Annotated in this window: 40 protein-coding genes, 2 tRNA genes, 3 rRNA genes and 1 riboswitch (1 of these 46 only partly in view); of the genes, 20 read left to right on the forward strand and 25 right to left on the reverse strand. The window is 70.5% G+C overall.

The genetic code is table 11. The features are described 5' to 3' along the window. Nucleotides 1-446: the 5' portion of an SCO4651 family lipoprotein gene (locus tag QA802_RS19830; protein ID WP_334524467.1), read on the reverse strand. It extends 409 nt beyond the left edge of the window; only the first 446 of its 855 coding nucleotides appear in the window; its start codon is at nt 444-446; the stop codon falls past the left edge of the window. 127 nt (nt 447-573) lie between these two features. On the opposite strand from QA802_RS19830, the gene QA802_RS19835 reads away from it, so the two are divergent. Both QA802_RS19835 and QA802_RS19840 read left to right on the forward strand, forming a co-directional pair. Next, the gene (locus QA802_RS19835) at nt 574-744 is read left to right on the forward strand and encodes a hypothetical protein (protein WP_319172208.1); all 171 of its coding nucleotides are present in this window, start codon (nt 574-576) and stop codon (nt 742-744) included. A 142-nt stretch (nt 745-886) separates the two neighbouring features. Then, complete coding sequence (locus tag QA802_RS19840; protein WP_334524470.1) at nt 887-2,416, forward strand: FAD-binding oxidoreductase; 1,530 nt, start codon at nt 887-889, stop codon at nt 2,414-2,416. Between the two features lie 19 nt (nt 2,417-2,435). On the opposite strand, the gene QA802_RS19845 is transcribed toward QA802_RS19840, so the two are convergent. The 3 genes from QA802_RS19845 to QA802_RS19855 form a co-directional block, all read right to left on the reverse strand. Continuing rightward, nucleotides 2,436-3,146: a phosphatase PAP2 family protein gene (locus tag QA802_RS19845; protein ID WP_334524472.1), complete on the reverse strand. Its 711-nt coding sequence runs from the start codon at nt 3,144-3,146 to the stop codon at nt 2,436-2,438. A 168-nt stretch (nt 3,147-3,314) separates the two neighbouring features. Further along, nucleotides 3,315-4,322: a C40 family peptidase gene (locus QA802_RS19850; RefSeq protein WP_334524474.1), complete on the reverse strand. Its 1,008-nt coding sequence runs from the start codon at nt 4,320-4,322 to the stop codon at nt 3,315-3,317. Between the two features lie 37 nt (nt 4,323-4,359). Further along, the gene (locus QA802_RS19855) at nt 4,360-6,108 is read right to left on the reverse strand and encodes a serine/threonine protein kinase (RefSeq protein WP_334524476.1); all 1,749 of its coding nucleotides are present in this window, start codon (nt 6,106-6,108) and stop codon (nt 4,360-4,362) included. Between the two features lie 216 nt (nt 6,109-6,324). On the opposite strand from QA802_RS19855, the gene QA802_RS19860 reads away from it, so the two are divergent. Next, nucleotides 6,325-7,104 (forward strand): carbonic anhydrase, encoded by a 780-nt coding sequence (locus QA802_RS19860; RefSeq protein WP_334524477.1) that lies wholly within the window; start codon nt 6,325-6,327, stop codon nt 7,102-7,104. Here the strand turns inward: QA802_RS19860 and QA802_RS19865 are convergent. Further along, nucleotides 7,101-7,856 (reverse strand): trypsin-like serine peptidase, encoded by a 756-nt coding sequence (locus QA802_RS19865; RefSeq protein WP_334524479.1) that lies wholly within the window; start codon nt 7,854-7,856, stop codon nt 7,101-7,103. The genes QA802_RS19860 and QA802_RS19865 overlap by 4 nt on opposite strands. A gap of 534 nt (nt 7,857-8,390) precedes the next feature. Between QA802_RS19865 and QA802_RS19870 the strand changes: the two genes are divergently transcribed. From QA802_RS19870 to QA802_RS19900, 7 genes are all read left to right on the forward strand, one after another. Further along, nucleotides 8,391-9,740 carry a S53 family peptidase gene (locus QA802_RS19870; protein ID WP_443042146.1) on the forward strand — a complete coding sequence of 450 codons (1,350 nt, stop codon included), beginning with the start codon at nt 8,391-8,393 and terminating at the stop codon, nt 9,738-9,740. A 408-nt stretch (nt 9,741-10,148) separates the two neighbouring features. Beyond that, complete coding sequence (locus tag QA802_RS19875; RefSeq protein ID WP_003991275.1) at nt 10,149-10,457, forward strand: DUF8827 family protein; 309 nt, start codon at nt 10,149-10,151, stop codon at nt 10,455-10,457. A gap of 201 nt (nt 10,458-10,658) precedes the next feature. Beyond that, nucleotides 10,659-11,507, forward strand: coding sequence for a DUF8175 domain-containg protein (locus QA802_RS19880; RefSeq protein WP_334524481.1), 849 nt, complete (start codon nt 10,659-10,661; stop codon nt 11,505-11,507). After that, nucleotides 11,497-12,834 (forward strand): hypothetical protein, encoded by a 1,338-nt coding sequence (locus QA802_RS19885; RefSeq protein WP_334524484.1) that lies wholly within the window; start codon nt 11,497-11,499, stop codon nt 12,832-12,834. Before QA802_RS19880 ends, QA802_RS19885 begins: the two co-directional genes overlap by 11 nt. After that, nucleotides 12,831-14,390, forward strand: coding sequence for an SCO6880 family protein (locus QA802_RS19890; RefSeq protein WP_334524486.1), 1,560 nt, complete (start codon nt 12,831-12,833; stop codon nt 14,388-14,390). Before QA802_RS19885 ends, QA802_RS19890 begins: the two co-directional genes overlap by 4 nt. Nucleotides 14,391-14,399: 9 nt before the next feature. Then, a complete protein-coding gene (locus QA802_RS19895) occupies nt 14,400-15,827 on the forward strand; it encodes an ATP-binding protein (protein WP_334524489.1) in 1,428 nt (475 codons plus the stop codon). Nucleotides 15,828-15,841: 14 nt separating this feature from the next. Next, complete coding sequence (locus tag QA802_RS19900) at nt 15,842-17,482, forward strand: type IV secretory system conjugative DNA transfer family protein (RefSeq protein ID WP_443042147.1); 1,641 nt, start codon at nt 15,842-15,844, stop codon at nt 17,480-17,482. Here QA802_RS19900 and QA802_RS19905 read toward each other — a convergent pair. The 5 genes from QA802_RS19905 to QA802_RS19925 form a co-directional block, all read right to left on the reverse strand. Then, nucleotides 17,471-18,070, reverse strand: a complete 600-nt coding sequence (locus QA802_RS19905; protein ID WP_334524491.1) for a GNAT family N-acetyltransferase — start codon at nt 18,068-18,070, stop codon at nt 17,471-17,473. The two genes, QA802_RS19900 and QA802_RS19905, sit on opposite strands and share 12 nt — an antisense overlap. A gap of 94 nt (nt 18,071-18,164) precedes the next feature. Continuing rightward, a 5S ribosomal RNA gene (rrf, locus tag QA802_RS19910) occupies nt 18,165-18,281 on the reverse strand. A gap of 90 nt (nt 18,282-18,371) precedes the next feature. Continuing rightward, nucleotides 18,372-21,494, reverse strand: a 23S ribosomal RNA gene (locus tag QA802_RS19915). Nucleotides 21,495-21,814: 320 nt separating this feature from the next. Continuing rightward, nucleotides 21,815-23,340: ribosomal RNA gene (locus QA802_RS19920) — 16S ribosomal RNA — on the reverse strand. The 16S, 23S and 5S rRNA genes sit together here, the layout of an rRNA operon. A 659-nt stretch (nt 23,341-23,999) precedes the next feature. After that, nucleotides 24,000-24,578: a MarR family winged helix-turn-helix transcriptional regulator gene (locus QA802_RS19925; protein ID WP_334524493.1), complete on the reverse strand. Its 579-nt coding sequence runs from the start codon at nt 24,576-24,578 to the stop codon at nt 24,000-24,002. Nucleotides 24,579-24,727: 149 nt separating this feature from the next. Here QA802_RS19925 and QA802_RS19930 point away from each other — a divergent pair, with 149 nt between their 5' ends. Beyond that, nucleotides 24,728-25,990 (forward strand): MFS transporter, encoded by a 1,263-nt coding sequence (locus QA802_RS19930; RefSeq protein ID WP_334534763.1) that lies wholly within the window; start codon nt 24,728-24,730, stop codon nt 25,988-25,990. A gap of 265 nt (nt 25,991-26,255) precedes the next feature. Here QA802_RS19930 and QA802_RS19935 read toward each other — a convergent pair whose 3' ends face one another. From QA802_RS19935 to QA802_RS19945, 3 genes are all read right to left on the reverse strand, one after another. Beyond that, nucleotides 26,256-27,053, reverse strand: coding sequence for a class I SAM-dependent methyltransferase (locus QA802_RS19935; protein ID WP_334524496.1), 798 nt, complete (start codon nt 27,051-27,053; stop codon nt 26,256-26,258). Nucleotides 27,054-27,264: 211 nt separating this feature from the next. Beyond that, nucleotides 27,265-28,914, reverse strand: coding sequence for an ATP-binding SpoIIE family protein phosphatase (locus tag QA802_RS19940; protein WP_334524498.1), 1,650 nt, complete (start codon nt 28,912-28,914; stop codon nt 27,265-27,267). A 388-nt stretch (nt 28,915-29,302) separates the two neighbouring features. After that, on the reverse strand, nt 29,303-30,682 hold the full coding sequence (locus QA802_RS19945; RefSeq protein WP_334524502.1) for an NAD(P)/FAD-dependent oxidoreductase: 1,380 nt from the start codon (nt 30,680-30,682) through the stop codon (nt 29,303-29,305). 381 nt (nt 30,683-31,063) lie between these two features. Between QA802_RS19945 and QA802_RS19950 the strand changes: the two genes are divergently transcribed. Continuing rightward, nucleotides 31,064-31,846: a TetR/AcrR family transcriptional regulator gene (locus QA802_RS19950; protein WP_334524504.1), complete on the forward strand. Its 783-nt coding sequence runs from the start codon at nt 31,064-31,066 to the stop codon at nt 31,844-31,846. Between the two features lie 294 nt (nt 31,847-32,140). Continuing rightward, nucleotides 32,141-34,069: a sigma-70 family RNA polymerase sigma factor gene (locus QA802_RS19955; protein WP_334524506.1), complete on the forward strand. Its 1,929-nt coding sequence runs from the start codon at nt 32,141-32,143 to the stop codon at nt 34,067-34,069. 29 nt (nt 34,070-34,098) lie between these two features. On the opposite strand, the gene QA802_RS19960 is transcribed toward QA802_RS19955, so the two are convergent. Both QA802_RS19960 and QA802_RS19965 read right to left on the reverse strand, forming a co-directional pair. Further along, on the reverse strand, nt 34,099-37,989 hold the full coding sequence (locus QA802_RS19960; protein WP_334524509.1) for an AfsR/SARP family transcriptional regulator: 3,891 nt from the start codon (nt 37,987-37,989) through the stop codon (nt 34,099-34,101). A gap of 187 nt (nt 37,990-38,176) precedes the next feature. After that, nucleotides 38,177-40,306, reverse strand: coding sequence for an asparagine synthase-related protein (locus tag QA802_RS19965; RefSeq protein ID WP_334524511.1), 2,130 nt, complete (start codon nt 40,304-40,306; stop codon nt 38,177-38,179). A gap of 705 nt (nt 40,307-41,011) precedes the next feature. Here QA802_RS19965 and QA802_RS19970 point away from each other — a divergent pair. The 4 genes from QA802_RS19970 (at nt 41,012) to QA802_RS19985 (ending at nt 46,620) form a co-directional block, all read left to right on the forward strand. Then, entirely contained in the window at nt 41,012-42,436 is a 1,425-nt protein-coding gene (locus QA802_RS19970) for an NsdA family TPR-like regulatory protein (protein WP_334524513.1), read from the forward strand. 309 nt (nt 42,437-42,745) lie between these two features. After that, complete coding sequence (gene lhgD, locus QA802_RS19975; protein WP_319172310.1) at nt 42,746-43,963, forward strand: L-2-hydroxyglutarate dehydrogenase; 1,218 nt, start codon at nt 42,746-42,748, stop codon at nt 43,961-43,963. A 187-nt stretch (nt 43,964-44,150) separates the two neighbouring features. Further along, nucleotides 44,151-44,996, forward strand: coding sequence for a tRNA (guanosine(46)-N7)-methyltransferase TrmB (gene trmB / locus QA802_RS19980; protein ID WP_443042148.1), 846 nt, complete (start codon nt 44,151-44,153; stop codon nt 44,994-44,996). Nucleotides 44,997-45,045: 49 nt separating this feature from the next. Next, nucleotides 45,046-46,620 carry a PrsW family glutamic-type intramembrane protease gene (locus QA802_RS19985; protein ID WP_443042149.1) on the forward strand — a complete coding sequence of 525 codons (1,575 nt, stop codon included), beginning with the start codon at nt 45,046-45,048 and terminating at the stop codon, nt 46,618-46,620. 73 nt (nt 46,621-46,693) lie between these two features. On the opposite strand, the gene QA802_RS19990 is transcribed toward QA802_RS19985, so the two are convergent. The 4 genes from QA802_RS19990 to QA802_RS20005 form a co-directional block, all read right to left on the reverse strand. Continuing rightward, the gene (locus QA802_RS19990) at nt 46,694-47,638 is read right to left on the reverse strand and encodes an aldo/keto reductase (protein ID WP_334524518.1); all 945 of its coding nucleotides are present in this window, start codon (nt 47,636-47,638) and stop codon (nt 46,694-46,696) included. A 180-nt stretch (nt 47,639-47,818) separates the two neighbouring features. Continuing rightward, nucleotides 47,819-48,868 carry a M23 family metallopeptidase gene (locus QA802_RS19995; protein WP_334524520.1) on the reverse strand — a complete coding sequence of 350 codons (1,050 nt, stop codon included), beginning with the start codon at nt 48,866-48,868 and terminating at the stop codon, nt 47,819-47,821. Nucleotides 48,869-48,877: 9 nt separating this feature from the next. Then, a riboswitch (cyclic di-AMP (ydaO/yuaA leader) is annotated at nt 48,878-49,044 on the reverse strand. Between the two features lie 304 nt (nt 49,045-49,348). Beyond that, a tRNA-Met gene (locus tag QA802_RS20000) sits at nt 49,349-49,422 on the reverse strand. A 95-nt stretch (nt 49,423-49,517) separates the two neighbouring features. Next, nucleotides 49,518-50,645: a dihydrofolate reductase family protein gene (locus tag QA802_RS20005; protein ID WP_334524522.1), complete on the reverse strand. Its 1,128-nt coding sequence runs from the start codon at nt 50,643-50,645 to the stop codon at nt 49,518-49,520. 77 nt (nt 50,646-50,722) lie between these two features. On the opposite strand from QA802_RS20005, the gene QA802_RS20010 reads away from it, so the two are divergent. Next, the gene (locus tag QA802_RS20010) at nt 50,723-51,259 is read left to right on the forward strand and encodes a MarR family winged helix-turn-helix transcriptional regulator (RefSeq protein ID WP_334524524.1); all 537 of its coding nucleotides are present in this window, start codon (nt 50,723-50,725) and stop codon (nt 51,257-51,259) included. A 180-nt stretch (nt 51,260-51,439) separates the two neighbouring features. Then, entirely contained in the window at nt 51,440-52,081 is a 642-nt protein-coding gene (locus QA802_RS20015) for a GTP cyclohydrolase II (protein ID WP_334524527.1), read from the forward strand. Here the strand turns inward: QA802_RS20015 and QA802_RS20020 are convergent. Next, nucleotides 52,068-52,388: a hypothetical protein gene (locus QA802_RS20020; RefSeq protein WP_334524530.1), complete on the reverse strand. Its 321-nt coding sequence runs from the start codon at nt 52,386-52,388 to the stop codon at nt 52,068-52,070. The two genes, QA802_RS20015 and QA802_RS20020, sit on opposite strands and share 14 nt — an antisense overlap. Next, nucleotides 52,385-52,732 (reverse strand): hypothetical protein, encoded by a 348-nt coding sequence (locus QA802_RS20025; protein ID WP_334524533.1) that lies wholly within the window; start codon nt 52,730-52,732, stop codon nt 52,385-52,387. Before QA802_RS20025 ends, QA802_RS20020 begins: the two co-directional genes overlap by 4 nt. Before the next feature lie 160 nt (nt 52,733-52,892). Between QA802_RS20025 and QA802_RS20030 the strand changes: the two genes are divergently transcribed. Next, nucleotides 52,893-53,186 carry a GntR family transcriptional regulator gene (locus tag QA802_RS20030; RefSeq protein ID WP_334524536.1) on the forward strand — a complete coding sequence of 98 codons (294 nt, stop codon included), beginning with the start codon at nt 52,893-52,895 and terminating at the stop codon, nt 53,184-53,186. A gap of 3 nt (nt 53,187-53,189) precedes the next feature. On the opposite strand, the gene QA802_RS20035 is transcribed toward QA802_RS20030, so the two are convergent. From QA802_RS20035 to QA802_RS20050, 4 genes are all read right to left on the reverse strand, one after another. After that, on the reverse strand, nt 53,190-53,639 hold the full coding sequence (locus QA802_RS20035; RefSeq protein WP_334524539.1) for an HIT family protein: 450 nt from the start codon (nt 53,637-53,639) through the stop codon (nt 53,190-53,192). Nucleotides 53,640-53,821: 182 nt separating this feature from the next. Beyond that, entirely contained in the window at nt 53,822-54,646 is an 825-nt protein-coding gene (locus QA802_RS20040) for a hypothetical protein (protein WP_443042150.1), read from the reverse strand. 38 nt (nt 54,647-54,684) lie between these two features. Continuing rightward, complete coding sequence (locus tag QA802_RS20045; RefSeq protein ID WP_319172307.1) at nt 54,685-56,919, reverse strand: glycoside hydrolase domain-containing protein; 2,235 nt, start codon at nt 56,917-56,919, stop codon at nt 54,685-54,687. 610 nt (nt 56,920-57,529) lie between these two features. Beyond that, nucleotides 57,530-57,602: transfer RNA gene (locus QA802_RS20050), tRNA-Lys, on the reverse strand. Between the last annotated feature and the right edge of the window lie 69 nt (nt 57,603-57,671).

The raw sequence follows: 57,671 nt of genomic DNA on the forward strand, positions 1-57,671 counted from the left end.
TCGGACAGCGTCGCCGTCTCCACCCGCACCCATTTGTCGTCCGGCACCCCGGCTCCCCGGTTCTTCATGAACAGGGCCCCGGGCGCGAGGAGTTCGGTGATCGGACGGTGCTCACTGGTCCCGGCCGGATCCTGCGGCAGCAGCACCTTCAGCTGCCCGAGCTGCCTGCGGTAGTCGTAGACGCCCTGCCCGCGGATGGTGACCAGGGTCCCGCCGGTGGCCATCTCCATCGACGTACGCGCCTTCGACGTACCCGCCGCGACGAGAGCGTCCGCGGCCCGGTGCAGCGTCCGCACGGGATCGGCCGCCCGGTCGTCCCGGCCGCCCGGGGCGGCGGCCCCGTCTCCGGAACACCCCGCGGCGCACACGCAGACCCCGGCCACGATCCCGGCCACGATCCCGGACCGGACCGCCGCGCCCGTCTTCCTCCGACCCCGCTCCGCCATGACCTGCCAACCCCCAGCCGGTACGTCCGTCACAGACCCCCCGTCGCTCCGCTTAACGACGGCTGGGTGCCCCCGTCACGCGGACCGGGCCGAAGCCGGGGCGCCGCAGCTGGGTAACGTTGTCCGGGTGACGCAGCAGGACGGCTCGCCCTCCCCCCGCACCGACGGGGAACACCGCACCACAACCGTCGAACAGGGCCGCTTCTGTCTCGCCCGCTGCACCTGCGGCTGGCGCGGCCCGGCCCGCAGAGCGAGAAGCATGGCCAGATCCGACGCGGAGACCCACGCCCCCGGCTGACCGACCACCGCTCCCCCTCACAGACCCCACCGACCCAGGCGGACGTCACCGTTGCGTCACCGCCGACGGCCGTCGGAACCTGTGCTCTCATGGCCCCGTCTCGCTCCGTGAAGCCGACAGCGGCCGAGGGAAGGCGCACACCATGGAACGGCGTACGTTCATCGCGGGCGGCACGGCCGCGTTCGCGACGGCAGTGACCGCGTGCACGGCGAACGGCGGCAGGTCCGGACGGACGACGGCGCTCACTACGACCAGCGTCTCCGCCCCCGCGAACTGGGCCGCCCTGGCCCGCGGCCTGGACGGCACGCTGGTCCGCCCCGGCGAGGCCTCCTGGGCGGCGGCCCGGCAGCTCTACAACACCCGCTTCGACAACCTCAGGCCCGCGGCGGTGGCCTACGTCGCCCACGCCGACGACATCCGTGCGGTCATGGCCTACGCCCGCGCCCACCGGATCAAGGCCGCGATCCGCAACGGCGGCCACTCTTACGGCGGCTGGTCCTCCGGCGACGGCCGGCTGATCATCGACGTCTCCAAGCTGAACCGGGTCCGGGCGAGCGGCGGCTCGGCGGTGGTCGGCGCGGGCTCCAAGCTGATCGACGTCTACCGGGCGCTGGCGGCTAAGGGCGTGACGATCCCCGCGGGCTCCTGCCCGACCGTCGGCGTCTCCGGCCTCGTCCTGGGCGGCGGCCACGGCGTCGTCTCCCGCGCCTACGGCCTGACCTGCGACAGCCTCACCCGCGCCACGATCATCACCGCGGACGGCAAACAGCTCACCGCCGACGCGACGAGGAACACCGCCCTCTTCTGGGCCCTGCGCGGCGCCGGCAACGGCAACTTCGGCGTCGTCACGGAGCTGGAGTTCAGGACGCACCCCGCGCCCCAGGCGGTGACGGGCTACCTCACCTGGCCCTGGTCGAAGGCGGCCGCGGTGGTGAAGGCGTGGCAGGAGTGGGGCCCGGCCCAGCCCGACGAGATCTGGTCCTCCCTCCACGTGGCGAACGCCCCCGGCGGCACCCCCACCATCTCCGTCGCCGCGTTCTGCATCGGCACGTACGGCCAGCTGCAGAACGCCGTCGACCGCCTCACGGACCGGGTGGGCGCCCCCGCGACGAACGTGTCCCTGCGCCGACGCACGTACGAGGAGGCGATGGAGATCTACGCCGGCTGCTCGTCCTTCACCTCGGACGCCCAGTGCCACCTGCCGGGCTCCACGCCGGGCCGCTCCCCGCAGGGCGCGCTGGGCCGGGAGACGTACGCGGCCCGCTCGGACTTCTTCGACGTCTCGCTCTCGGCGGCCGGCATCCAGACCCTGCTGAGGCAGATCACATCGGTGCGGGGCGGCTCGGGCAGCATCGCGCTGACGGCGCTGGGCGGCGCGGTGAACCGGGTCTCGCCGCTGGCCACCGCCTTCGTCCACCGCCGCTCACGCATGCTGGCCCAGTACATCGCGTCCTGGCGGGCCGGCACGGCGGGGACGGCGGCGCAGTCCTGGCTGAACACCGCCCACCGCGCGATGGCCCCGTACGCCTCGGGCGCGGCCTACCAGAACTACGCGGACCCGGCCCTGACGAACTGGCGCAAGGCCTACTACGGCGACGCGCTGCCCCGCCTGACGCGGCTGAAGCAGCACTACGACCCCAACGGCTTCTTCACCTACCCCCAGGCCCTCTGAGACGCCCGGAGCGGAAAGCTCAGGCGGCGAGATCCCGCTCCTCCGCGGCGACCCCGGTCCGGGCGCCGCGGGCGAGCCCTTCGCGATCGCCGGCCCGAGCCGAACGGCTGCGCACCAGCCACCCCATCCGGGGCGACCGGTCGACGGCCCTCAGCACCGGGGTGAGCAGCATGGAGGCGACCGGCGACAGCAGCAGCGCCACGGCGGTGCCGAGCGCGAACCCGCCGACCACGTCGGTCGGGTAGTGCACGCCCATGTAGACCCGGCAGAATCCCTCGAGCAGGGCGACCCCTATCCCGACGAGCCCGAACTTCCGGTTGGCGACGAAGAGCCCCACGGCCATGGCCATGGTGAGGGTGGCGTGGTCGCTCACGAACGAGTAGTCGGTCTTGCCCGAGACGAGCACCTCGAGGCCCTGGTGATCGCGGAAGGGCCGCGGCCGCTCGACGAACCCCCTTATCGGCACGTTCACCAGCACGGCGACGGCGGCGGCGAGCGGCGCCCACACCAGGGCGGCCACGGAGGAGGCGGCCTCCTCGGCGGTGCCCGGCCGGCGGCGCACTCCCCACCAGCACGCCACGATCAGCAGCATCATGGCGAACAACAGCCCGTACTCACCGACGAACTCGACGATGCGGTCGAACCAGTGCGGGGCGTCCTTGGCCAGCCCGTTGATGTCATAAAGCAGGTCGACGTCGGGGTTCGACCCGGATTCGGCGAGTCCAGCCATGGTGCTGCGGCCCCTTCGTCGTGTTCTGCTCGGCGCGGCTCGCATGCGCCCGCTCCAACAGGAACGCACGACTCCCGTTGATACGTTCCACTCTCCACTGAATGATCACTCAGACGTTATCGAAGAGAGACGGATCGGCGCAGCTCAGCGCTGAGGCTCCGGCCCGCCTCACACCGTCGTCGGGAGCGCTTTCGCGCCATCTTCGGTGACCCGGGTGGCTCCGAAGTACTCGGCGGTGTCGATGGGGTCGAACCGGATGACGGCCCCCGTGTAGGGCGCGTCGATCATGTACCCGCCCCCCACGTACATCCCGACGTGGTGGATGGCCCGCGAATTGTTGAGATCGGTGGAGAAGAACACCAGGTCCCCCGGCAGCAACTCGCTCCGCTTCGGATGCGGCCCGGCGTTGTACTGGTCGTTGGCGACCCGGGGCAGGGTGATCCCGACGCTCTCGTAGGCGGCCTTGGTCAGCCCGGAGCAGTCGAACCGTCCCCCCTGGTCAGCGGTGCCGTTCCCACCCCACAGATAGGGCGTGCCGAGCTTCTTCTGCGCGAAGTAGATGGCCCCGGCGGCCTGCTTCGACGGATCCACCCGAGAAACGGGAGCAGCGAAGGACTTCTCGAGCGTCGTGATCGTCTTCACGTAGGTCCGCGTCTCGCTGTACGGGGGCACCCCCCCGTATTTGATGACCGCGTCCGGTCCCGCGTTGTAGGCGGCGAGCATGTTGTGCGTGGGGTCGCCGGGGACCGACTTGACGTACTTCGCGAGGGCGCAGTCGTACGACGCCGCCGATGGAATCGCGTCATTCGGATCCCACACGTCACGGTCGCCGTCGCCGTCGCCGTCGACGCCGTGCGTGGCCCAGGTTCCGGGGATGAACTGAGCTATTCCCTCCGCCTTCGCCGGGCTCTTGGCGTTGGGGTTGAATCCGCTCTCCTGGTACAGCTGCGCGGCGAGCAGCGCGGGATTGATCGCCGGGCAGTGGTTTCCCCACTTCTGCACGAGCGTCTGGTACGCGGCCGGCACGGCCCCCTTGGCCAGCCCCACGCTCTTGCCGCCCACGCCGTTGACGATGTTCCCTGCGACGACGTACACGCCGACGACGAGCAGCATCACGAAGCTGAGCCCCGCCCCGGCCAGGGCACCCGCCACGATCCACGCCTTACGCACCGTCAACCGCCCCTCGCCCGCGCGGGATCCCGCCCCTGTCAGTCTATGAGTTTCCCACCCGGAATCCGGTGCAACCGATGCTCTCGTAGTCGGTCGGGCTGCTCTTGACGTGATAGATGACGGCGGTCCAGTCACCCGGGTCGTTGACCACGGGGATCGACGGATCGGACTTGACGGCGGAGAGGTGGCTGCGGAAGTCGTCGGGGTAGGTCAGCTCGACGAACCCGCCGTCCTTCCAGTGCTCGTAGATGTCCACCGGCTTGCTCGTGTAGCCGATGTTCTTGCTCTCCATCATCACCGCGTACGGCTTGCCCGTGTCGGCGTCGATCTCGTGCGGCGGTTTCACGCCCACCGAGACGTAGTACGGGGCCGGCTTCTTGTCCTCGAGCTCCGCGTACTTGAAGCGGAAGGTGATTCTCGCTCGGTCGGCGACGGTGGGGGAGTCCGGATCGTCGACGTCGTCCACCCCGTACTGAAGTTCCTTCGGCGCACTGACCGCGCCGATCTGGGCGCACTTGCCGATACCGTGCGCGGCATCGGCCGGCTCCGTCGACAGGGTCCAGCGATCTCGGGAGACGCGGTCGTTCAGGATGTACTCCGGCGCCTTTTGCGACACGGCGCTCGCGGTGGGAGACGCCGAGGGCGACGCGCCGCTGCCCGTCCCCCCCGCCCTGTTCCCGTCCAGCACCTTCAGCGTCACGGCGGTGCCCGTCCCCACGACCAGGGCGACCGCGAGGGCAACGATCCACGGCGTGCGACGCGACCGTCGCTGTTCCGAAGCGGCCGTCGGCGCCAAGGGCGCGTGGGTGGGCACGTATCCGGGGAGGGCCGTCGGCACGTACCCGGGCCCCACGGTCGGCGCGTAGGCCGGCGGTGTCGGCGCTCCGTGCCCCGGCGGGACCAGTCCCGCCGCCCTGGCTGACTGGAGGTCCTGCGGCACGGCCTCGACGTCGCTGGTGAGACGAACGTAGAACGGATCCTCGGCGAGCGCGGAGGTCACCGCGCAGCGGGCGATCACCTCGGCCGGCCCGGGACGCTGATCGGGGTCTTTGGCCACGCAGTCCTGTATGAGTTCGGCCAGTTCCGGCTCGACCCCGCCGAGGTCGATGTCCTCGTGCACCACGCGGTACGACACCGCATGCGTGGGCCCCGACCCGAACGGCGGACGTCCCGTCACGGCGTAGGCCAGCGTCGCCCCGAGTGCGAACACGTCCGCGGCCGCTCCCACCTGATTGCTGATCAGTACCTCGGGTGCGGTGTACCCGGGTGTCCCCGGCGCGAGTCCGGTCTGCGTCAGGGCCGTGTCGGCGGCCCCTCGGGCGATGCCGAAGTCGATGAGCAGCGGCCCCTGCGGCGAGAGGATCACGTTCTGCGGTTTGAGGTCCCGATGGGTCACTCCGTACGCGTGGACGCTCGCCAGCGCTTCGGCCAGAGCGGCGAGCAGCCTCCGCGCACTGTCCGAGGGCATCGGTCCCCGCTCCCGCACCGCGCCGCCCAGGGTCGGCCCGGCCACATACTCCGTCGCCAGCCAATAAGGCGCCGTGTCGAGGGAGGCGTCGATGAGGTTGGCGGTGTACGCGCTGCGGACCGCCCGCACCGTCTCGACTTCGCGCCGGAACCGTGCCAGCGCTTCCGGGTGGTCGACGATCTCGTCCCGGATGACCTTGATCGCGACGAGCCGTCCACCGGGCGAGCGCCCGAGGTAGACCTGCCCCATGCCACCCGCGCCGAGCCTCGCGAGAAGCGTGTGCGCGCCTATCCGCGCAGGGTCCTGAGCCTTCAGTACGTCCACTGAACCGACCTTGCCACATCGATCAGTTGGCCATGGAGGCGAGCCGTGCCGCATGTCTCCGTGCGGCCGCTCCCGCCCCCCGGCAAGCCGGTCGTGCAAAGGACGGCCCGGGCCGACGCCAAGCATCGCCCAACGTTCGATCCTCAGATCGTCATGCGGGGCCATGATTCGGCAACCTGTGCGACCGGGTTCGGGCTCGGACGTACGTTCCACCGCGTGAACCCTGAAGACGCCCCCCACAGATCCGTACAGCACCCTCCGGCCTCCGCCGCCACCGCCCGCCGCGCGCTGCTGCGCGGCCTCGCCGGCACGGCGACACTGGGCGGCTTCGCCCTCGCGGCGGCCCCCGCCTCCGCCGCCCCCCGCGCGACCGCCTCGCGCCACACCTCCCCGCGCGGTACCGCGCCCCGGCCCGCCACCGCCGACCAGGCGCTGCGGGAACTCGCCGCGGGCAACCGGCGCTGGCGCACCTACTGCGAGCGCCATCCGGACGAGACGCCCGCGGTCCGGACGAGCCTGACGGCCGGTCAGCAGCCCTTCGCCGTGGTCCTCGGCTGCATCGACTCGCGCGTGCCACCCGAGCTGGTGTTCGACCAGGGCCTCGGCGATCTGATGACCGTCCGCAGCGCGGGCGAGGTCCTCGACGAGGCCGTTCTCGGCAGCGTGGCCTACGGAGTGCTGGAACTGGGGATACCGCTGGTCATGGTGCTCGGGCACCAGTCGTGCGGCGCGGTGAAGGCCGCGGTGCAGGCAGACCGGTCCGGTGAGCGGCTGCCCGCCCACATCCAGTACCTGGCGGACCAGATATCCCCGGCCATCGACCGCACGAAGGACGGCGACGCCCGCGTCGACTCGACCATCGACGCCAACATCCGGGCCGTCCGCTCACGTCTCGCCGCCGAGCCCGACCTCGCCGCGAAGATCTCCGCCGGCGAGCTGGCCGTCGTCGGCGCCCGCTACGAGCTCACCACCCAGCTCGTGCATCCCATCGCCTAGGGCTCCTGGGAATCGGAGGTCGCCTCCCGGTACAGCGCCGCGGCCTCCGGCCCCAGGACCACGCTGTACGAGACGTCGTCCGTGGAGCCGCCCTGCTCGTGGCCGCCCAGTATGCCGACGACCTCGCCGTAGCCGTTCACCCACGGGCTGCCGCTGGTGCCGCCGGAGAAGCCGGGGCAGGCTATGCGCTGCTGGGTGGCGGTGTGGACGGTGGGTTTGTTCACGCACCGTATCGGCGCCTCTTTGGCGCTGGGGTAGCCCGTCACGGTGACGGGCGTGGCCCCCGTGGCGGTGCCCGGGGTGAACCGGTTGCCGCCGACCACGTCCTCGACGCCCTCGCCGTCCGGCTTCTCCAGCGCGGCGAACGCCACGTCGCTGTCCTCGTCCTGCCCCTGTGTCCACCCGTCGGGCAGGAAGACCCTCGTGACCTTCCAGACCCCGTAGGGGGCCTCGCCGTCCTGGTAGCCGGGGACGAACGCCACGTCCTCGGCGTTCGTCAGGCAGTGCGCCGCCGTGACGACCAGGTCGCGGTGCGGGCTGTGCACCACGGACGCCGTGCAGACGTGCCCGCCGGCCAGTCTGCCGACGTCCGCGTCGTCCGCCGCGAACAGCGCGCCGACCTTCGCGGACTGCGCCGTCGCCACGGCGACGGCCGTCACCCCGAGGGGCCCGGGCCCTCCGTCGGCGGCCGCCTCGGAGGCGGAGGTGACGGCCAGCAGCACGACCGCACCGAGCAGCGCGTTTCTGTTCATCGAATCCACTGTGTCCCACGAAGGTGAGAGAAGCGACAGATACCTCTCCCGACGCTACCCACACCCGGCCCGCACAACCGTTCCCCCTTCGCTCGCCAGTACGATCAGCGCGACCAGCACGAATGCCCCGCAGCGGCCAGCACAGGCCCGCCCGGGACGCAGCCCCCGCCCACCCGGGACGCCACCCCGCCCGCACTCGGCGGCATCGACGCGCGCGGCCGGCGACACCGCGCGAGGCGCAGACGACACCACGCGAGGTGAAGTCCCGGCACGCCGCGTCCACTTGACCGGGACCATCCGCCCCCATAGGTCAAGCGGCGGCCATCGCCGCACCATCCCCCCGTCATTGATCAGCAATCACCCGGCCCCCTCCGGTATTGCGGAAGTCAGGATTCCACCAGGCATCTTGTTGTCGCGTACTCAACAAAGGAACAGTCGTCGTGGGCCGCCGCCCGCCACCGGGGACCACGTACCGGTGGCACGCATCACCCCCACCCGCACCGCCCCTGTCACCCCGTCATCAGGAGCTGTCCGTTGCGTACGACGACTTCCCCCGCCTCCCCCACCTCCCCCGCCACCCCCGTCAGATCCGGCCGACGAGGCCGCGCCGGCGCCTCGATCCTCGGCGCCGCCGCCCTCGTACTCGCCGGACTCGGCACCGCGGCCCAGGCGAACGCGGCACCCGCCCACACGACGCCCTCGAAGGTCACCTGGGCGGCCACCCCCTGTGCCACCCCCAAGCACAAGGGTGACCTGACCTGCAACTCCTTCCGCGTCACCGGCGGCACCACCGCCTTCCAGAAGGCACGCGCCGCCGACACCGGCGAGGCCGCCGCCGTCACCCCGAAGGCGGCCGCCGCCGGCCCCACCGGCTACGGCCCGTCCGACCTCCAGGACGCCTACGGCCTGACCGGCGCCGCATCGGGCAACGGCTCCGGCGAGACCATCGCGATCGTCGACGCGTACGACGACCCGAACGCCGCCGCCGACCTCGCCAAGTACCGCTCCTACTACGGCCTTCCCGCCTGCACGGTGGCCAGCGGCTGCTTCAAGAAGGTGAGCCAGACCGGCTCGACGACCTCGCTGCCCTCCGCCGACAGCGGCTGGGCCGAGGAGGAGTCCCTGGACCTCGACATGGCCAGCGCGGTCTGCCCGAACTGCAAGATACTGCTCGTCGAGGCCACCTCCGCGTCCATGGCCAACCTCGGCAAGGCCGTGAACGAGGCCGTGACGCTGGGCGCGAAGTTCGTCTCCAACAGCTACGGCGGCGCCGAGTCCTCCTCGGACACCTCGTACGACACCTCGTACTTCAAGCACGCCGGCGTCGCCATCACCGTCAGCGCGGGCGACGAGGGCTACGGGGCCGAGTACCCGGCCTCCTCCAGGTACGTGACGTCCGTGGGCGGCACCGCCCTGTCCACGTCCTCGAACTCCCGCGGGTGGACCGAGAAGGTCTGGAACACCAGCTCCACCGAGGGCACCGGCTCGGGCTGCTCCGCCTACGACGCCAAGCCGACCTGGCAGACCGACACCGGCTGCGCCAAGCGCACCGTCTCCGACGTCTCGGCCGTGGCCGACCCGGCGACCGGCGTCTCCGTCTACGACTCCTACGGCGTCACCGCCGGCTGGTACACCTTCGGCGGCACCAGCGCCTCCGCGCCCATCATCGCCGCCGTATACGCCCTCGCCGGCACCCCCGGCAGCAGCGACTACCCGGCCGCCTACCCCTACGCGGCCGCCGGCACCTCCGCCCTGAACGACGTCACCAGCGGCAGCAACGGCTCCTGCTCCTCCAGCGCCTCCTACCTCTGCACCGCCCGCTCCGGCTACGACGGCCCCACCGGCCTCGGCACCCCCGAGGGGACGGACGCCTTCACCGGATGACCTGACCACCCGTCACCACTCGTCATCATCCGTCACACCGAACAGCCACAGTGAGCCGTGGGGGCCACGCGTGGCGAAGGGCGAACGGGCCGCGGCACCCAGCCGCGGCCCGTTCGCCCTTCGTCGTGAGACCATCGAAACGTACGCTCACCCGACCGGCCGTCAGAATCCGCGCAGGGCCGCGAAGTGGGCTAACGACGGAACCACACCTCAGGTTCCGCTCCGGCCTCGTTGCCCGGCGTGACCTGCCGTGATACACAGAGTTACCATACGAGCTATTCGTACGAATCCCACCCGCCAATGACGCCAAGTCGACACTACGACGGCGACTTTGTCGGCGAGAATGAGACGTGACCTCTGCACACCCGCAGAGGCCGGCAGAACTACCCACCAGGGGCGGTGACTTACATGCTGTTCGCGGCCGACAAGGGCGACATCAACACCATCATCGGCGGGATCGCTCCCGACTGGGGGCCCTTCGGCAGCCTGGGCAACGAGGCCAAGGTGATGATCGAGGTCGTGATGGCGGTCGCCATCCTCCTCTGCCTCGGCATCGCCATCTGGGGCGCGGCCAAACAGCGCATCGGCGCGACGGCCCTGCGGGACACCTTCAGCGCGGAACAGGGCAAAGGCCTCATCATCGCCGGCCTGACAGGCGTCTTCATCATCGGCTCCCTGGGGACCCTGTTCACGATCGTGTACGGCATGGCCGTGTAGCTGCGGCCACCGCACCACCCCCAGTCCCGTCCGGGCACGCCCGGCCCCCCGTCCCCACCCACCTGTCGTGCCCACCGGCTGAGGTTGCGTTTCCCTGATGTCCCTGATGTCGAGTCACCACACCGCGCCCGCGCGGGAACCAGCACGGCTACCGTCGTACTTCTACGCGTTCCGGTACGGCAACGAGGGGGCGTACCCGGCATGACTCCCGGCGACGACAACGACTACGGCGAACCCGCGCGCACCGACGAGGGCCCGCGCTACGGCGGAACACGCGTCCGGCTCCCGGAGGACGACCCCTACGGCCAGGCCCGCAGAGGCCCGCGCGGCCCCTCACGCAGCATGGTGACGGTCGTCGGCGTCGTCGTCGTGCTGATCGCGGCGATCGCCTTCGCGAACCGCGGAGGAGATGATTCCCCTTCCGGGTCGTCCACTTCGACGGCCGGCGGCAAGCCGAACGCCACCAGCACGGAGGCAACCGGCACAAAGCCGGTCCAGTCGAAGACGGGCGGGATCCCCTCGGGGTTCGCCCACACCCGGCAGGGAGCCGAGTCGGCCGCCGCCAACTTCGCTGTAGCGCTGGGCTCGACCGGCATGTTCCAGAAGAACAGCCGGCACGACCTCGTCGACACCGTCTACACCACCACCGCCGCGGCCAAACTGCAGGCCGCGATGGACCAGGCGTACTCGGCCGACTTCCTCGCGAGAATGGGCCTCGACGCCGACGGCAACGCCCCGAAGGGCAACACCTTCGTCTCCCGGGTGGTGCCGGTGGGCACGACCGCACAGGCCTACTCCGCCGCCGGAGCCAAGGTCGCCGTCTGGTACCTGGGCCTCATCGGCATGTCCGGCACGACCTCGACCGACCCGGTCACCTCGTCGTGGAAGACCTGGACCTTCGACCTCCAGTGGACCGACGGTGACTGGAAGATCGCTGGCGACACCCAACAGGACGGCCCCGCGCCGGTCCCCGGCGACGATGCGGCCGCCACCTCCGACGAGATCAGCAAGGCCATCGAGGAGTACGGAGGGTTCACGTATGCCCGGTAAGCCGCGCCGCCTGCTCCGGCTTGCCGGAGTCGTGGCAGCCGTCCAAACCTCGGCCGTGCTGCTGGCCACCCGCGCCTTCGCGGACCCGACACCCTCCTCGTCTCCTTCGCCGTCCCCCTCACCGTCCGGCAGCCTCGACTGCAGCCTCATCTCGGGAGAGGCGAAGAAGTACTGCGAGAAGGGCAACGCGGACTCCTCCACCACCAACCCCGGCGTCTCCGACACCCTCGACCCGCTCTCCTCCCTCGCCAAGGGCTGCGCCGACGCCGCCTCCTGGACCGTCGACAAACTCAGCGACGCGGTGAAGGACACGGCGAACGTCGACTTCACCAACGAGCGGTTCCTCAAGCAGTACGCCGTCGTCTTCGCCGCCTCGACCGTCCTGACGCTCCTGTTGTGGCTGCTGGCCGTCGCCAAGCGGGCGGTGCGCGGAGTGCCCCTGACCACCGCCATCGGCGAAGCCGTCGGGTTCCTCTGGCTGACCGTCCTGGCCTCCGCCTTCACCCCCCTCGTCCTCTACACCGTCGTCTCCGCCACGGACGGCATCACGGACGTCCTCGCCAAGACGACCGGCAACCAGACCGACACGTTCTTCGGCACCTTCTCGCAGGCCCTCGCCAAGGGCGAGAACATCGGCGGCGGCCCGATCATGCTGATCGTCGTGTCCCTGGTGTCGATCCTCGCCGCCGGAGTGCTGTGGCTGGAGCTCGTCATCCGGGCCGCCCTGCTCTACGTCGGCGCGCTGCTCGGCACGGTCGTCTACGCGGGACTGGTCGACAAGAACCTGTGGAGCCACGTCCGCCGCTGGGCCGGCATCATGATCGCCGTCATCCTCGTCAAGCCGGTCATCGTGATAGTGCTCGGCCTGGCCGGAGCGCTGTCCTCCGCCGACGGCCCGGACTCCTTCTCCGCCGTCGTCTCCGGCCTCTCCATCATCCTGCTCGCCATCTTCGCCAGCGCGATGATCTACCGCTTCGTCCCCGGCTTCGGCGACGAGATCGCGAACGGCCGCAACAACCGCATCATGCAGGGAGCCGAGGGCAAGGCCGCCGCCGTCATCAGCTCCCCGGCGAACCTGGTCGCCCAGGGCATCAAGACGCACAGCACCCGCGCGGACAACGGCGGCTCGTCCGGATCCGCCGGCGGCCGCCCCGCCAACCCCGTGTCCGGCGGGGTCGCCGCGCACAGCTCACGCACCGGGAACGGGGGCAGCGGATCTGTCCCCTCCGCCGCACCCGCCCCCCGCGCGAGCAGCCCCGTCAACACCCCGCACGCAGGCAACACCCGAAACAGCAGCAACAACCGCACGGGAGGTGAAGGGCGTTGACGACCGATTCCCACGTGTCCCACGCGATCACGCCCCGCCGTACATATCTGATCGGCCGCGCCCGGCCGAACGCGATCGTCGGCCGCAACCGCGAGACCGGCGAGATCGCGCTCATCGTCATCGGCGCGTTCCTCGGCATGATGTGCGGTCTCCTCGTCCCCGTCCTCGCCCTGCGCATCGTCCTGCTGAGCGGTTTCCCCATGCTCGCGCTGGCCGCGGTGTACGTGCCGTACAAGCACCGCACCTTCTACAAGTGGTTCGAGATCAACCGCAGCTACAAGCGCACCCTCCGCCGGGGCACCACGTACCGCTCGGCGGCCTCGGAGGCCGGCACCCGCCTGGACGGCCAGGAGGTCGAGGTCGTCCCCCCGCCGGGCATCGGCCGCATCAGCTGGCTGGCCGCCCCCTTCGGCCCCGACGAGATCGCCGTCCTCCTGCACGCGGACCGCCGCACGGTGACCGCGGCCATCGAGATCGAGGGCCCGGGCGTCGGCCTGCGCGACAGCGAGGACCAGGAAGCCCTCGTCGACCGCTTCGGCACCCTCCTCAAGCACGTGGCCAACGGCGACGGCTTCGTCACCCGGCTGCAGATACTCGCCCGCACCCTCCCCGCCGACCCCGACGCCCACGCCAAGGACGTCGCCGTCCGCGGGGACGAGAGGTCGCCCGACTGGCTGGCCCGCTCCTACGACCAGCTCCAGTCCATGGTGTCCACCAGCAGCGAGCAGCACCGCGCCTACCTCGTCGCCTGCATGCACTACACCCGTGAACTGGCCGCCGAGGCCCACGCGATGGCCCGCGCCGCCCACCCGCGGTCGGGCCGCAAGCTGGACCGTGACGCCGGCCTCGCCGTCGTCATGGCCCGCGAGCTGACGGACATCTGCTCCCGCCTCCAGGAGGCGGACATCCGCGTCCGCCAGCCGCTCGGCCAGGGCCGGCTGTCCTCCCTCGTCCACTCCATGTACGACCCGGACCACCCCATCGACCACATCCAGGCCATGACCAGGCGCAACGCCTGGCCGGCCGAGCTGGACGCCATGGAGCCGACGTACCTCCAGGCCAAGACCCGCGAATCGTCCACCCGCGCCCCCTGGTGCCACGCCACGGCCTGGGTGAAGGAATGGCCGATGACCCCGGTCGGCGTCAACTTCCTGGCCCCCCTGCTGGTCCACACCCCGGACGTCATCCGCACGGTCGCCGTCACCATGGACCTCGAACCCACCGAGGTCGCCATCGAGCGCATGCTCACGGAGAAGACGAACGACGACGCGGAGGCCAGCCGCGCCGCCAAGATGAACCGGACCGTCGACCCGCGCGACGTCGCCGCCCACTCCCGCCTCGACCAGCGCGGCGAGGACCTGGCGTCCGGCGCGGCCGGCGTGAACCTGGTCGGCTACATCACGGTCTCCTCCCGCAATCCCGAGGCGCTCGCCCGCGACAAGCGGACGATCAGGGCGTCGGCCGGCAAGTCGTACCTGAAGCTGGAGTGGTGCGACCGGGAGCACCACCGTGCGTTCGTGAACACCCTCCCGTTCGCCACCGGAATCCGAAGGTAGGGGCTTCACATGCGGGACCCGATGTCCGTCCTCACCGACGCCTTCACGTCCTTCCTGTTCGGCAAGGTGGAGACGACCCGCCTTCCGGTCCGCACCTCCACCGGCCAGGCCCAGGCCGTCTACCTCCCCACGGCCGCCCCCGGCCTCGGCGACTCCGGCGTCATCATCGGCCGCGAGGTCTACTCCGGGAAGGGCTACATCTACGACCCCTTCCAGCTGTACGGCCAGCAGCTGCCCGCCCCGCACTGGCTCGTCCTCGGCGAGTCCGGCAACGGCAAGTCGGCCCTGGAGAAGACCTACGTCCTGCGCCAGCTCCGCTTCCGCGACCGGCAGGTCGTCGTCCTGGACGCCCAGGGCGAGGACGGCGTCGGCGAATGGAACCTCATCGCGCAGGCGCTGGGAATAACCCCCATCCGTCTGGACCCGATGGCCGCCCTGGACATGGGGATCCGCCTCAACCCCCTGGACCCGTCGATCACCACGACGGGCCAGCTCGCGCTGCTGCGCACGATCATCGAGGTGGCGATGGGCCACGGCCTCGACGAGCGTTCCGGTTTCGCGCTCAAGGTCGCCCACGCCTACGTCAACGAGACGATCGTCGATCGCCAGCCGGTCCTCACCGACATCGTCGAGCAACTGCGGCACCCCGAGCCTGAGTCGGCGGAGGCGATGAACGTCGCCATAGACGACGTGCGGGCCTGGGGCCTGGACGTCGCCCTCGTCCTGGACCGCCTGGTCGACGGCGACCTGCGCGGCATGTTCGACGGCCCTACGACGGTCGGCATCGACCTGGACGCGCCGCTGATCGTGTTCGACCTGTCCCACATCGACCGCAACTCGATCGCGATGCCGATCCTGATGGCGATCGTCGGGGTCTGGCTGGAGCACACCTGGATCCGCCCCGACCGGAAGAAGCGCATCTTCCTGGTCGAGGAGGCCTGGCACATCATCAGCAGCCCGTTCGTGGCCCAGCTGTTCCAGCGGCTGTTGAAGTTCGGCCGCCGTCTCGGCCTGTCCTTCGTGGCCGTCGTCCACCACCTGTCCGACGTGGTGGACGGAGCGGCGGCGAAGGAAGCCGCCGCCATCCTGAAAATGGCCTCCACCAGGACGATCTACGCCCAGAAATCGGACGAGGCGAGGGCCACCGGCCGGGTGCTGGGCCTGCCCCGCTGGGCCGTGGAGATCATCCCGACCCTCACCCCGGGCATCGCCGTATGGGACGTCAACGGCAACGTCCAGGTCGTCAAACACCTGGTCACCGAGACGGAACGCCCCCTGGTCTTCACCGACCGCGCGATGACGGAGTCGTCCGCCGACCGCATCGCCGACGACGACGCGCTGCTCGCCGCCGAGCTGGAACAGGAACGACGGGCGGCGGCCTTCATGGAACAGCACATCTCCGACCTGGACGGCTCGTCCGAGTCGACGGTGGCATAGAGGGCGGGGTGGTCATGAGACCGGGTGACGGGCATCGCCACGACAGCCACGGCTCCGGGCACGGTTCCGGACAGGGCTTCGGGCGGGGCTCCGGGCAGGGAGGCGTCCCCGACGGCCTGCTCGTCGGGATACTCGCCTTCCTGCTCGGCATGACCCTCCTCGTCTGGACGGCCACCGGACTGTCGGCCCTCCTCGCCCACGGCTCCTGGCCGTCCGGGGTCACCTTCACCCGCACCCCGCTGGCCATGCGCCACCTCATCGCCGAGCCCCACGACGTCCCCGGGGCCTGGCCCGACGCGGACGCCACGCAGTTCTCCGGCTACGGCCTCTTCTGGGGCCTGCTCATCGGCCAGCTGATGATCCTGCTCGTGCTCACGGTGTTCGTGATGGGCACCCTGGCCCGCTGGCGGGCCGTACGCGCACACCGAAGGGCGGACCGCACGGCTCCCGCCCCCGCCCCGCAACCTCAGCCCCAGCCCCAGCCCCAGCCCCAGCCCCACGAGGTGCCCACCCCTCGCACGGAGGCGACCCCGACGCAGGCCGCGGCCCCGGGGACCCGCGCCGAGCCGGCCCCGCACACACAATCCGCCGCGCAACCCGTCGCGCCGGCCGCCCCGCCGGCAGACCGGCACACCCTGACGGCGCCCCCGTCCCAGTCCCCGTCCCCGCCCTCCCCGTCCGCCGAGGCCGTCCCCGCGCCCTCCCACGGATGGGAGACCTCCCGCACCGAAGCCGGGACGGTCCACTACGCGCCCCCCGCGGCCCGGTACGCCCTCGCCTCCCAGGCCGTCAGGGACGCCCAGGGCCCGGCCCTCGTCCTCACCTCCGATCCCGCCCTCTGGCAGGACACCAAGGACGGCCGAGCCAAACTGGGCCCGGTCCACCTCTACGACCCGGCCCACCGCTGCGACACCCCCGCCCGCCTCCACTGGTCCCCCGTCGCCGGCTGCGAGGACAGACCGACCGCGGCATCCCGCGCGGCCGCGCTCCTCACCCCCGTGCGCCCCACGGCGCGCCTGGACCAGACGGTGGCCGAGACGGCCGAGACCCTGCTCCGCAGCTACCTCCACGCGGCCGCCATCGACGGCCGCACGGTCCGTCACGTCCACCGCTGGTCGCAGGGCACCGGCGTACAGGAAGCGGTGCGCGCCCTGCGCACGAACCCCAAGGCCGCCCCGGGCGCGGCCGGCGAGCTCGAAGCCGCCCTCACCGCTCACCCCGAACGCCGGGACATCGCCCAGGAGCTGACGGCCCGTGCCCTCTCCGCCCTGTCCACGGTGAACATCCGCGAGGCGTGCACTCCCAACCGAACTGATGCCCTCGCCTTGGATTCCTTCGTGGACGAAGGGGGCACTCTTTATGTGCTCGGTGAATCTCTCGAGGACCCCAGGACCAGCCCCGGCGCGATGCCTCTCCTGACGGCCCTCGTCTCCAGCGTGGTCGAGCGCGGCCGGCGCATGGCCGAACGGTCATCCTCCGGTCGCCTCGACCCACCACTGACCGTCGTCCTCGACGATGTGGCGGCCGTGGCCCCGATCCCCCAACTGCCGGACCTGCTGTCCGCCGGAACGGACCGCGGCCTGCCCACCCTGGCCCTCCTCCGCTCCCGCGAACAGGCCAGGGCCCGCTGGCCACACCACGACCTACCGGTCTGACACCCCGCCCGACGCCCGATCTGACGCCCGATCTGACACGACGGGCCGCTCGAGGGCGAACTCGTACTCGGTCTCCTGGGACTCCTCTCCCAACAGCACGGTCCGCCCGGTCGGCACGAACCCCGCCTTGCGGTACGCCCCCTGCGCCCGCAGGTTCCGCTCGTGCACGATGAGCCGCACCCGCTCCAGCCCCAGTTCCCAGGCCCAGTCCGCGGCGGCGTCGAGAAGCGCCCGCGTCATCCCGCTCCCCCGCCACTCCTTCCGCACGAAGACCCCTACGACGTGCCCCTGATGTCGCTCGACGGGCTCGCCGGCCCAGTCGACGCTGCCCGCCTCCTCCACGAGCAGGGTGACCGTGCCCGCCCACTGCCCGTCCTCCGCCACGGCGACGAACTGCCGAGCCCGGGCGGAACCCTCGGCCGCCCCAGCAGCCCGCTCCTGCCAGAACGAGTCCGGCCGCTCCGCAGCCGTCTCATACGTTTCCAGAAAGGCGAGCGGGGCCGCCGGATCCTCGAGCGCAAGCAACCGCAACGCCTTGACCGAGGCCCATTCCTCCGGCCGCACCACCCGAACCACATACGTGTACATGCAAAGCACAGTAGCCCCTGTGCTTCGCGTCGGAAATGCGTTTTTAACGCAGAAAACCCCCGTGCCGAATGGCACGGGGGTTTTCGCAATGATTGTTCGGCGGTGTCCTACTCTCCCACAGGGTCCCCCCTGCAGTACCATCGGCGCTGTAAGGCTTAGCTTCCGGGTTCGGAATGTAACCGGGCGTTTCCCTCACGCTATGACCACCGAAACACTATGAAACTGTTCAGCCGCACCACACCGTGACCATGGCATGGGGCTGTTCGTGGTTTCAGAACCAACACAGTGGACGCGAGCAACTGAGGACAAGCCCTCGGCCTATTAGTACCAGTCAGCTTCACCCATTACTGGGCTTCCACATCCGGCCTATCAACCCAGTCGTCTACTGGGAGCCTTACCCCATCAAGTGGGTGGGAATACTCATCTCGAAGCAGGCTTCCCGCTTAGATGCTTTCAGCGGTTATCCCTCCCGAACGTAGCCAACCAGCCATGCCCTTGGCAGAACAACTGGCACACCAGAGGTTCGTCCGTCCCGGTCCTCTCGTACTAGGGACAGCCCTTCTCAATATTCCTGCGCGCGCAGCGGATAGGGACCGAACTGTCTCACGACGTTCTAAACCCAGCTCGCGTACCGCTTTAATGGGCGAACAGCCCAACCCTTGGGACCGACTCCAGCCCCAGGATGCGACGAGCCGACATCGAGGTGCCAAACCATCCCGTCGATATGGACTCTTGGGGAAGATCAGCCTGTTATCCCCGGGGTACCTTTTATCCGTTGAGCGACGGCGCTTCCACAAGCCACCGCCGGATCACTAGTCCCGACTTTCGTCCCTGCTCGACCCGTCGGTCTCACAGTCAAGCTCCCTTGTGCACTTACACTCAACACCTGATTGCCAACCAGGCTGAGGGAACCTTTGGGCGCCTCCGTTACTCTTTAGGAGGCAACCGCCCCAGTTAAACTACCCATCAGACACTGTCCCTGATCCGGATCACGGACCCAGGTTAGACATCCAGCACGACCAGACTGGTATTTCAACGACGACTCCACCCGAACTGGCGTCCGAGCTTCACAGTCTCCCAGCTATCCTACACAAGCCGAACCGAACACCAATATCAAACTGTAGTAAAGGTCCCGGGGTCTTTCCGTCCTGCTGCGCGAAACGAGCATCTTTACTCGTAGTGCAATTTCACCGGGCCTATGGTTGAGACAGTCGAGAAGTCGTTACGCCATTCGTGCAGGTCGGAACTTACCCGACAAGGAATTTCGCTACCTTAGGATGGTTATAGTTACCACCGCCGTTTACTGGCGCTTAAGTTCTCAGCTTCGCCACCCCGAAGAGTGACTAACCGGTCCCCTTAACGTTCCAGCACCGGGCAGGCGTCAGTCCGTATACATCGCCTTACGGCTTCGCACGGACCTGTGTTTTTAGTAAACAGTCGCTTCTCGCTGGTCTCTGCGGCCACCCCCAGCTCGAGGAGCAAGTCCTCTCACCAAGCGTGGCCCCCCTTCTCCCGAAGTTACGGGGGCATTTTGCCGAGTTCCTTAACCATAGTTCACCCGAACGCCTCGGTATTCTCTACCTGACCACCTGAGTCGGTTTAGGGTACGGGCCGCCATGAAACTCGCTAGAGGCTTTTCTCGACAGCATAGGATCATCCACTTCGCCACAATCGGCTCGGCATCAGGTCTCAGACTATGTGGTGTGCGGATTTGCCTACACACCGTCCTACACCCTTACCCCGGGACAACCACCGCCCGGGATGGACTACCTTCCTGCGTCACCCCATCACTCACCTACTACAAGTCTGGTCCGTCGGCTCCACCACTTTCCATTCCCCGAAGGGTCCGGAACGGCTTCACGGACTTAGCATCGCCTGGTTCGATGTTTGACGCTTCACAGCGGGTACCGGAATATCAACCGGTTATCCATCGACTACGCCTGTCGGCCTCGCCTTAGGTCCCGACTTACCCTGGGCAGATCAGCTTGACCCAGGAACCCTTAGTCAATCGGCGCACACGTTTCTCACGTGTGTATCGCTACTCATGCCTGCATTCTCACTCGTGAACCGTCCACAACTACCTTCCGGTGCTGCTTCACCCGGCACACGACGCTCCCCTACCCATCACAGCGGGCGTTGGCCCTCATGCTGCAATGACACGACTTCGGCGGTACGCTTGAGCCCCGCTACATTGTCGGCGCGGAATCACTAGACCAGTGAGCTATTACGCACTCTTTCAAGGGTGGCTGCTTCTAAGCCAACCTCCTGGTTGTCTCTGCGACTCCACATCCTTTCCCACTTAGCGTACGCTTAGGGGCCTTAGTCGATGCTCTGGGCTGTTTCCCTCTCGACCATGGAGCTTATCCCCCACAGTCTCACTGCCGCGCTCTCACTTACCGGCATTCGGAGTTTGGCTAAGGTCAGTAACCCGGTAGGGCCCATCGCCTATCCAGTGCTCTACCTCCGGCAAGAAACACACGACGCTGCACCTAAATGCATTTCGGGGAGAACCAGCTATCACGGAGTTTGATTGGCCTTTCACCCCTAACCACAGGTCATCCCCCAGGTTTTCAACCCTGGTGGGTTCGGTCCTCCACGAAGTCTTACCTCCGCTTCAACCTGCCCATGGCTAGATCACTCCGCTTCGGGTCTTGAGCGTGCTACTGAAACGCCCTGTTCGGACTCGCTTTCGCTACGGCTACCCCACTCGGGTTAACCTCGCAACACACCGCAAACTCGCAGGCTCATTCTTCAAAAGGCACGCAGTCACGAGACGCCAAGCAAGCTTGACGTCCGACGCTCCCACGGCTTGTAGGCACACGGTTTCAGGTACTATTTCACTCCGCTCCCGCGGTACTTTTCACCATTCCCTCACGGTACTATCCGCTATCGGTCACCAGGGAATATTTAGGCTTAGCGGGTGGTCCCGCCAGATTCACACGGGATTTCTCGGGCCCCGTGCTACTTGGGTGTCTCTCAAACGAGCCGTTGATGTTTCGACTACGGGGGTCTTACCCTCTACGCCGGACCTTTCGCATGTCCTTCGCCTACATCAACGGTTTCTGACTCGCCTCACAGCCGGCAGACTGTGAAAGAGAGATCCCACAACCCCGTATGCGCAACCCCTGCCGGGTCTCACACGCATACGGTTTGGCCTCATCCGGTTTCGCTCGCCACTACTCCCGGAATCACGGTTGTTTTCTCTTCCTGCGGGTACTGAGATGTTTCACTTCCCCGCGTTCCCTCCACATACCCTATGTGTTCAGGTATGGGTGACAGCCCATGACGACTGCCGGGTTTCCCCATTCGGAAACCCCCGGATCAAAGCCTGGTTGACGGCTCCCCGGGGACTATCGTGGCCTCCCACGTCCTTCATCGGTTCCTGGTGCCAAGGCATCCACCGTGCGCCCTTAAAAACTTGGCCACAGATGCTCGCGTCCACTGTGCAGTTCTCAAACAACGACCAGCCACCCATCACCCCCAACCTGAGCTGGAGTTCACTGGGGCCGGCATCAGAAGGGCAAGCGAAAACGCTCGCACCCTCAGACACCCAACAGCGTGCCCGACCCGATCCCGCCCGGAGATCATGCTTTCCACGCTCCGAAGAGCAGTACTCGCAAGCCTCCGACCCGGAAACCGGACCGAATAATCAACGTTCCACCCATGAGCAACCAGCATCGGACGTTCGCCGATGAACTGGCCTCTGACCTCACCCCTAAGGGATCGGTGAGAAGTGCTCCTTAGAAAGGAGGTGATCCAGCCGCACCTTCCGGTACGGCTACCTTGTTACGACTTCGTCCCAATCGCCAGTCCCACCTTCGACAGCTCCCTCCCACAAGGGGTTGGGCCACCGGCTTCGGGTGTTACCGACTTTCGTGACGTGACGGGCGGTGTGTACAAGGCCCGGGAACGTATTCACCGCAGCAATGCTGATCTGCGATTACTAGCAACTCCGACTTCATGGGGTCGAGTTGCAGACCCCAATCCGAACTGAGACCGGCTTTTTGAGATTCGCTCCACCTCACGGCTTCGCAGCTCTTTGTACCGGCCATTGTAGCACGTGTGCAGCCCAAGACATAAGGGGCATGATGACTTGACGTCGTCCCCACCTTCCTCCGAGTTGACCCCGGCAGTCTCCTGTGAGTCCCCATCACCCCGAAGGGCATGCTGGCAACACAGAACAAGGGTTGCGCTCGTTGCGGGACTTAACCCAACATCTCACGACACGAGCTGACGACAGCCATGCACCACCTGTACACCGACCACAAGGGGGCGACCATCTCTGGCCGTTTCCGGTGTATGTCAAGCCTTGGTAAGGTTCTTCGCGTTGCGTCGAATTAAGCCACATGCTCCGCTGCTTGTGCGGGCCCCCGTCAATTCCTTTGAGTTTTAGCCTTGCGGCCGTACTCCCCAGGCGGGGAACTTAATGCGTTAGCTGCGGCACCGACGACGTGGAATGTCGCCAACACCTAGTTCCCACCGTTTACGGCGTGGACTACCAGGGTATCTAATCCTGTTCGCTCCCCACGCTTTCGCTCCTCAGCGTCAGTAATGGCCCAGAGATCCGCCTTCGCCACCGGTGTTCCTCCTGATATCTGCGCATTTCACCGCTACACCAGGAATTCCGATCTCCCCTACCACACTCTAGTCTGCCCGTATCGAATGCAGACCCGGGGTTAAGCCCCGGGCTTTCACATCCGACGCGACAGACCGCCTACGAGCTCTTTACGCCCAATAATTCCGGACAACGCTTGCGCCCTACGTATTACCGCGGCTGCTGGCACGTAGTTAGCCGGCGCTTCTTCTGCAGGTACCGTCACTTTCGCTTCTTCCCTGCTGAAAGAGGTTTACAACCCGAAGGCCGTCATCCCTCACGCGGCGTCGCTGCATCAGGCTTTCGCCCATTGTGCAATATTCCCCACTGCTGCCTCCCGTAGGAGTCTGGGCCGTGTCTCAGTCCCAGTGTGGCCGGTCGCCCTCTCAGGCCGGCTACCCGTCGTCGCCTTGGTGAGCCGTTACCTCACCAACAAGCTGATAGGCCGCGGGCTCATCCTTCACCGCCGGAGCTTTCAACCCCCACCCATGCGAGTGGAAGTGGTATCCGGTATTAGACCCCGTTTCCAGGGCTTGTCCCAGAGTGAAGGGCAGATTGCCCACGTGTTACTCACCCGTTCGCCACTAATCCCCACCGAAGTGGTTCATCGTTCGACTTGCATGTGTTAAGCACGCCGCCAGCGTTCGTCCTGAGCCAGGATCAAACTCTCCGTGAATGTTTTCCCGTGATCGGGATCGCACACACGAGAGCGGAACGTCGAGCGGAATAAGCCCGGCGTTCACAACGTCCTCGCTGTGTTTGTTTCAAAGGAACCTCATCCTCGGCTATCACTGCCGGGGACGGGGTATCAACATATCTGGCGTTGATTTTTGGCACGCTGTTGAGTTCTCAAGGAACGGACGCTTCCTTCGTACTCACCCTCTCGGGCTTTCCTCCGGGCAGTTTCCCTTCGGTCTTGCGTTTCCGACTCTATCAGACCGTTTCCCGATCCGATTTCCTCGGTGCTTTCCAGGTTCCCCGCTTATCTCGCGGTTTCCCTTTCCGGCGGTTCCGACTCTACCAGACCCTTTCGGCCCTGATTCCCGGTCAGCGGGAGTCGTCTTCGCGGCTGTTGGGCCGTTCCGACGTCCAAACCTTAGCGGATCCGTTCGGCAGTTGCTAATCGAGCTGCCGGCCCCGAATCGAATTGAATTCGGGCACGCCGAATTCAACCCCGAGGGAGATCGTGCTGTGGTTTGTGGTGCCGCTGCTGCGGCGGAGGTACTACCGGAGAACCGTTACGGCTCCGCGGCAACCCGAAGAACTCTACGGATCCTGGATGGGGCTGTCAACCGCCCCTGTCAAGATTTTTTAGGCCGAACGGGCGCGGTCCGTTCAGTCGAGGTCGCTGAGCCGGCCGCCCGCATCCGGCTGGGCGTGCTCCACGCGACGAAGGAGCCTGGTCAGGACGTCGCCGAGGGTGGAGCGCTCCTCTGCGGAGAGATCCTGGAGGAGGTCTTCCTCAAAGACGGTCGCCATGCGCATGGCCCTCAGCCACTTCTCCCGGCCCTCGGGTGTCAGCTCCACGATCACCCGGACCCGGTTGGTCTCGTCCCGTTCACGGGTCACCAGGCCCTCGGTGACCATGCGGTCGATCCGGTGTGTCATCGCGGCCGGCGTCAGGCCGAGCCGCTTCGCGAGGTCGCTCGGGCCCAGGCGATACGGAACACCGGAGAGGACGAGGGCCTTGAGGACCTCCCACTCGGCGTTGCTGATGCCGAGGTCGGCGGTCTGGCGGCCGTAGGCGACGTTCATCCGGCGGTTGAGGCGGGAGAGCGCCGAGACGATCTTCTCGACCTGTGGGTCGAGGTCCTGGAACTCGCGTTGGTAGGCGGCGATCTGCTCTTCGAGAGTCGGCTCGCTGCCGAGGCCGAGGCCGGTTCCGGTGCCGGCCGTGCCGGGGGTGTCGCCCATGGGAACAAGTATCGCACGGGGTGCGTTCGGGTTGAAGTCCTTCGAGGTGTACAGTTTAGCTTCGAACTTTAGCTTCTAAGTCTTCGGTCCTAAGTACTGAGGGCTCCTACCTGATTGAGGTGAACGTGACCAGGGCGATGGGCGCAGCGATGCGCCGGATCCACGTGGGCAACGCACTCAGCGCGTTCGGGCTCGGTTTCACCGTCCCGTACCTGTACGTCTATGTGGCGCAGGTGCGTGGGCTGGGGGCCATGACGGCGGGGCTGGTGCTCGCCGTCTTCGCCGTCGCCGCGCTGATCGTGCTGCCGTTCGCCGGCCGGGCGATCGTGCGGCGCGGTCCACTGCCGGTCCTGCTCGCCGCTCTGGTCACCGCCGCGCTGGGCGCGCTGGGCCTGGGACTGGCCGGCACCGCCGCCGCCGTTCTGGCGGCCGCGGCCGCGCTCGGGGCCGGGCAGGCCGTGATGCAGCCCGCGCTGGCGACGATGATCGTGGACAGCTCGACCTCGGAGACGCGCTCGAGGGCGTTCGCGACGCAGTTCTTCCTGCAGAACCTGGGGCTCGGCGTGGGCGGGCTGATCGGCGGGCACCTCGTCGACACGACGCGGGTCGCTTCCTTCACTCTGCTGTTCGGCATCGAGGCGGCGATGTTCCTGCTGCTGGCCGCGGTGATGTCGACGGTGCGGCTGCCGCGCGCCCCGCGCGTGGGAGACGCCCCGCAGTCCGCGCGGGGGAGCTGGAAGCAGCTGCTCGGCAACCGGGCCATGGTGCAGCTGTGTGTGCTGGGCTTCGTGCTGTTCTTCGCCTGCTACGGGCAGTTCGAGTCAGGGCTGAGCGCGTACGGGGTCGAGGCCGCGGGTATTTCGACGTCCGCGCTCGGGACCGCTCTGGCCGCCAACACGGCGATGATCGTGGTGGCGCAGTTCGCCGTGCTGAAGTTCGTGGAGCGGCAGAAGCGGTCGCGGGTGATCGCGGCGGTGGGGCTGCTCTGGGCCGTGGCGTGGGTCGTGGCGGGGTACGCCGGGCTCGGGCACGGCAGCAAGGCGATGGCGACGGCCGCGTTCGTGTCGACGTACGCGCTGTTCGGGCTGGGCGAGGCGATGCTGTCGCCGACGCTCGCGCCGCTGGTGGCCGATCTGGCTCCGGCCGGGCTGGCGGGACAGTACAACTCGGCGTTCGCCCTGGTGAAGCAGCTCGCGCTGGCTGTCGGGCCGGCGGTGGGCGGTCCGATGGGGGCTTCGCTGCACGCGCCGTACATCGTGACGTTCCTGCTGTTCTCGCTGGGGATCACCTACCTCGCGCTGCGGTTGGGGCGGCAGCTGACCGCCGTCCAGGACCAGCCGTGGCTGGTGCGCAGGCGGGTGGTGGCCCGGGGTGGGGCCGCCGCCGTGCAGCCGGTGCCCGCGGAGGCCTGAGGCGCTTCGCGCGGAGCGCGCCCACCGCGGGTTCTCGCTGGGGATCACCTACCTCGCGCTGCGGTTGGGGCGGCAGCTGACCGCCGTCCAGGACCAGCCGTGGCTGGTGCGCAGGCGGGTGGTGGCCCGGGGTGGGGCCGCCGCCGTGCAGCCGGTGCCCGCGGAGGCCTGAGGCGCTTCGCGCGGAGCGCGCCCACCGCGCGGGGAGAGGCGGCCGTCGTCCCGAGAACGACGGCCGCCTCGCCCCGTGCGTTCGTGCGTTCGCTCAGCGGATCGCGGTCACCAGGGTCGCCGTGAAGGGGAAGGTGGTCGTCGATGCGGGGAGCCGCGCGCGGATCGCCTCGGCGGCCCGTGTGAGGGCCTCGTCGCCCGCGGTGTCGACGAGCGTCTGGCCCCAGGGGATCGAGGAGAGGTGGCCGGCGATGTAGTCCTCCAGTGGGGGGAGGCCGATGGCGAAGGTGAGGTCGCGGCGGGCCGTGGAGCGGAAGCCGGCGCGGTCGAGGGCGGCGGTCACCCGGCCCGGGGCCTGGAACGCGGCCCGGAAGACCGCCGCCGCCTCCTGGCCGTCGTGCTCCTCGAGAGTCCGGTACTGGGCCAGGAAGTACGGGGAGTCGTCCAGCCCGGACCAGAGCGTGGCGGCGAAGCGGCCACCGGGGCGGGTGACCCTGGCCGTCTCGGTCAGGGCGGCGTCGAGGTCGGGGAAGAACTGGGCTCCCTGCTGGCAGAGGACGGCGTCGAAGGTCGCGTCGGGGTAGGGCAGGTCGTCGGCGGGGGCGGCGGTGAACTCGATGTCCGGGTAGAGGCGCGGGTGGCACGCCTGGGCGATCTTGAGCATGGCCTCGTCGAGGTCCGTGCCGGCGACCCGGCCGGTGGGGCCGGCCTGTGCGGCGGCGGCGCGGGCCGCGAAGCCGGTGCCGCAGGCGAGGTCGAGGACGGTGGCGCCGGGGAAGAGGTCCGCGGCGTCCACGAGTGCGGTGACGAAGGGCGCCATGAGGGGCGCGACGTAGTGTTCGTAGCGCTCGGGGGCGCTTCCCTTGAGGTGAAAGCCCGTTGCGTCTGCCATGCAGAGCTAGTAGCACCGGGGGGCGTGTTCGCCTAGGTGCCGCGCGCGGGGACGGCTTGTTCGGCTGCTTCCGTGCGCTGGTTTTCCGTCAGCCGTTCATGGCGTTACGGCAGTCGTGCGGGATCGTTTCGGGCAGCCTTGCGTGGTCATGCCGTCAGCGTTGCATGGTCATGCCGTCAGCCGTGTTTGTCGTTCTGGCAGCCGTGCGGTGTCAGTCCGTCGGTTTCGGCAGGACGAACTCGCACCAGACCGCTTTGCCGCCGCCCGGAGTGCGTCTGCTGCCCCAGTGGGAGGCGATGGTGGCGACGATGGCGATGCCGCGGCCGGACTCGTCTCCCGGTTCCGCGCGGCGGCGGCGCGGCAGGTGGTCGTCGCCGTCGGTGACTTCGATGATCAGGCGTCGGTCGGTGCGGCGCAGCCGTAGTCGCATGGGCGGGATGCCGTGCTGGAGCGAGTTGGCGACCAGTTCGCTGGTGGCGAGGACGCCCAGGTCGTGCAGGTCGGCGGGGAAGCGCCAGCTGGTGAGGACGCCCGAGGCGAAGGCACGCGCGCGTGGGGCCGCTTCGACTCCGCCGAGGAGCTCCAGGGCCGCGTTGCGGAACAGTTCTCTGTCCGGTCCGGTGCGGGCGGGGTGCTGGAGGACGAGGACGGCGACGTCGTCGTCGTGGTCGGCGGTGACGCCGGCCGACCGGACGAGGCGGTCGCAGACGACCTGGGGGGTGCCCGTGGCGCCGGCCAAGGCGCGCTCCAGGGCGGCGATGCCTTCGTCCAGGTCTTCGTTACGGCGCTCCACCAGGCCGTCGGTGTAGAGGACGGCCGTCGAGCCGGGGCCGAGCGGGATCGAGCCGGAGGCGTGCATCCAGCCGCCGGTGCCGAGGGGCGGGCCGGTGGGCTCGTCGGCGCGCAGGACGGTGCCCTGGTCGTCGCGGACGAGGATGGGCAGGTGGCCCGCGGAGGCGTACACCAGGCGGCCCTCGTTGGGGTCGTGGATGGCGTACACGCAGGTGGCGATCTGGTTGGCGTCGATCTCCATGGCGAGGCCGTCGAGGAGCTGGAGCACCTCGTGCGGGGGCAGGTCGAGGCGGGCGTACGCCCGGACGGCTGTCCGCAGTTGGCCCATGACCGCGGCCGCGCGGACGCCGCGGCCCATGACGTCGCCGATGACGAGGGCGGTGCGGCCGCCGCCGAGGGTGATGACGTCGTACCAGTCGCCGCCGACCGCGGCTTCGGTGCCGCCGGGCTGGTAGGTGGCGGCGATGCGCAGGTCGTCGGGCTCTTCGAGCTCCTGGGGCAGGAGGGAGCGCTGGAGCGTGACGGCGGTCTCGCGCTGGCGGCGTTCGCTGGTCCTGAGGCGTTCGGCGGCCTCCGCGTGGTCGGTGACGTCGGTGGCGAAGATCAGGACCGCGCCTTCGCCGTTGTCCTCGGCGGCCGGGGTGCAGGTGAAGGTGTAGTGGCGGCCGTCGGGGGCCTTGCGCGACTTCAGGGTGCGGGGCTTGCCGCTGCGCAACGCCTGGTCCAGCAGGGGCAGGAGGCCGAGGTCGCGGAGTTCGGGCAGGGCTTCGGCGGCCGGTTCGCCGCAGCGGCGTGCGCCGAAGGCCGCCTTGAAGGCGTCGTTGACGTAGGCGAGGCGGTGGCTGGGGCCGTGGACGAGGGCCACGAGGGCCGGGACGCGGTCGAGGACCTCACGCACCGGGAGTTCGTCGACGGCGGGTACGGGCGGCGCGTCGGTGAGTTGTTCGGCGCGGGCCGCGGGCACGGAGCCCTCGCTGCGTCGGTCCGTGGTGGTGACCGGGTGCTCGGCCCGCGCGGCGGCGCGGCGCTGTGTTCCGGGGAGCCGGGCGCTCCAGCGCGTGAAGTTCACGAATCCTTGCCTCGTGTAGTCGTCGTCGGCCGGCTCCGGGCCCGGCCTGCTCCGGGGGCCGCGCGGCGGTGGCCGCACATTGTTGCAGCACCCGGGGTGTGGAGCTGGTGGGGACGGCCTGCTGGGTTCGGCGGGAGCCTGCGCCGGCCCGCCGTGGTTCTGGAAGGGGTTGTGAAGGGCTCGGAGGGGGCGTGGAAGGGGGCGGGACGGAGGCGGGGGGTGTCTGGGGCGGGTCGTGAGCGGCTGGGGATGGGCTCGGCATGGGCTCGGGCGCTCGGGATCGGGCAGGGAGCAGGGAGCAGGGAGCAGGGAGCAGTTTGGCAGTGTGACCGCCGTCCGGGCCGACATTCGTCAGACGTCGGGGTGGCCCGTGGAGTTCCTGTTTCGGTCAGGACGACCCGTTCGGGTCGCCGGAAGACTCTTCAGAAGGCTTTCCACCGGCAGCGAGTTCGAACTCCGCGCGAGGATGCTCGAGTGATCCGAGCGAGACGATCTCGCGTTTGAAGAGCCCGGAGAGGGTCCACTCGGCGAGCACGCGCATCTTGCGGTTGACGGTGGGCACGCGGCTGAGGTGGTACGCGCGGTGCATGAACCAGGCCGGGTAGCCCTTGAGCTTGCGTCCGTAGACGTGGGCGACGCCTTTGTGGAGCCCGAGTGAGGCGACCGAGCCGACGTATTTGTGGGCGTACGTCTGCAGGGGTTCGCCGCGCAGGGAGCGCACGATGTTGTCCGCGAGGACCTTGGCCTGGCGGACGGCGTGCTGGGCGTTGGGCGCGGTCTCCCTGCCGGGCTCGTCGACGGTGACGTCGGGGACGGCCGCGGTGTCCCCGGCGGCCCACGCGTGCGTGACGCCGTCGACGGTCAGCTGGGGGGTGCATTTCAGCCGCCCTCGTTCGCTCAGCGGGAGGTCGGTGGCGGCGAGGAGCGGGTGGGGTTTGACGCCGGCCGTCCACACGACCGTGCGGGTGGGGAAGCGGGCGCCGTCGCTGAGGACCGCGACCCGGCCGGCACAGGAGTCCAGGCGGGTGTTCAGGCGTACGTCGATGTTGCGGCGGCGCAGTTCACTGACCGTGTAGCGGCCGAGGTCGGCGCCGACCTCGGGCAGGATCCGGTCGGAGGCCTCGACCAGGATCCACTTCATGTCGTCGGGCTGGACGTTGTGGTAGTAGCGCGTGGTGTAACGGGCCATGTCCTCCAGCTCGCCGAGCGCTTCCACGCCCGCGTAGCCGCCGCCGACGAAGACGAAGGTGAGGGCCGCGTCGCGGATGGCGGGGTCGCGCGTGGAGGAGGCGATGTCCATCTGCTCGATCACGTGGTTGCGCAGCCCGATCGCCTCTTCGACGGTCTTGAAGCCGATGGCGTAGTCGGCGAGCCCGGGGATGGGCAGGGTGCGGGAGACCGAGCCGGGCGCGAGGACGATCTCGTCGTACGTCAGCTGCTGGGGGCCGGCCCCCTCCTCCTCGGTGGCGAGGGTGGTGAAGGTGGCGGTGCGTTTGGCGTGGTCAACGGCGGTGACCTCGCCGACCACGACCCGGCAGTGGGGCAGGACGCGACGCAGCGGCACGACGACGTGCCGGGGGGAGATGGACCCCGCGGCCGCCTCGGGGAGGAAGGGTTGGTAGGTCATGTACGGGTCGGGGGTGACGACCGTGATCTCGGCCTCGCCGCGGCCCAGTTCCTGTTTCAGCCTCCGCTGGAGCCGCAGGGCCGTGTACATCCCGACGTAGCCGCCGCCGACAACGAGAATGCGCGCACGTTCCTTCACCATCCCATGACGCACCCGGCGCTTGCGTTTGTCCACAGCCTCGACAATTTGTGTGACCGCGAGTCGGGTGGCCGAGGGGTTGGCCGAAACATCGGAGTGCGGGACAGATGCGCAGGTCAGGTAACGCGTACCGGGGTGCGGGTGGGGGTGCATTCGGGACGTATGCACCCCGTACTCCGATCGGGGGTCGCTCCGTGCGGAACGTGCCCCTTCTGAATTGACTCTCTCTCAACTATGTTCGTGGGACGACGGGGTGTCAGGGGGGAAGCGCTCTGCGGGTCTGCGACGGGCGGGCCCGGAGCGGCCGTCCCCTGTGTTCCACGCCCCGGCTTTCGATGGCGGGGAAAGTCTCCGGGGGGAGACGTCATTACCGGGGGATTATTCATGCACATGCAGAATTCGCATTGGTCGTCGACGTCGTCCACGTCGGCCCTCGCGCCCGGCGGCGCGGTCGGGACGGCACTGGGCGGCGGACGCGGAGAGGGCGCGCGGACAGCGCCGCTGCGCGTGGACGCACAGCGCAACCTGGAACACGTACTGCGGGCGGCGCGCGAGGTGTTCGGCGAGCTGGGCTACGGCGCGCCGATGGAGGACGTGGCGCGGCGCGCGCGGGTCGGTGTCGGCACGGTGTACCGGCGTTTCCCGAGCAAGGACGTGCTGGTCCGGCGGATAGCCGAGGAGGAGACCTCCCGGCTGACGGACCAGGCGCGCTCGGCGCTCGGGCAGGAGGACGAGCCGTGGTCGGCGCTGTCGCGCTTCCTGCGGACGTCCGTGGCGTCCGGCGCCGGGCGGCTGCTGCCGCCGCAGGTGCTGCGGGTCGGCGTCGCGGAGGACGACGTGGCGGGCGTGGAAGGCGTGCCGGCCGAGACGGCGCGGGTGCCGCAGCAGCGGAGCCAGTCGGGCTCCGGTGAGCTGCGGATCGTCAACGAGGACGGCACGACGGCGGCCGTCGACGACACCGGGGCGACGGCGTTGCTCGAGGTGGTGGGCCGGCTCGTGGATCGGGCGCGGGAGGCGGGCGAACTGCGCGCCGACGTGTCCGTGTCGGATGTGCTGCTGGTCATTGCGACGGCGGCGCCCTCGCTGCCGGATCCGGCGCAGCAGGCGGCGGCCTCGGCGCGACTGCTGGACATCCTGTTGGAGGGTCTGCGCTCGCGGCCTTCCTGACGCCTTCCTGACTCGTGAGGGTGACGGGGTGCGGGGGCCCGAGTGGGCCCCCGCACTCTGTTCACCACGGCCACCGTACCGGGGCGTTCCGGATGTGCGACCCAACTCTCGTGTACTACAAGGCCGTTGGGTCTTCCTCCTCGGGGGTGGGGCCTTGGTGCCGGACCGCGACGGATCCTCACGGACCAGTGGTCGGCCCGTCCGACGGGGTCCTGACCGAAAGCCGATATGGCACTCTGACCCGGTGGTCGGGACGGGCGGAACGGGCGGGGCAGACGGCGGGAGTCCTCCGCGATGAGCGTTGACGGTCGTGACGAACAGGTGCCGAGACAGGGCGGACGCGCGAGCGGGCCCGTGGGCGAGCACGCGCCATCCCCGGCATCCTCGGCGTCCCTGCCCGGCCGCGCTTTCGAGGGCACGGTTCCGGCCCAGCGGGAGTGGCGGGCCGACGGCGGCGTCCTGCCGCCGCCGCGGGATCTGCCGCCCGCCGACACCGATCTGATCGGCCGGATGCGCTCGGGCGACGACACGGCCTACGAGGAGCTCTACCGGCGCCACGCCGACGCCGTGCGCCGCTACGCCCGTACCTGCTGCCGGGACGCGCACACCGCCGACGACCTCACCGCCGAGGTGTTCGCCCGCATGCTCCAGGCGGTGCGCGGCGGCTCCGGACCCGAGTACGCCGTCCGCGCCTACCTCCTCACCTCCGTACGGCGGGTGGCCGCCGGCTGGACCCGGTCGGCGAAGCGGGAACAGCTCGTGGACGACTTCGCGCTGTTCGCCACACGGTCCGCCCGTGCCTCGGAGATGTCCGACGACGACACACTCGACCAGGGCGCCGACGTCCGCGCGATGCACGAGGCCGAGCAGTCCATGGCCATGCAGGCCTTCCGGTCCCTTCCCGAGCGCTGGCAGGCCGTGCTGTGGCACACCGAGGTCGAGGACGAGTCGCCGAGCGAGGTCGCCATGCTCTTCGGCCTCGACGCCAACGGCACCCGCGTACTCGCCAGCCGCGCCCGCGAGGGGCTCAAGCAGGCCTACCTCCAGGCCCATGTCAGCGCCACGCTCACCAGCGACGAGGAGTGCGCCCGCTACGCCGACCAGCTCGGCGGCTACGCCCGTCGCCGGCTGCGTACCCGCGCCGAGCGGGGGCTGCGCAAGCACCTGGAGGAGTGTTCCAGGTGCCGGCTGGCGGCGCTGCAGATCGAGGAAGTGGCCGGCAGCATCCCCGCCGTGGTGCCGGTCGCGGTCATCGGCTGGTTCGGCGCGGCCGGCTACGCCAAGGCCCTCGCGCTCCTCGCCGGCGGCGCCGGAGCTGGGGCGGGTGCGGTGGGCGCCGCGGGAGCTGCCGCCGGGAGCGGTTCCTCGAGCGGAGTGGGCGCCGGGGGCGGTGCGTTGGCCTCGGAGGGGCTGGGCGCGCCCGTGAAGGCCGGTATCGCCGCCGGCGTGGTCGCGGTGGCGGCCGCCTCGGTGGCCCTCGCGCTCGTCGGCCACGACGCCCCCGCGCGGCAGCCCGAGGCACGGCCGCCGGCCTCCGCCCCCGCGGCCCCCGCGCCGGTCGCGCGACCCGCGGAGCCGACGCCCGCGCCGACGGCCGCACCGACGCGCGCGCGGCGACCCGCGCCGGAGCCGCCGGTGATCGTGTCGGCCGCCGCCCCGACGCCGACGGCCTCCTCCGCACCGACGCCCGCACCGACGCCCAGTCCGTCTGCGCCGACCGCCCCAGAGCCGCCGGCCTCACCCGCTCCGACGCCCACCCGGACGCCCCCGCCTGCCCCTTTGCCCAACCCGAGCGTCTATCCGCTGGGCGAGCTGCCTTACGACGTCGTCGGCGACGGGTCCGGGCCCGAGATCCGGCTCCGCGGCAGCAGTTGGGTGTGGCAGCGGTCCGCGCTGTCCGTCGCGGACCGGCGGTACAAGGGTGGGGTGACCGTGCACGGCGGCTCCTGGGTCACCGTCGACCTCAACCGCGCGTGCACCGCGTACGACGCGCTGGTCGGCCTCGACGACCTGACGCTGCGGCTCGGCGCGGTCGCCTTCTCCGTCTACGGCGACGGGGCCCGGCTCTGGTCGTCCGGGATGGTCAGAGGCGGCGACCCGGCCGTCCCCGTCCATGTGGATCTCGCGGGCCGGACGACGGTGCGACTGGTCGTCGAGCCGCGCGACGCCCTCGGCTCGGTGGCCCTCGCGGACTGGGCGGAGTCCGGGTTCACCTGCTCGTAGACATCTGGGCGCCGGCGATGCCCCCGGCGTCAGGTGCGGTGGCGGGTGCCGGCGCGAGTGTGGGGCGGGGCGGCGGAGGCGGAGGCGGGCGAGGCGGCAGACAGGGTGGCGGGCTGGGTGGCAGGCTGGGTGGCAGGCGAGGCGGCAGGCAGGGTGGCGGGCTGGGTGGCGGACGGGATCGGGTGGTCGTGGAGGGCCTCGACGATCTCGCGCAGGGCGTCGCCGGACGTCATGTGCGACGCACGGGCACGCTCGGCCGCGTAGCGCTCACCGCCCAGGGCCTCACGGATCGCGGCCTCGGTGCGTTCGGCGCGGGCGTCCAGCGGAGCGGGGCGCGGGTGGGGGCCGCGCAGAACATCGGCAGCCGCGAGCAGCCTTGCCGCACGCCGGAAGTCGCCGAGCCGGGCCAGCAGGTCCGCCGCGCCGTCCACGATCGACGACGTGACCGCCTCGGCGCACTGCTCGGCCATCGCCTGCCGCAGGGTGTCCGCGACCATCGGCAAGGCGTGCCGGGGCCCGGCCTCGACAGCCGTGAGGTCCGCGTCGAGCATGTTCAGCGCCGCCGCGAACTGGGGTGGCGGGGTCCCCGCGCCGGCCGCCGCCCGGCCCTCCTCGCAGAGCATGCGCGCGTGTGCCGCGTCGTCGTCCACCAACAGCGCGATGTGGGCGCGCAGCAGCAGGACGAACGCCCGGACGTCCGGCACCCCGTAGCGGTCGGAGGCGCTGCTCGCCTCGTCCAGGGTGGCCAGGGCGCCGTCCACGTCCCCCGACCGGTAGGCGATCTCCGCGAGCCGGGCGATGAGGAACGGGGTCTCGGCGTACGCCCCGACCTCGTAGGCGAGCCGCAGCGCTTCGCGGTACTCGTGCTCCGCCTGCGTGAAACGACCGCGCACCATCTCCGCCTCGGCGGCCGCGCCGCACACCTGGGCCCGCATCCAGCGGTCGCCGACCCGCAGGCTCAGCACGCGCAGCTCCGCCAGGTCGTCGTCGACGCCGTGCAGCCCGCCCGAGGAGTCGACGACCATGTGCGTGCGGAACATCAGGGCACAACCCAGCTCCCAGTCGCCGCCGTACCGACGGCAGTTCTCGACCGCCCGGTCGAGGATTCCCCGGACGTCCACCGTGTCCCGCATGTGGAAGGCCGTGACCGGCCAGATGAGGCCGGGCATCCGCGCCGCCTGCGGGCCTCCCGGCTCGTAGCGTGCGCGCAGCCGGGCCAGGTACTCCGGGTAGCGCGGGTCCGTCGTGGTGCGGCTCGGCTCCGACTCGGACAGCAGGAACAGATGCAACATCCGCAGACTCGTCCGCTGCACGGACAGAGGGTGGGCATCATCGTCCTCGGTGCCGGAGGGGGCCTCGGGCGCGACGTCGAACGCGGTCTCGGGCACGACGTCCGGCACCGCCTCGGGCCCGGCATCCGGCACCGCCTCGGGCCCGGCATCCGGCACCGCCTCGGGCCCGGCTTCGGACACAGGCGCGGTGTCCGGCACCGCCTTGGGCGGGGTGTCCGGCGCGGTGAGAAAGGCCTCGATGGGGTCGACGGCGGCCATCCGGGCCGTCAGGTCGGCGGGGAGAGCCGGGGCCGGGCCGACGGGGGCTGTGTGGTCCGGGGCGTGTGCGGTGGTGACGTCAGGGGTGGTGGCGTGCTGGGCGGCGGGGGCTTGTGGCCGCGGCGGCTGGAGGGAGTCCAGGACCGCGCCGAGGCGCAGGGTGCGGTCGGTCCATTCCGCGCCCTCGTGGCGGTAGTTGCGCAGCCACCAGAACCAGCCCGCGGCGAGGCACAGGGCGGCGGCCTCCTCCTCGTCGCCCGCCATGAGGGAACGGTCGAGGCCCACACGGATGTTGTCGAGCTCGGTCTCCAGACGGGCGATCCAGGAGAGCTGTTCGGCGGAACGGAGCAACGGGTCGGCACGCTCGACGAGCGCCCGCACCCACGCGCGATGCCGTCGCTCCGTCGCCGCGCGGGACCGCGGCTGCTCGGCGGCGCGCTCCAGGGCGTACTCGTGGATCGTCTCCAGCATGCGGTAGCGCATGCCGTCGCCACCCGGCCCCGCGTGCGGGGCCGCCACGACCAGGGACTTGTCGACGAGCGCTCCGACGAGCTCCGCGACCGGGCCGGTGCACACGGCCTCGGCCGCCTCCAGGTCCCAGCCGCCCGCGAACACGGCCAGCTCGCGCAGCAGGGTGCGCTCGGGTTCGTCGAGCAGGTCCCAGGACCAGTCGACGACCGCCCTCAGGGTCTGCTGGCGGGGCAGGACCGTGCGGCTGCCGGAGGTGAGCAGCCGAAAGCGGTCGTCGAGCCGGTCGGCGATCTGTCGCGGGGTCAGCAACCGCAGGCGTGCGGCGGCCAGCTCGATGGCGAGCGGCAGACCGTCCAACCGTCGGCAGATCTCCGCGATCGCCTCCTCGTCCCGCAGGGCGGTCGCCGCGTCCGGGCGGACGGCGGCCGCTCGCTCGGTGAAGAGACGGCGCGCGTGGTCGGGGAGGAGGGGCTCGACCGGGCGGACCGACTCGCCGGGCACGCCCAGAGGTTCACGACTGGTGGCGAGGATCGTGAGTCCGGGGCAGCGGGTGAGGAGGGTCTCGGCGAGGTCGGCTGCCGCGCCGACGACATGTTCGCAGTTGTCAAGGATCAGGAGATGGCTGCGCGAGGCGCAGTACTCGACGAGCAGAGCGACCGGGTCGTCCTGCGCGGGTGTCAGTTCGGTGGTCATCAGTACGGTCTCGCGCAGGCCGAGGGCGCTGACCACCGCGCCGGGCACCGCCTCCGGTCGGTCGAGCGGCGCCAGCTCGGCCAGCCATGCCTGCGGAAGCCCGGCGGCGGCTTCTTCGGCGAGACGGGTCTTTCCAGAGCCGCCCGGTCCGGTGAGCGTGACGAGACGGGCCCTGTGCAATTCGGAACGGATGGCGGCGATCTCGGGTTCCCGGCCCACGAAAGAGTTAAGCCGCGGACGGATGTTGCCGGTGCGTTCGGGAAGCCCGGACGGGAGCAGGGAATGGGGCGCACGCGGCCGGCCCCGCCCGGGCCCGGGAGCTTCCTCGGGACGCCCGGAAACGGGTGACCCGTGGGGGTGGGGGGAGGGCGCCGGTCGGGCCGGTCCTGGGTGGGAGGCCGACTCCGGGTGGTGGGCCTGTTCCGGAGCCGAACCGCGACCGGGCTCCGCACCTCCGCTCGGCTCCGGGCCGTGGGCGGACTCCCGGTGGTTCGGGTCGAGGAGTTCGGCGTGCAGGGCGCGCAGGTCCGGGCCGGGGTCGGCGCCGAGGCCGTCGGCGAGGGTGCGGCGGGTGCTCTCGTAGGCGGCCAGGGCGTCGGCGGCGCGGCCGGAGTCGCGCAGGGCCCGGATGAGGAGCGCGTGCAGCGGTTCGTCGTAGGGGTGCGCGGCGGTCAGTTCCGTCAGGCGGGGCACGGCTTCGCGGGCGTGGCCGAGAAGCAGGTCCGCCTCGAGGCGGGCACGGGCCGCTTCCAGATGGAGGGCTTCCGGACGAGCGGCGGGCGTGCGGTCGGGCAGGTCGGCGAGCGCGCGGCCGCGCCACAGCGCGAGGGCGTCGTCGAGGGAGCGGGCGGCTGCGGGGGCGTCCCCCTGCCGCAGGGCTTCGACGCCCCGGCGGACCAGTCGCTCGAAGACGAAGAGGTCGACGTCGTCCTCGGTCGCGGCGAGCCGGTACCCGCCCGGAGCGGAGGTCACCGTGTCCCTGCCGACGACGCGGCGCAGTCGGCCGATCAGGGCTTGGAGAGCGGCGGGGGCGTCCTGGGGCGGCGCCTCGCCCCAGACCTCGTCGATGAGGGTCTCCGGGGCGGTGAGGCGACCGGGGCGGAGGGCCAGGGCGGTGAGGAGGGCGCGGAGTCGTGCCCCGGGTACGGGTACGGGTACGCCCTGGTCGTCCTCGGTCTGGGTGACGCCCAGGATTCTGTACCGCACCGGGTCATTGTCGTCCGGGGCGAGGCACGGGGCACACGATTTCGCGACGCGAGGCCCACGGCTGCCCGCGCGTCGCCGCGCCGCAGCGCCCAGCAAGGGCAACAACGGCGACGGCAAGAGCGACAGCGACAGCAACAGCAACAGCAACAGCAACAGCAATCGTCGTCCCCCGGGCACTACCCACCCGTCATCCCCCGGACGAGACCGCCCGTCTCTGGGGGGCGATGCCCGCGGGAACCGCACGCGCGCGGGCCGGGGTGCCGGTCCAGCAGGTGCCGCGGCGGGAGAGGAGGCGGCGGAGCCAGATCTCCAGGGAGATCAGGTCGGCGAGGCCGTCCAGGGGAAGGGGCTCGCCCGCCGCCGCCGCGCGCAGCGCCCTGCGGACGACCCGGGCCTCGATCAGCCCCGCTTCCGCGAGCAGCGGGGCCTCGAAGAGGTTGAGGAGCGGGTCGATGGCCATACGCAGGCCCGCCCGGGCGGCGGCGGACGCGGAGGCCTGCGAGGGCGCGCCCCAGCCGGGCGGCAGGTCGGTGACGCCCGCGCCCTTCAGGACGGTGCGCAAAATCGCGGCGCGCGCCCCGGGTTGCACGCGCAGGGTCTCGGGGAGCGCCCGGCAGGCCCGTACGACCTGGTTGTCGAGGAACGGCGCATGCAGTCGCTGGGATCGGATCTCCGCGGCCTGCTCCAGGACCCGCAGGTCCATGGCGTGCCGGGTGAGCGCCGCACGCGCGCGGTAGTCGCCCGGACGCTGACCGGGTCCCCCGCCGGCGCGGTGCGCGGCACTCTGCAGGCGAACCGATACTTCAGCGAGCGCCTCGCCTGTCAGCCAGCGTGCGGCGGGGCCTGCTCCGCCCCATGTGAGGGCCGCCAGGGACGCCCCGAGCGCGCCTCCGGAGTCGTCGGAGCCGAACCTGCGGTGCAGAAGCCGTTCGGCGAGGCCCTCCACGCCCGCGCGGTACGGCGTACGGGCCAGCCGGCGGGCCGCGCCGTACACGCGCGCGGGGACGAGCACGGAGCCGTCCGCCTTGGTGAGCGCTGCCACGGGCCGCACGAGGTGCCGGCGTTTGCGGTCCATCAACAGGTCGGCCAGGCGGGCCGGATGGGCGTCCAGGACCTGGCGGGCGCCGTAGCCCGTGAAGTGGTCCGCACTGCCCGCCGCGAGCCGTGCGCGGTGCCGGGCGACCGTGACCAGGCTCGGGCCGGGTTCGTCGGTCAGCGGGCCGTCCATGTCGGCGTACGGCAGGGTCTCCTCGGCGCCCGCCGCCACGACGTGGTGCAGGCGGGGGTTGGCCGCGAGGGCGCCGGCCCGCTCCAGTTCGTCCTCGTCTCCGCCGACGGCCAGGTCGTTGAAGGTGACGGCCAGCAGTCGTTCGCCCGCGCCCGTGCCGTGACCGAGCAGCGTGCCCGGCATGCCGGGCAGTCCCGCCGCGAGGAGTGCCAGCGTGCCGGAGGCCGGTCCGCCGGAGAGGTCGGCGCCGATGCCCGGCATGGGCATCCCGCGCGCGGCACGCCGTTCGGCGGGGCCCATGCCGGGCACCGGGCCGGGGTCGATGTCGGGAACGTGCCGGGGCGCGGACAGACGCGCGCGCACCGCTTCGACGAGCGCGTCGCGCACGGCGTCGACCGCGCTGTCGGGATCGGCCGGCGGCGCCGCCACGGCGAGCGAGGCCACCGGTTCGTACCCGGCGATCTCGCGCGCCCCGGCGCGCAGGATCAGCGCATGCCCCGGCGGTACGCGTCGCACGCCGTCGTACGGGGTGGAGTCGTGCAGGGCCGCCGGCACGTCGGGGGCGGCGAGCAGGGCCGCCAGGTGGCCGAAGTCGAGGTTGGCCTCGACCAGATCGGCGAGCGGCAGGGCGGCCGTGGCGTACGCGGTGCCGCCCGCCCAGGGGGTGTGGAACACCGGGCGTACGCCCGCCAGATCGCCGCAGACGGTGAGGCGCCTGCCGACCCGCACGATCGCCGTGTAGCTGCCCGGCCAGGCCGTCAGATGCCGAAGTGCCCCTCCGCGCGCGGCGGACAGCCCGATACGCAGCTGGTCGTCGGTCGCACCGCAGGTGCCGAGCACCGCGATCCGGTTCTGCGCGTCGACCGACACCACCCGCACTTCGTCGGGCCGCCAGTCGCCGACCGCCCACAGCGGATCGGGGTCGCCCCACAGAAGATGGGAGCCGACCGGCTGCAACGTCTCGCCCTCATAGCCGACTTGGCCGCCGTACGCCGCGTCGGCGTCGTGCCGGCCGTCATAGCCGACGGACCCGGCGGACCCGCCCCACGCGCCCGCGGCGGTGCTGCTCCATCCCACCAACCACCGCATCGACGCCTCCACAGGCTGTGGACAACCGAGTGCACCGCAAGAACGGTTCACCATGCTGCCACGAAGAACGCGCCGCAGACGGAGGCCAGGCCGCTCGCGATCGGCGGAAACCGCTTGCGTGAGGACGTCGGCGCCGACGGGTGCGGTGGTGCGCACCCCGGTGTCTGCGACGTGAATGCGCCCCCGGTACGCTCCCCCAGAACGCCGCGCGCGCCCTCAATTTCCATGGTGAGAGGCGTTGTCCCGTAGGGAACGTGGGGTCGATTTTCGGCCAAATCCCGCGACTGCCCCCGTCGTTGGAGGCATTCCGCGCAGGCTCCCGCAACGCTCCGTACACGCGCGTGCCCTTGCGGACCCGCGTCGGCCCGGGAGACGGAAGGCGCCTCCCGGACCGCTCCGCCACCCGCGGGGATGAAGGCGGCGGTGTCCCCCAGCCCACTGGATCCAGTACAGCGGGCCGACCCACGCACGACCCATGGAACCGCTCCCCCGATGGCCGGAGAAGAGCGCACGGCCGGGCGCACGGCCACACGGGCGGGAGCACGCAGCGACGGTCCGTACCTGCCCCCGCGCTTCCGTACGGACCACAATCCCGCCAACCGGAAGAATGCCCCTTAACGCTTGGGATGCGGCGAACTACGCTGGGTTTACGAATGCCGCATGGTTATGCCAGCGCGGCAGCCGTCTGTGTCGAGGGGTGGCGCAATGTCCAGGGAGCAACGCGGGCCGAACGAAAAACTCGGCGCCGTTCTCGCCCTCGCGGGAATCAGCAACGCAGGACTCGCACGACGCGTCAACGACCTTGGCGCCCAACGCGGGTTGACTCTTCGCTACGACAAGACGTCCGTGGCGCGCTGGGTGTCGAAGGGCATGGTGCCGCAGGGCGCCGCGCCGCACCTCATCGCGGCCGCCATAGGGCAGAAACTCGGCCGTCCGGTGCCGCTCCACGAGATCGGCCTAGCGGACGCGGATCCCGCTCCCGAGGTGGGCCTCGCCTTCCCCAGGGACGTCGGCCAGGCCGTGCGCTCGGCCACCGACCTCTACCGCCTCGATCTCGCGGGCCGCCGGGCCGGCTCGGGAGGCATCTGGCAGTCGCTGGCCGGATCGTTCGCGGTAAGCGCGTACGCGACGCCCGCCTCACGATGGCTGATAACCCCGGCCGACAGCTCGGTAGCCCGCGACATCCACCTTCTGGAGGGGTCCGGCGCACCGCTCAAAGTCGGCCACAGTGATGTGCAGAAGCTGCGGGAGGCCGCTGAGGACGCCAGACGCTGGGACTCCAAGTACGGTGGCGGCGACTGGCGTTCGTCGATGGTCCCGGAGTGCCTGCGGGTGGAGGCGGCGCCGCTGCTGCTCGGCTCGTACTCCGACGAGGTCGGCCGGGCGTTGTTCGGCGCGAGCGCCGAACTGACGCGGCTGGCGGGGTGGATGGCCTTCGACACCGGCCAGCAGGAGGCCGCGCAGCGGTACTACATCCAGGCGCTGCGGCTGGCCCGCGCGGCGGCCGACGTGCCCCTCGGGGGTTACGTCCTGGCCTCCATGTCCCTCCAGGCGACCTACCGCGGGTTCGGCGACGAGGGCGTCGACCTCGCGCAGGCGGCTCTGGAGCGCAACCGGGGGCTGGCCACGGCCCGCACCATGAGCTTCTTCCGGCTGGTGGAGGCACGCGCACACGCACGCGCGGGGGACGCGCACGCCGCCGGCGGGGCGCTGAAGGCGGCCGAGGGCTGGCTGGAGCGGTCCCGCGACGGCGACCACGATCCGTCCTGGCTGGGTTTCTACTCCTACGACCGGTTCGCCGCCGACGCCGCCGAGTGCTATCGCGACCTGAAGGCGCCGCGCCAGGTACGCAGATTCACCGAGCAGGCGCTGTCGCAGCCGACGGAGGAGTTCGTGCGCTCTCACGGACTGCGGCTCGTCGTCTCGGCGGTCGCCGAACTGGAGTCGGGCAACCTCGACGCGGCCTGCGAGCAGGGCGTGCGGGCGGTGGAGGTGGCGGGCCGCATCTCGTCCGCCCGAACCACGGAGTACGTCAAGGACCTGCTGCACCGGCTGGAGCCCTACGGCGACGAACCGCGGGTGATGGAGCTGCGGGAGAGGGCGCGGCCGTTACTCATGACCCCCGCGTGAGCGCTCGGCGCGGAGCGGGGGTCCCGGTCGGGCCACGACCGCGAGGAGCAGGGGTCCTGGCCCGGCCGGGACCACGCGGAGCAGGGGGCCCTGGCCGGCCACGTCTGGCCGTCGCTTCGGCACTACCGCTCTGGGCCGCTTTCAGCCGCCCTACGGCCGTCGGCAAGCCGTCTTCCGGCCGTCGGCGCGTGGGAGCCGGGCGCACCGGTTCTCGCGCTGCCGAGGAATGGCGGGGAGTGGCGGGGAGTGCCGTCCCGCATCGGGTTTGAAGAGATTGTCAGTGGCGCAGTGCACTATCGAAGCCGGGAGGTGGTGCACGTGCCGAAGATCGCTTACGACTGTGACGTGCTCGTGGTGGGCGGCGGCATCGTGGGTCTGGCCACGGCGTATGCGATCACGCGGGCCGCGCCGGGGACGCGGGTCACGGTGCTGGAGAAGGAGCCGGGGGTGGCCCGCCACCAGACCGGGCGCAACAGCGGGGTCATCCACAGCGGGATCTACTACCGGCCGGGCACCCTGAAGGCGCGGTACGCGGTGCGCGGCGCCGCCGAGATGACGAAGTTCTGCGCGGAGTACGGCATCGCCCACGCCGTCACCGGCAAGCTGATCGTCGCCACGGAGCGGTCCGAGCTGCCCCGGCTGCACGGACTCGTCCAGCGCGGCCGTGAGAACGGTATTACCGTGCGGGAACTGGGCGGCGCCCAGATCGCCGAGTACGAGCCCGAGGTGCGGGGGCTCGCCGCGATACATGTGGGGACGACCGGCGTCTGCGACTACACGGCCGTCGCGCAGCGACTGGGCGAGGCGTCCGGGGCGGAGATCCGGTACGGCGCGCGCGTGGTGCGCATCGACCGGCGGCCGGAGCGCGGGGTAGCCGTCCTCACCGCCCGCGGTGACGTCGTGCGCGCGCGGGTGCTGGTGAACTGCGCCGGGCTGTACTGCGACGAGATCGCCCGGCTGACCGGCGACGAGCCGGAGGTGCGGATCGTCCCGTTCCGGGGCGAGTACTACGAGCTGGCACGGCCGGAGCTGGTGCGAGGGCTGGTCTACCCCGTGCCCGATCCGGCCTTCCCGTTCCTCGGCGTGCATCTGACCAGGGGCATCGACGGGGGCGTGCACGTCGGACCCAATGCGGTGCCTGCGCTTGCCCGGGAGGGATACGGCTGGGGCGTCGTGAGCCCCCGGGAGGCCGCGGCGACGGCGGCGTGGCCCGGCGTGTGGCGGATGGGCCGCCGGCACTGGCGGTACGGCCTCGGCGAACTACGGCGGTCGGTCTCGAAGGGCGCCTTCGTGGACGCCGTGCGAAGAATGCTTCCGGCGGTGGAGGAGAGCGATCTGATACCGACGTCGGCCGGCGTCCGCGCGCAGGCGGTCCTGCGGGACGGCGGCCTGGTGGACGACTTCCTTATCCGGGAGGGCCCACGCGCGGTCCACGTCCTGAACGCCCCCTCACCGGCGGCGACGGCCTCCCTGCCGATCGGCCGCGAGGTGGCCCGCAGAGCCTTGGGCGCACTGGCCGACGCGTGAGGGAGCGTTCCGCACGCGTGTCAGGTGTGACCGGTCCGGATCCGGCGGGGCGCTCGTGGGGAGCGGGGTGGACGACGAGGGCCTCGGGCGCTCGTGGGGAGCGGGGTGGATCACGGGGGCACCGCGGACGCCCGGGGGATCACGGGGCCGCGGGTGCTCGCGCGGTACCCGTAAAATCGACCGCACTGTGTCTGATTCCGTGAGCGTTCCCGATGTCCCCCCGTCCTCCCCGAGCGGTGAGCACCACCCGAGGGAGTCCGTTCGGCGTACCCGCGCCAAGGGGGAGCCTCGGTTCCCCGACGGGCCGCGGGCCGATCCCGCCGGGTCTCACTTCGAGCGGCGGATCCGCAGCTTCCAGCCCCGGCGCAGCCGGGTGACGGCCGGGCAGGCGGACGCTCTGCAGCGACTGTGGGCCAAGTGGGGCCTGGACATCGACGGACGTCCGGTGGACCTCGCCGAGCTGTTCGGCGCGGGAGACCGTCCCGTCGTGCTGGAGATCGGTTTCGGCATGGGCGAGGCGACCGCGCAGATGGCCGCCGCCGACCCCGGCACCGACATCCTCGCGGTGGACGTGCACACGCCGGGCCAGGGCAACCTGCTCAGCCTCGCCGACCGCAACGCGCTGAGCAACGTCCGGGTCGCCAACGGCGACGCGATCATCCTGCTGCGCGAGATGCTGCCGGCGGACTCGCTCGACGGGCTGCGCGTCTACTTCCCCGATCCCTGGCCCAAGAAGCGCCATCACAAGCGGCGGCTGATCCAGCCGGAGTTCCTCGACCTGGCCGCGACACGGCTGAAGCCGGGGGCGCTCGTGCACTGCGCGACCGACTGGGAGCCGTACGCGGAGCAGATGCTCGAGGTACTGACCGCGCACCCCGACTTCGAGAACACGCGGGCCGACGGCGGGTTCGCGCCCCGCCCCGGCTTCCGGCCGCTGACCCGCTTCGAGGGCCAGGGGCTGGACAAGGGCCACGTGGTGAACGATCTGCTCTTCCGGCGCGTACAGCATCGCGTCCAGCCCGGGGATCACTGACCGAACAATTCCCTCCACCGCCGTCCTCTCCCTCGTTAGGGTCGATGCCGTGGCCATCAGTTCCCCGTTTCCGCCCGTTCCGCCGCAGCCGCCGCACCCCGGCGGCGGGCCCGAGGACGGTGTGCTCCGGCATGCTCATTGGTGGCAGCACAGGTGGGTCCGGTACGGCGCGCTGATCAGCCTGCTCGCCCTGTCCGGCCTGGTCATCCTCGCCCTGGTCCGCGAGCAGACCGGCACCGAGGGCCTCCTCGTGGGGCTGGGGCTCGCCGTGCTGCCCGTGCCGCTGCTCGTCGCCGCCTTCCGTTGGCTCGACCGGGTCGAGCCCGGCCCGTGGCGGAACCTGCTCTTCGCCTTCGCCTGGGGCGCGTGCGCGGCGGCGCTGATAGCCATCATCGCCAACAGTTTCGCGACCCGGTGGATAGCCACCGCGACCGCCGACCCGTCCGGCGCGGACACCCTGGGCGCGACCGTCATAGCGCCGGTCGTCGAGGAGTCCGCCAAGGCCGCGGCCGTCCTGCTCGTCTTCCTCTTCCGCAGGCGGGACTTCACCGGGATCGTCGACGGCGTGGTCATAGCCGGGATCACCGCCACCGGCTTCGCGTTCACCGAGAACATCCTCTACCTCGGCACCGCTTTCGGCACCGACCAGCTCACGGGCGACAGCGGCATCGCCTCCGTCACCGCCGCGACGTTCTTCGTGCGCGTCATCATGTCGCCGTTCGCGCACCCCCTGTTCACCGTCCTGACCGGCATCGGCTTCGGCTTCGCCGCGCTCGCCGGGGAGCGTCAGCATGCGCGGCGCGTGCTGCTCCCGCTGTCCGGGCTGCTCCTCGCGATGGGCATGCACGCCCTGTGGAACGGCTCCGCGTCCTTCGGCGAACTCGGGTTCTTGGCGGTGTACGCGGCGATCATGGTGCCCGCGTTCGGGCTGCTGACCTGGCTGGTGGTGTGGACGCGCCAGCGCGAGCTGCGCACGGTGCGCAAGGAACTGCCCGTCTACGCGGCCGCCGGCTGGCTCACCCCGGCCGAACCGTTCGCGCTCGGCTCGATGCGGGCCCGGCGGCTGGCCCGGGTCCACGCCCGGCGTCACCTCGGCAGGCCTGCGGCACGTGAGGTGGCGCAGTACGAGGCGTACGCGACGTCCCTCGCCTTCCTGCGCCACCGTGGCCGGAAAGGGCGGGCGAACGCCGATTTCCTGGTCCGCGAACGGGAGTTGCTGAACGAGCTGTGGCGGCGAAAGGACGTCGCCCGCCCCGCCCTGGATCACGCGGCCCGGATGACGGCCCCTCCGGTACGGATGCCCCCGCCACCCTGGCCGGGGTACGGGGGGTACGGGCACGGCCAGAACCCGGCGTACGGGCACGGGTACGGGGCGTACGGGTACGGGTACGGCCAGGGTCCGGCGTACAGTCCGCCGGGCGCGTACAGCCCGGGCCCGGCGTACGGGCCAAACCAGGCATACGGCCAAGGGCCGATGTACGGCGGCCTGCCGCCCACCTCCGGAAACGACCACAGGAGCGACCACACGCCCGGATACGGGTACGGGCCCGGCCACACTCCCGGCCACACTCCCGGATACGGGTATCCGCCGGGTCCCCACCCCGCGACCAACCCGCACCCGTAGTCGACCGAGTCACACACCCGTAGCCGAGGGCTGCTGCGTCACGCGGGCCGGCGCCCCGGCTACGCACATCAGCTCACGCCGACGCCCGGGTCAGCCGCGTGATCTCCGCCTCCGTCAGTTCCAGGTCCGCCACCGCCAGCAGCGCCGGGAGCTGCTCGACCGTGCGGGCGGAGGCGATCGGAGCGGCCACCGTCGGCTGCGCGGCGAGCCACGCGAGGGCGACCGTGGCGGGCTGGGTGTCGTGGGCGCCGGCGATCTCGTCCAGCGCGGCGAGGACGCTGCGGCCCCGCTCCGTGTCGAGGTGCCCCGCGGCGCCGCCGGCGCGGGCGCTCTCGACCGTCGTGCCGGGCCGGTACTTGCCGGTGAGGAAGCCGGAGGCCAGCGCGAAGTAAGGGACGGCGGCGAGGCCGATGCGGGCGGCGAGGTCCTGGAGGCCGCCCTCGTAGGTGTCGCGGGAGACCAGGTTGTAGTGGGGCTGGAGGGCGACGTACCGGGCGAGACCCTCGCGGTCGGAGAACTCCAGGGACTCCTGGAGGCGTTCGGGCGAGATGTTGGAGGCGGCGATGTGCCGCACCTTGCCCGCCTTCACCAGCTCGTCGAGCGCGCCGACGATCTCCTCGACGGGCACCTCGGTCTTGTCGAAGTGCGTGTAGTAGAGGTCGATGTGGTCGGTGCCGAGGCGGCGCAGGGAGGCGTCGGCGGCGGCCTTGATGTTGTCGGCGGACAGCCCGGGGAAGTCGGGGTGCTGGCTGACCTTGGTGGCGATCACGACGTCGTCGCGGTTGCCGCGGGCCTTCACCCACCTGCCGATGACGGTCTCGGACTCGCCACCGCTGTTGCCCTCGACCCACGCGGAGTAGGAGTCGGCGGTGTCGACGAAATTGCCGCCCGCGGCCGTGTAGGCGTCGAGGACGGCGAAGGAGCCCGCCTCGTCCGCCGTCCAGCCGAAGACGTTGCCGCCGAGGGCGAGCGGGAAGACCTTGAGGTCGGAGGAGCCGATGGTGCGCAGAGAAGTCATGCTTCGTCTCAACGGACGCGGCAGGCACGTCATTCCACGCGTGACACGAAGAACAGAAGAACAGGTGAAGAACAGGCGGACAACCGGCAGCCCTGGCGTCGGGGTGGCCGTCAGGGCTGCCGTCCCTCGATGTTCCCCAGGCCCCCTAGAGGGACGACTCAGGCCTCCTAGAGGGACGGCTCAGGGGTTGAGGCCCTTGCTACGCAGCCAGGCCGCCGGGTCGATGCCCTCGGCGTTGCCGTTCGCGTGGACCTCGAGGTGGAGGTGGGCCCCGGTGACGTTCCCGGTGGCGCCCACACGGCCGATCACGTCACCGGTGGCGACCTTCTGGCCGACGCTGACGCTGATCGACGACTGGTGGCAGAACCAGATTTCGGTGCCGTCGTCCAGGGTCAGGATGGTGCGGTAGCCGTAGGCGCCGGCCCAGCCCGCCTCGGTGATGGCGCCGGTGTGGACGGCCTTGATGAGCGTGCCGGTGGGCGCGGCGAAGTCGAGTCCGGTGTGGTAGCCGGAGGACCACAGGGAGCCGGCCTGACCGAACGTCGAGGTGATGGTGTACGAGGAGGTCGGCAGCGTGTACTGCTTGGCCAGCTCGGCCAGGCGCGCTGCCTCGACCTTGGCGGCGGCCTCCTCGGCGGCCTTCTTCTTCGCGGCGGCGGCCTTGGCCTCCGCCTCCTTCTCGGCCTTGACGACGGCGTCGGCCTTCGCCTTGGCGGCCGCGGCGGCGGCCTTGACCTCGACCTGGGTCTGCTGAGACTCGGCCTGGGCCATGATCCGGCTGCGCAGGGCCTCGCCGGCGTCGGCGACGCTCTCCTTGGTGTCGACGGCGGCCTCGGAGCCGAAGCTCGACAGGGCGGGCGCGGCTTCCTGGGCGGGCTTGTCGTCGGAGATCAGCGAGCCCACGCCCGGCAGGTCCGGCAGGTCCGCAAGGTTCGGCAGGTCGGGCACGGAGATGGAGACCGGGGCCTTGCCGGTGTTGGCGCTGGCCATGCCGCCCGCGCTGACGGCGGCGATGACGCCGACGCCGAGGACGGTGGAGCTGCGGGCGAATCCGCCGCCGCGCTGCTTGGCGACGCGGTGCTTGCCGCGTGCCGGGCGAATGGACTCCGCGGTGGGGTTCCACTCCTCCCAGGGGCCCTCGTCGGTGCGGTGGCCGCCGTAGCCGAAGGTCTCGGTGGGGGGCTGGGCCGGCGCGTACGGGGCCTCGGGGGCAGGCGGGTTGGACGCCACGCGGGCGCACTCCTTTCCTTCCGTCGCCTACCGGGTTAGCTGACGGGTTCGGAGCGGGAAGGTCTCCTACGCGCGTATACCGGCCGTGGACTCTGCGAGTTCACGGAGGCTTCCGCGTGATTCACCCCAAGGTGGTGGTTCCCCGGTTCCCTTGCGGGATTCGGCGCGTGCGCACGGAGCCGACTCTGGTGCCGGCTGGGACGGCCGCGCTGCGTTATCGAACGTTAATAGACCCGGGGGTGCGTTTCCAAGCTGTTCTGCTTGATCAATAACATTTCTGGCCTGGACTTTCTGGCCAGCAGCGGCGAAAAACGGGCGAGTTGACCCTCGTTCAGGACGCCTCACCCGTCACCCGCGTGGACACGGCGGCTCAGACCCGGCGCACAGGGCGGCCGGACGGTCACGAAGAGCGAGGACGGGCCACCGGGGCGAACGCACCGAGGGCCGGAACCCTTTCGGATTCCGGCCCTCGGCCTTCAGTAGCGGGGACAGGATTTGAACCTGCGACCTCTGGGTTATGAGCCCAGCGAGCTACCGAGCTGCTCCACCCCGCGTCGTTGTGACTCCAGTGTACGTCATCCGGGGGACGCCCAGCACCAGGCTTTGTCGCGCCCCCGCCGCGACCCCGGCCCGGGTCCCGGCTGCGGCCTCACACCAGGTGCCGGTTCGGGGCCTTCGCCCGCTCCTCGTACTCCGACAGCACGAGGACGTCGACGCCCGCGGCCGCCAGCAGGCCGGTCCCGTCCGCGCTCGTCACGAAGGTGTCGGGCTCGCGCCACGCCGTGACGACCCGGCGCACGCCGGCGTCCAGGATGAGGCGGGCGCACGGGGCGGGGCGGGAGGAGCGGCGGGCGCAGGGCTCGAGGCTGCTGTAGACGGTGGCGGCGGCCAGCCGGGGGTCGGCGGGGTCGAGCCCTGCGAGCGCCGCCTCCTCGGCGTGCACGACCGGGTCGCCGGCCTCGCGGGAGTGCCCGCGTGCCAGCTCCGTCCCGTCGGCGGCCACGATCACCGCGCCGACGCTGAACGCCGTGTCCGAGGGCGGGCACTGGGCGGCCAGCTCGCAGGCGAGAGCCAGCCAGTGCCGGTCGGCGGCGGCGGCGAGCGGCCCGGTGCCGGGGGCGGTGGGCTCGTAGCGGTGCAGGACGACGTCCTCGATGCGCCGCGTCTCCACGAGCCGCAGCCGTCCGCCCTGGTAGGCGCCCGGCCCGAAGAGGCGGGGCGCGTCCGGGTCGCCCACGAACAGCGGGGCGAGAACGAGCTGGAGCTCGTCGGCGAGCCCCTGCTGGAGCAGCTGGGTGTGGACGGTTCCGCCGCCCTCGACCATGAGGCGCCGGACGCCGAGCTCGTCGTGGAGGTGGGTGAGGAGGCGGCGCCAGTCCAGTTCGGGGCCGAGCGGGACGACGTCCGCGGCGACGCCCAGCGCGCGGGCCCGTTCGGCGCCCTTCTCGGTCGTGTAGACGGCCTTCTCGCCGCCCGTGTGCCAGAAGTTCGCCGCCGGATCGAGGTCGCCCGAGCCGCTGACGGTGACCTTGAGCGGGTAGGCCGGCCGTCCGGCGGCGACCCGGGCGGCGCGGCGCTCGGGGGAGTTCACGAGGAGCCGGGGGTTGTCGGCGCGGATGGTGCCGGCGCCGATGAGGATGGCGTCCACGGAGGCCCGTACCGCGTCGACGCGGTCGAAGTCGGCTGGACTGGAGAGCAGCAGGCGTTCGGACGTGGTGTCGTCCAGGAAGCCGTCGAGGGAGACGGCGGCGGACAGCAGGACGTACGGGTACGGCATCGACGTGCTCCCGGGCTGGGTCTTCCGACTCTGACGGCGATCTTGGTTCAAGTTTGAAACAAAACTACACTGGGGGCATGACGACCCGCTGGCTCACCCCCGAGGAGCAGCGCGCCTGGCGCGCGTACATGGCCGGCTACCTCCTTCTCGAGGACGCCATCGACCGGCACCTCCAGCAGGAGGCCGGCATGCCCCACCTGTACTACTCCATCCTCGCGAACCTCTCCGAAAGCCCCGAACGGCGGCTGCGGATGACCGATCTGGCGGAGCGGCTGAAGATCACCCGCAGTCGGCTGACGTACGCGGTGACCCGCCTCGAGAAGGACGGTCTGACGCGGCGCGAGGAGTGCCGCTGGGACAAGCGTGGCAGCGTCGCCGTCCTGACGGACGAGGGCCTGGGGGTCCTGGAGAACGCGGCGCCCGGCCATGTCGAGACGGTCCGCGCCGCCCTCTTCGACCGGCTCACGCCCGAGCAGGTGGGCCAGCTGGAGGAGATCTTCACCCAGGTCGCCGCCGGCTTCCAGGGCGAGGACGACGGCGAGGCCTCCCCCTCCGCCGAGGACCTGCCGTGGCGCAGACGCTCGTCGCCCTGCTCCGGCTCCGGGACGGAGTGAGCCGCCGAGCCGGATGAGCCGGGCCACAAAGCAGTTGCTTCAACTTTAAAGCATGGGTAGGGTCTCGTCTCGCTGGGACTGCTTCAAATCTGAAGCAGACAGCGCAGACAGCGGTCAGGCACCACCCGGCTCACGCCCGGCGACGCCCGGCCCACCGCCCTCCGGACCCGGGAGACCCGCATGCCCGACACCCCCGCCGCCACCCAGCGCGCCCGCGTCCGGGTACCGCTCCGCTTCCACGACGGCTACTCCGTCGACGCCGAACTGGTCACGTTCCACGGCCTCGTCGACGGCCAGGAGCACGTCGCCGTCGTCCTCGGCGAGCCGGCCCCGGGCTCGGTCCCGCTGGTCCGGCTGCACTCCGAGTGCCTGACCGGGGACGCCTTCGGCTCCGCCCGCTGCGACTGCGGGCCCCAGCTGCGCGAGGCCGTCGAGCGGATAGCGGCGACGGGCGGCGTACTGCTCTACCTCCGCCAGGAGGGCCGCGGCATCGGCCTCTACAACAAGCTCGACGCGTACGCCCTCCAGGACCAGGGCCTCGACACCTACGAGGCGAACGCCGCGCTCGGCCTGCCCGAGGACGACCGCGACTACACGGCGGCCGCCCAGATGCTGCGCGCCCTCGGCATCACGAGCCTGGACCTGCTGTCCAACAACCCCGACAAGGCGGAGCAGTTGCGGGGACTGGGCATCGACGTCCACGACCGCGTGCCGACCGGCGTCTTCACCACCCCGCACAACGTCCGCTACCTGCGCGCGAAGGTCCTGCAGACCCAGCACACGCTCCCGCTGGCCTCCCTCACCGGTCTCAGCGCGGTCTGACGCCTTCGACGCCCGCCGCGGGCAGCCGCAATCCCCGGGACTCCGCGACGCGCAGGACGTCTCTCAGACACTCGGCGAGCCGGAGACCGGCATACCGCACCTCGGTGTACGGCGACACGGGGTCGTCCAGCAGCGGACGGGCGAGGCCGAGCACGTCGACGGCCGTGGCGAGCTGCTCGGCCTCCAACTCGTCGGCGAGACGGGACAGACGGCTGCCCTGGTCGTCGGTCACCAGGTAGCAGGGCTTGCCGTCGGGGGACGGCCAGGGCAGGAGCCGTGGGGACGAGGAGAAGGCAGGCTTCGTCATGCGGCCACCTCCTGCGCGCCGATCAGGTGCCCGTCCAGGTCGATCCCGAAGTCGGCGGCCAGGACGAGGGCGAGCCGACGACGCTGCTGGAGCGCGGCTTCCCGGTCGTGCGCGGCGAGATAGGGGCGCACGAGAACGGAGTCCGCGCCGTCAAGTGAGCCGACGAGCCCGTACGGCGAACGGTGGAGAGGGAGCTGCGCACCCACAGGTGCGGGGTCGTGCCGTACGGCGGTGAAGTGCAGGCAGAGCCTGGCCCGCTGACGATGCGTGCGACGCCGTTTCCCGGTGCCGGGCGCGAGAAGAAGACGCATCCATTCGAGGGTGCGACGGATAAGGTCATGCATGTCGACGCTCCTTATGCAGCGTTGGCCACGCCCCGGGAGGTCTAGCTCACCTCGCCGGGGTCTTTCCATCTTGGAAGCTACACCGGTCTATAGCCCTCTACATACAAGTAGAGAGGGATCCACACGATCGTGCACATCATTACCGCTCTACGTTGGACAAATGAGCGATACAGAAGAGTCGGACGCCACCCTGGACCCGATGAGCGCGCGGCCCCTCTACGTGCAGCTGGCCGACGTCATCGCCAAGAAGATCGCCGCTGGGGAGCTGGCTCCGGACAGACCGATCCCCTCGGAGAACCACCTCGCCGACGAGTACGGCGTGGCGCGGCTCACGGCACGGAGGGCCGCACAGGAACTCCGCGAGCGCGGACTCATCGTCACCGTGCGCGGCAAGGGATCCTTCGTCGTCGAGCAGCCGTCCGGCGACGCGCCCGAGGAGGGCGAACGCAGCTGACCGTCACTGAAGTCGAGCCCGGAGAAGACGGGCCGTCCGGTCGGCCTGGTCGGCCGTCACCCACTCCGCCTCGGGCCGCCGGAGCAGCTCGAAGACGCCGGGCCCACGATGTTCCGGCGGCAGGTCCGCCATGCGCGGGACGATGTGGAAGTGCACGTGCGCGAAGCCTTCGGCTTCGGCGAACTGGACGACGTAGGTCTTGGTGCAACCCGTGATGCTCCGGAGCGCCCGGGAGAGCTTGACCTGCCACATCCCCAGGGCAGACGCCTCGGCGTCGGTGAGGTCGTGGACTGCGACGACGTGCCGCCGGGGCAGCAGCACCAGCCAGCCGGGCACCGCCGTGTTGAAGGAATGGGCCACCCGCCAGTGCTGGTCGTGCACGACGCACTCGCGTGGTGAAAGGTCGTCGAACTCTTCTTCCTTGCGGCAGGTGTAGCAGTCGGGAGTCGTCATGACCCGAGATCGTAGAACCGTCCTCGCCACTCCACTCGGGCCCGCTCACCGGCTCACCGCGGCAGCGCGGGAGCCACGCGGCGGGCCACCGAGCGGCAGCTTCGGGCCCCCAGCCCGGGGGCCCCGCACCCTCCCCGCTCAGCACGGGCCGACAGTGGCGGGGAGGGGCAGCGGCGTGACCCTTACGCCGCGGTGCTCTGGCGACGTGCCAGAGCTTCGGCGGCCTTGCGCCGGCTGCCGGAGAGCACGTTCACCTGGGCACCGGCCCCGGCTCCGGGCTCCAGCTGCCAGCCCCGGATCCGCGCCGCGACCTGGGCCAGCCGCTTGTCGCCGGGCCGTACGTCGACGGAGAACAGCGCCTCGTCGGGCGTACGGTCGTCGCCGCCCCACCGGACGACGCCGTCGAGTTCGGCGAGGATGTCGCGAATCACGACCTCCTGCTGCGGGAAGAAGCCGCCTCGTACGCCCACCGGGTAGAAGTCCGGCCGGACGTGCACGGCCGTGCCCGACGCCAGGTTGGACTCCGCGCGGCCCTTGCGGACCTTCGACGGGGCGCGCCAGCCGGTCACGTCACCTCGGCGCAAGGAGTCGACCTCGTAGTGGAACCGGCGTACCAGGTGGACGAGAACGGTCTCCACGTCGCCCATACGGACCGCGACGCCCTTGAGCGGGGTGCCAGGGACGGGACGGGTGTAGACGGTGCCGCCGTCGTCGGCGACGTTCTCCATCTCCCAGCCGTTGTGGGAGCGCGTCCCCGCCAGCACGCGCCGGGTACGGTCCCGGGCGCTGCTGACGGCGTCCCGTACACGGGACGGAATGGTGCCGTCCTGGTCGGCCTGTGCGGAGGAGAGGAAGCGGGAGAAGGGCAGTGCGGCGACGGCGGCGGCGCCGGTGACGGCGGCGGCACGGCCGAGCAGAGCACGCCGGCCCATGCCACGGCGGTGCGAGGGCGCCGACGACTGCCGACCACGGTTGCTGCGGGGAATCTGGGGGATGTTGAGCTTCAACGGAGTCTCATTCCGGAGTTCAGACGGGCGCGCATGGGTCAGGCGTTGCGCGCGATGCTGTTGTACTTCTCGAAGAGCTGGTAGACGGCCAAGCTCTGGTGCGTCTGCGCCTCCTGGTCGGGGTCCCAGGCGCGGTAGCGGCGCAGGAGTTCGGTGATCTCGAATTCGGCGAGGCCGAGGCGCATGGTCCGCGGGGTGGTGACGCGGTCGCCGGGGGGCAGCCGGCCGCCCGGCCGGCCCCGTACGTCCCACAGGTGGATCAGGGCCACGGTGCGCACGGTGAACGCGTTGTCCTTGTTCAGCCGCTGCCACACGGACCAGATGTCGGCGTCCCTACCCGCATCGAGGTGCTTGCCGGTCGTGTAGCCCCAGCCGATGCAGTGGTTCCAGGCCTGGATGGCGTCGGTGCCGCTGATCTCGGCGATACCGGTGTGCGAGTCCTTGACGGTGCCGGAACCGGAGAGGTGATAGCCGACGACCTTCTGGTCCGCGGCCTGGTCGGCAAGGCTGTACTCGCGCATCGCCCAGTAGACCGCCGTCTGGATCAGGGACTTGCGCATGCTGTACGTGTTCGACAGCTGGGTGATCAGCTCGTCCTGGTCCTGGAGCACGTCGACGGCCTGGGAGTTGGAGTAGAGCTTCGCGTCGCTGCCGATGCCGCCCAGGTCGGGGTAGCCGATCGACTGCATGTACCGGGAGAGGTCGGCGCGCAGGGCCGGCAGGTAGCCGCGGTCGAAGGCGACGTCCGGCACGGCGGGGCGCGGCGGGTTGAAGGAGCCCTGCCCGGTGTCGCGCCCCGAGGCGATGTCGATGTCGATGTCCAGTTGCGCGTCGCCCGAGCCGAGGGTGCGGATGACGAACTGGTCGTAGGCCCAGTCGTCGGGCAGCTGATGACCGGCGTTCCCCACGTAGCCCGAGGACATGTCGGCCAGGAAGCTCGCCGTCGAGTAGCCGGCCGCGCCGACCCGTGCGCAGACGTTGCGGGAGCCGTACACGCCTATCTCGTACGGATTGCCGGAGTCCGCCATCGCTTCGTTGATTCCCTTGAAGTGGGGCAGGACGTTCGCGGTGATCTGGTCGTCGACCGCGTCGAAGTCGACGGCGAAGAAGATCCGTGTCCCGTTCTTGAAGCCGTGGTCCAAGGCGGCGTTGATGGCGCCGTACCCGGCGGTACGCCCGGCCGCGTAGTCGAAGGCGGAGGCGTCGTCGCCGGTGGTCTGGTAGATGGGAAAACAGCGCAGGCCGTTCTCGGCGATCGTCTGCAGTTCTCCGGGCTGGATCGCCTTCTCCGGCAGGGACTTGCCGCTCGGGTTGGTGAGGTAGCGCCCGACGTACTTGATGCCGGCCGCCTTCAGCGTCGCCGCGCGTGCGGGCGTGATCTTCACGATGCCGTCGCAGGCCTGGCCCTGGCGGGCCTGGTCGCCGAACGACGCCAGCAGGGACGCCCACGTGGAGAAGTCGCCGTCACCGGTCGACGGGAGGGCGACGAAGGTCTGGAATGCCCGGACAGCGGCGGCCAGAGGAGACTCGAAGGAGTCGGAAAAGGCGACGGGCCGCCGGTTGAGGACCATCCCCGCCGAGAACAGGGACACCCACACACTCTGGTCGCCCTGCTTCACGGGGTGCGACTTCAGGCCCCCCTGGGTACCGGGCCCGAAGTTGCCGTTGGCAGTGCCGTCCGCCATCCCCAACTCGTACTGGATGCCGAAAAGCAGCCCCTTGAAGGTGGCTCCGGAGACCTGCCCGTCGCTGGCGACGACGAAGTAGTCCTGGCGGTTCACGTACCGGCCGTTGAGCCACCGCTGCACGCCGCGGACCTGGTCGGAGCCGGAACCGGTGACGACATACGCGTCCATGGTCAGCAAAGCCTTGAACACCTTGGGCGTCAGGTCACTGCCGGGAAACGCCTTCTCGACGCCCATGTCGGTCTTCAGTCTGGTCACGGCCGCCTGGACGCGTGCGCCGTACGTGCCGTCGAGGTCGCTTCCGTCGTACCCCTTGCAGTACAGGCCCGCCTGGATGAGCCGGCAGAAGTCCGGGGAGGGGACGGTGTCCTGATCGAGTTTCGGGTACTTGGCGGTCAGTGTGGAGAGCGTGCCGGGGCCGAAGCTGTCGGACGTGGGAGTGATGTCCAGCTCGTACTGCAGGGCACGGGTCAGGGCGTACATGGTGGCCCAGTCGGCCTCGCCGCTCTCCTCCACGGTCGTGCCGGTACGGCTGCCGTAGACGGAGTTCACGAATCTCTGGGCCTTGAGCACCATCGCGTCACGCATGGGGGGGTTCACTCACTTTCGAGGGAGTGACCGAGCCCGTCGCAGCCCTTTAACCAGGTTCCCCCCCGGCGCCGGGCAAATGGTCGATCTCGTGGTGAGCTTGATCGTATGTCGGGTTAAACCTCTGACCGTGAGGCACTTGGGAGGATTCGGGGAGGTTCCTGTGATCACGGGGAACCCCCGGTTCATCCCGCAGGCAGACGTCGGTGGGCCCCCGCCCGCCGACAGCGGCCGCCGCACTCCGTTCACGCCCCGGGTGATCAGGCGCATCAGCTGATCCGGGATCGCCGCCACGTCCGCCGGCATCCTCGAATCCGTCCGGTACCCCGAGTACGCCCTCCCCGGCCGCCCCTTGTTCTTCCCGCCGAGCAGGCCTGGTCGGCCCTCTTGGATCCGAAGGCCGCGGCTGAACTCCTGAACGAGGAATGCGCTGGGATTCTCTCCCCGACGCGGGCCCAGAGTCGATGGCCCCCGGAATGGAACGCGCTCATGCCGAATCGGCACATCCGATCAGGCAGACGGACTCCGCAGATGTCGTGGCCCCGACCAGGAGGACTGGTCGGGGCCACGGAACCGCTGGTCAGAACCACAGAGTGGCCCTGGCCTCCGGTAGGCCCTGTGGGACTCGAACCCACAACCAATGGATTAAAAGTCCACTGCTCTGCCAATTGAGCTAAGGGCCCCGGCGATGCTGCCTCCCCGAGCATAGCGGGAGGCGGCCGTGTCTCCGATCGGGTATCGGGGACACGGCC

Origin of the sequence: Streptomyces sp. B21-105 (genome assembly GCF_036898465.1) — a bacterium.
Taxonomy (GTDB): Bacteria; Actinomycetota; Actinomycetes; order Streptomycetales; family Streptomycetaceae; genus Streptomyces.

What these genes read in the sequence shown, in the direction of transcription:
- QA802_RS19840 (WP_334524470.1), top strand. Translation starts at nt 887, where the DNA reads ATGGAACGGCGTACGTTCATCGCGGGCGGCACGGCCGCGTTCGCGACG.
- QA802_RS19845 (WP_334524472.1), bottom strand. Translation starts at nt 3,146, where the DNA reads ATGGCTGGACTCGCCGAATCCGGGTCGAACCCCGACGTCGACCTGCTT.
- QA802_RS19865 (WP_334524479.1), bottom strand. Translation starts at nt 7,856, where the DNA reads ATGAACAGAAACGCGCTGCTCGGTGCGGTCGTGCTGCTGGCCGTCACC.
- QA802_RS19875 (WP_003991275.1), top strand. Translation starts at nt 10,149, where the DNA reads ATGCTGTTCGCGGCCGACAAGGGCGACATCAACACCATCATCGGCGGG.
- QA802_RS19880 (WP_334524481.1), top strand. Translation starts at nt 10,659, where the DNA reads ATGACTCCCGGCGACGACAACGACTACGGCGAACCCGCGCGCACCGAC.
- QA802_RS19885 (WP_334524484.1), top strand. Translation starts at nt 11,497, where the DNA reads ATGCCCGGTAAGCCGCGCCGCCTGCTCCGGCTTGCCGGAGTCGTGGCA.
- QA802_RS19895 (WP_334524489.1), top strand. Translation starts at nt 14,400, where the DNA reads ATGCGGGACCCGATGTCCGTCCTCACCGACGCCTTCACGTCCTTCCTG.
- QA802_RS19900 (WP_443042147.1), top strand. Translation starts at nt 15,842, where the DNA reads ATGAGACCGGGTGACGGGCATCGCCACGACAGCCACGGCTCCGGGCAC.
- QA802_RS19905 (WP_334524491.1), bottom strand. Translation starts at nt 18,070, where the DNA reads ATGTACACGTATGTGGTTCGGGTGGTGCGGCCGGAGGAATGGGCCTCG.
- QA802_RS19925 (WP_334524493.1), bottom strand. Translation starts at nt 24,578, where the DNA reads ATGGGCGACACCCCCGGCACGGCCGGCACCGGAACCGGCCTCGGCCTC.
- QA802_RS19930 (WP_334534763.1), top strand. Translation starts at nt 24,728, where the DNA reads ATGCGCCGGATCCACGTGGGCAACGCACTCAGCGCGTTCGGGCTCGGT.
- QA802_RS19935 (WP_334524496.1), bottom strand. Translation starts at nt 27,053, where the DNA reads ATGGCAGACGCAACGGGCTTTCACCTCAAGGGAAGCGCCCCCGAGCGC.
- QA802_RS19945 (WP_334524502.1), bottom strand. Translation starts at nt 30,682, where the DNA reads ATGGTGAAGGAACGTGCGCGCATTCTCGTTGTCGGCGGCGGCTACGTC.
- QA802_RS19950 (WP_334524504.1), top strand. Translation starts at nt 31,064, where the DNA reads ATGCACATGCAGAATTCGCATTGGTCGTCGACGTCGTCCACGTCGGCC.
- QA802_RS19955 (WP_334524506.1), top strand. Translation starts at nt 32,141, where the DNA reads ATGAGCGTTGACGGTCGTGACGAACAGGTGCCGAGACAGGGCGGACGC.
- QA802_RS19965 (WP_334524511.1), bottom strand. Translation starts at nt 40,306, where the DNA reads ATGCGGTGGTTGGTGGGATGGAGCAGCACCGCCGCGGGCGCGTGGGGC.
- QA802_RS19970 (WP_334524513.1), top strand. Translation starts at nt 41,012, where the DNA reads ATGTCCAGGGAGCAACGCGGGCCGAACGAAAAACTCGGCGCCGTTCTC.
- QA802_RS19990 (WP_334524518.1), bottom strand. Translation starts at nt 47,638, where the DNA reads ATGACTTCTCTGCGCACCATCGGCTCCTCCGACCTCAAGGTCTTCCCG.
- QA802_RS20005 (WP_334524522.1), bottom strand. Translation starts at nt 50,645, where the DNA reads ATGCCGTACCCGTACGTCCTGCTGTCCGCCGCCGTCTCCCTCGACGGC.
- QA802_RS20010 (WP_334524524.1), top strand. Translation starts at nt 50,723, where the DNA reads ATGACGACCCGCTGGCTCACCCCCGAGGAGCAGCGCGCCTGGCGCGCG.
- QA802_RS20015 (WP_334524527.1), top strand. Translation starts at nt 51,440, where the DNA reads ATGCCCGACACCCCCGCCGCCACCCAGCGCGCCCGCGTCCGGGTACCG.
- QA802_RS20020 (WP_334524530.1), bottom strand. Translation starts at nt 52,388, where the DNA reads ATGACGAAGCCTGCCTTCTCCTCGTCCCCACGGCTCCTGCCCTGGCCG.
- QA802_RS20025 (WP_334524533.1), bottom strand. Translation starts at nt 52,732, where the DNA reads ATGCATGACCTTATCCGTCGCACCCTCGAATGGATGCGTCTTCTTCTC.
- QA802_RS20030 (WP_334524536.1), top strand. Translation starts at nt 52,893, where the DNA reads ATGAGCGATACAGAAGAGTCGGACGCCACCCTGGACCCGATGAGCGCG.
- QA802_RS20035 (WP_334524539.1), bottom strand. Translation starts at nt 53,639, where the DNA reads ATGACGACTCCCGACTGCTACACCTGCCGCAAGGAAGAAGAGTTCGAC.
- QA802_RS20045 (WP_319172307.1), bottom strand. Translation starts at nt 56,919, where the DNA reads ATGCGTGACGCGATGGTGCTCAAGGCCCAGAGATTCGTGAACTCCGTC.